Origin of the sequence: Thalassolituus hydrocarboniclasticus (assembly GCF_025345565.1) — a bacterium.
Lineage (GTDB): Bacteria > Pseudomonadota > Gammaproteobacteria > Pseudomonadales > Oceanobacteraceae > Venatoribacter > Venatoribacter hydrocarboniclasticus.
Genome location: NZ_CP054475.1, coordinates 577,501 through 635,171, shown reverse-complemented (window position 1 = coordinate 635,171; position 57,671 = coordinate 577,501). Strand labels below are relative to the sequence as shown.

Genomic DNA, 57,671 nt, shown 5'->3' with positions numbered 1-57,671 from the left:
TGGCGGCCCTGCTCCTGCAGGCTGGCGCTCCAGCTTTCTATCGCGGCACCAATATCGCCATCACGCTCCTGTACCATCTGCTCAAATTGCTCGGCGAACAGCTTGCCAACATTAATGCCGTTAACAATTACGTTCTGCGCCATCCAGCGCTGGGCATGATGGTGAAAATACATGCTCTGGGTAATAGGAAATACCTGACCTGCGGAAGTCACAACTTCCAGATCGACCAGGGTGTTGCGCAGGGTATTTTCCACGTCCGTTTTTGGCGGCAGCACCCGCACCTGATAATCATCAAATTCAAGCAGCGCCAGCGCGTAGGAGTCCAGCAGGCTGCGTTTAAATACCATGGCAAAGCGTTTGCGCTGCTCCGGTGTAGCGTCACGGTAATGGCTTCCCATAATGCGCCGGGTCAGGCGCTGAAAGTCGACCATCGGGCCAAGCACATCTTCCAGCTCCCAGAAAAAACGCGCTTTATCCGTCTCGTAGATATCGCGGTTTTTGCTGATCGACACGACCACTTTCTCGGTAGCGGCCCGCACCACATCATGAGCCTGCTCTGCCAGCTCTCCGGAGCCGGTGGCATGGCTCACAGCCCACGGCATCAAACACAGCAGCAATACCAACAACAAACTACGCATGGCTAACTCCCTTTAACCACCGGAAATTCAGCCCTCTTCGGCCTTATTAAACAGGAAGCGGCCGATCAGCTCTTCCAATACCAAAGCTGACTGAGTGTCTTCAATCCAGTCACCACTCTGCAGGTATTCCTCTTCAGCACCAACCGTCAGGCCGATGTACTTCTCTCCCAGCAGACCTGCGGTCAAAATAGCCGCCGAAGTATCTTTGGTGAGCGTGCTCATGGTTTTGCTGATTTCCATTTCCACCACGGCAGAGTACCACTCAGGGTCGAGATACACCTTGGTCACCCGGCCAATGGTGACACCGGACATCGACACTTTAGCGCGCTCAGTCAGACCACCCAGATTCTCAAAGCGTGCCTTGATGGTGTAAGTATCACCGGCATCCTGCAGTGACAGGCCACTGACGCGGAACGCCATCAGCACCAGAGCCACAATCCCCATCACCATAAAGGCTCCGACGGTAATTTCGATATAACGCATGCGCATGATTAAACGCCTCCCAGCATGACGGCTGTCAGTACAAAATCCAGTCCCAGCACCGCCAGTGAGGAAATCACCACCGTCTGAGTCGTTGCTTTACCGATACCTTCCGAAGTCGGCACCGAATCATAACCCTGATACACCGCGATCCAGGTCACCACCACACCAAATGCCACCGACTTGATGATGCCCTTTACCACGTCTTCATAAAACTCGACCGACGCCTGCATGTTGCCCCAGTAGGCGCCATCGTCGATGCCCAGCATATCCACCGCCACAAAGGCGCCGCCCCAGATACCAACCGTAGAAAACAACAGCGCCAGTATCGGCATGGAAATAATGCCGGCCCACAGACGCGGTGTTATTACCCGCTTGAACGGATCGACACCCATCATTTCCATGGAGGATAACTGCTCGGTGGCTTTCATCAGACCGATTTCGGCGGTTAATGCCGAACCGGCGCGACCGGCAAATAACAAGGCGGTTACCACCGGCCCCAGTTCACGCAGCAGCGTCAGCGACACCATGGTGCCGAGCGCCGCTTCCGAGCCGAAGTCGATCAGAATGTTGTAGCCCTGCAGGCCCAGCACCATGCCGACGAAAAAACCGGCGACGACAATAATAATGAGGGAGCGCACGCCAACCGAATAAATCTGCTTCAGCAGATCATAAAATCCGGCACTGCCCGGCCCGCCCCAAAACAGCGAATTTTTCAGCAATAAGGTGCCACGGCCAATGGCTTCGATGGCGGCGGTACCACTGCGGCCAACGGCCTGTAGTTGCTCCAGTAATTTGCCCAGCATTAATTCACTCCCGCCAGAATATCGCTGCGGTAATCATCCGCCGGATAATGGAAAGGCACAGGACCATCCGGTTCGCCACGCAGAAACTGGCGTACCTCATCGTTACCTTCATTGATTAATTCTTCCGGAGTGCCGAAGCCAATCACGCGGCCATCGGACAGCAGGCACAGGTAGTCCGCGATAGCACAGGACTCTTCGACATCGTGGGACACCAGCAGGCTGGTCAGTCCCAGCGCTTCATTAAGACCACGGATCAGCTTAACGATCATGCCCATAGAAATAGGATCGAGGCCGGTAAAAGGCTCGTCGTACATAATGATTTCCGGGTCCATGGCAATGGAACGCGCCAGCGCGACCCGACGCGCCATGCCGCCGGATAACTCGGCCGGAGAAAGATGTCGCGCACCGCGCAGACCAACCGCCTCGAGTTTCATCAACACCAGATCACGGATCATGGATTCCGGTAAGTCGGTGTGAACACGCAGCGGAAAAGCGACGTTATCGAAAACATTAAGGTCGGTGAACAGGGCGCCGGTCTGAAACAGCATGCCCATTTTTTTGCGGCGCAGATCAAACAGTTCTTTGCGTGGCAGCGTCGGCACATTGTGTCCGTCCACCATGATGGTACCGCTGTCCGGTAACAGCTGACCGCCAATCAGACGCAGCAACGTGGTTTTACCCGTGCCACTCGGTCCCATAATGGCCGTCACTTTGCCACGCGGAAAATCCACATCCATATTGTTGTAAATCAGCCGGTCACCACGGCTGAAACTCATTCCACGAACAGAGACGTAGGGCTGACTGACGGACATGAATGTCGTCCTTTTAACTCGGTACGGATAGTCGGGCTAGCATAGCGGAATGTCCTGACGGAACCAACGCCCGTAACGCTGTGTAACAGCATCAACATAAAACGCTGAGTTGCAATTGCGTGCAGAATTACCTTGGGTACAATGTCGCGCTGAATTTTCTGCTGATAATTAACTCTGGTGCCCCATGCTCACAGCCTATGCTGCCGTTATTGCTGGTCTTATTATTCTGGTTTGGAGTGCTGACAAGTTTGTTATTGGCGCTGCAGCTTCCGCCCGCCGCCTGGGCATGTCGCCTCTGTTAGTTGGCCTGACCATCGTTGCCATGGGCACCTCCGCGCCGGAGATGTTCGTTTCCGCGGTGGCTTCCCTCGACGGTGCAGGCAACCTCGCTATTGGTAATGCCCTCGGTTCAAACATCACCAACATCGCTCTGGTGCTGGGCATCACTGCACTGATCAGCCCGATTCCACTGCAGAAAAAACTGCTGAAGAAAGAGCTGCCATTGCTGATTCTGATCAGCATCATCGGTGGTCTGACACTGGCCGACCTCGAACTGAACCTGACCGACGCCATCATTTTATTCAGCGCCATGGCTGTAGCCCTGTACCTGATGTTTCTTGATACCAGCGAATCCGGTGAAGCCATTGTCGATGAAGACGAAGCCGCCGAGATTGAAAATACCCCAATGCGTACCGCCGTGTTCTGGCTGGTAACCGGTCTGATCGCGCTGATGTTAAGTTCCAAGCTGCTGGTCTGGGGCGCCACCGAAATTGCCCGCGCCTATGGTGTCAGTGATCTGGTGATCGGCCTGACCATTGTTGCCATCGGCACCAGCCTGCCGGAACTGGCAGCCTCTGTTGCCAGCGCCCTGAAAGGCCACCACGATATCGCCATCGGTAACGTGATCGGCTCCAACATTTTTAACCTGCTGACCGTCATGCCGATCCCGGGCCTGCTGGCCGTAACCGTGGTTGATCCACTGGCGCTGTACCGCGACTATGCCGTGATGATGGCACTGACTCTTGCTCTGTTGGTTCTGTTTTTAATCAGTTATCGTAAGGGCACTCTCGGACGTTTCGCCGGTCTGTTCCTCACCACCAGCTACGCTGGCTATCTGGCATCCCTGTTTTATATGGCTAACTCATGACCACTGATATGAATTTCGATTTTCTGCAATCTGCCCGCCGCACCATCAAACTGGAACAGGAGGCCATTGCACAGCTGGAAGGTCGCCTGACCGATGATTTTGCCACCGCCTGTCAGCTGATCCTGAACTGTGAAGGCCGCATCGTGGTCACCGGCATGGGTAAGTCCGGCCATATTGGCAACAAGATGGCGGCAACCCTGGCCAGTACCGGCACGCCGGCGTTTTTTGTGCATCCGGGTGAAGCCAGTCATGGCGACATGGGCATGATTCAGCCGTCCGATGTGGTTATCGCTTTATCCAACTCCGGCGAAACCGGCGAAGTCACCAGCCTGCTGCCACTGCTCAAGCGTCTGGGCACCGCTCTGATCAGCATGACCGGCAATCCGCAGTCGACGCTCGGCCGTGCTGCCAACGCTCATTTGAATACCGGCGTGAATCAGGAAGCCTGCCCGCTCAATCTGGCACCAACCTCCTCCACTACCTGCGCTTTAGTCATGGGCGATGCACTGGCGGTTGCCCTGCTGGAAGCCCGCGGTTTCACCGCCGAAGACTTTGCCTTCTCTCATCCGGGTGGCTCCCTTGGCCGCCGCCTGCTGCTGAAAGTGGAAGACATCATGCACGGTGGCGAGCAGATTCCGGTGGTATCCCCTTCTGCCACGCTGTCTGAAGCCCTGCTGGTTGTGACCTCCAAAGGTCTGGGCATGACCACCGTACAGGACAACGGCAAGCTGGCCGGTATTTTCACCGATGGCGACCTGCGCCGCGCAATCGATCACGGCGTTGATATTCACACCGCCACCATGGCCGATGTGATGACTCCGGGTGGCAAAACCACCACACCCGGCACTCTGGCGGCGGAAGCACTGAAGCTGATGGAAGACAACAAGATCAACGCTCTGGTCGTAAAAGACGGTGACGCAACCGTCGGCGTCATCAATATGCACGACATGTTACGCGCGGGCGTGATCTGATGCGCAAGCGCTATCTGCTGCTGCTGCTGACCCTGTTTTTTGGTCTGGCCCTGCTGGCAGTGGATCGCTACACACTGGAGCAGGCTCCGGCCCTGAGTGAACTGCAGAATCACGAGCCGGATTACTACGGAGAAGGGCTGCATAACCGCCAGTACAACAGTGACGGTGAGTTGCAGCAAACCTTTGTCGCCGCCCGCTCCACCCATTATCCGCAAACCGGCAGCACACTGCTCAGCGAGCCGCTGCTGATGTCAGAAGACGACGATGGCCAGACCTGGCAGGTCAACGCCAACGAAGGTACGCTGCTCGATAACGAACATTCGCTGCGCCTGATTGGCGATGTAAAAATCCGGCCGCTCAATCCTGCTGATGCTGCTGACGACCTGCTGATCGAAACCAGCACGCTCACCTATCACAGCCGCCAGCAACTGGCCGAAACCGATCAGCCGGTAACCATTACCAGCGCACAGGCACGCATCAATGCAACCGGTATGACACTGGATATCGCGCGCCAGCGCATGGAATTCAAATCACAGGTGGATACCCGCTATGTTCCGCAATAATTACCACTTTCTGGCCGGCCTGCTGTTACTGTGCTGCACGTCGGTTACGAGCGCGTTACCCGATGACTGGCAGCAGGAAATGACCATTCTTTCTGACCACGCCGAGCTGGACCGTAAAGCCGGAGTGGTCATTTATCAGGGCAACGTCGTGCTTACTCAGGGAACGATGCGTATTGAATCGGAGCGCCTGCTGATTATCCGCTCCGGCAATGCGCTGGAAAAAGCCATTGCCGAAGGAACAGCGAAGCAACCCGCACGCTATCAGCAACAGATCAATCCCGGTAAACCACTGACCAAAGCCCACGGTCAGCGCATTGATTACTTTGCCCAGCTGCGGGAAATCACCATTCAGGGCAATGCCCGGCTGGAACAGGACGGCAACCTGTTCAGTGGTGAGCGCATTCTCTATGACATGACCAAAGAAACCGTCAGCGCCAGTGGCGGCACCAGCACCTCTGCCCAGGGCGGCAACGAAAACGACAAACAACGGATTAAAGTTGTGATTCAGCCACAGGCTCCGGCCGAACCGGCAACCGGCACTGACAGCAAGCCAGCACAGGAATAACCATGAAAACCCTGAAAGCCGAAAATCTGGCCAAAAGTTATAACGGCCGGGAGGTGGTGAAAGACGTATCCATGTCAGTGCAAAGCGGGCAAATCGTCGGCCTGCTGGGGCCCAACGGCGCCGGCAAAACCACCTGTTTCTACATGATTGTGAACCTGGTACAGGCCGACAAGGGCCGCATCAGAATTGACGACGAAGACATCAGCCATCTGCCGATGCACGGCCGGGCGCAGAAAGGCATCGGCTATCTGCCACAGGAAGCCTCCATTTTCCGCAAGCTGAGCGTAGCCGATAACATCCTCGCCATTCTCGAAACCCGCAAAGACCTCAACCGCGCACAGCGCCTGGAAAAGCTGGAAGAGCTGCTGAATGAGTTCCATATTCAGCATATCCGCAACAGCCTTGGCATGGCGCTGTCCGGTGGTGAAAGACGCCGGGTCGAGATTGCCCGCGCGCTGGCGGCTGAACCGTCCTTTATTCTGCTCGATGAACCCTTCGCCGGGGTTGACCCGATTTCTGTAGCTGACATCATGGACATCATCCGACAACTCAAGGCGCGTGGCATCGGCGTACTGATTACCGACCACAACGTACGGGAAACTCTGGCTATCTGTGAGAAAGCCTATATTGTCGGAGGGGGCCACATCATCGCCGAAGGCACCGCTGAACAGGTATTGGCCAGCGAGCAGGTGCGCAAGGTATATCTGGGCGAGGACTTCCGCCTGTGATGGCCTCTCAGGCAGCAGAGAAGCGCCTGATGATTCAGCGCAAAGGAAGATGCACAAAAGATTCCAAGGTTTACCGCTTGGCGTATAATGCACAGACTATGCCGATACTGAGTGATTACTGAACTTTTATGAAAGCGTCTCTTCAGTTAAAGATGGGTCAGCACCTGACCATGACCCCTCAGTTGCAACAAGCCATCCGCCTGCTTCAGCTGTCTACCCTCGACCTGCAGCAGGAGATTCAGGAAGCCCTCGATTCCAATCCGATGCTCGAAGTCGAAGAACACGAGCACGATGACCTGCCCGACCTGTCCCGCAACAGCGATCACGACACCAGCACCAGCCACGAAGTCAGCAGTCAGGACGACAGCCATAACGACACCCCAGAGCTGGACGAACAGTGGTCACAGGAACAGCTACCCGACGACCTGCCGGTCGACAGTCAGTGGGAAGACACCTACCAGACCACCGCCAGCGTTGCCTCCGGCAGCAGCAGTAATGCCATCGACGACGATTTCGACTACGACTCACGTCATGCCAGCACCGAAGATCTGCAGGACCATCTGCTGTGGCAGCTTAACCTGACTCCGATGTCGGACACCGACCGCGAAATTGCCCTGATGCTGATTGATGGCGTGGATGACGACGGCTACCTGCATACCACCGTTGAAGATATTCTGGAAAGCATGGACCCCGCACTGGACGTCGAAGAAGACGAAGTGATGGCCGTGCTGCACCGCCTGCAACAGTTTGATCCCGCAGGCGCGTTCGCCCGCGACCTACGTGAATGCCTGCTGCTGCAACTGCAGCAACTGCCGGCAGAGACCCCATGGCTGAACGAAGCCAAAATGGTTATCCGCGACTATATCGAGTTGCTGGGCAGCAAAGATTACCCAACGCTGATGCGCAAAACCAAGCTGCGCGAAGATGACCTCAAAGCAGTACTGCGCCTGATCAAAGAACTCAATCCCAAGCCGGGTGCCGGTATCAGTGCCGAGCAGGCCGAGTACGTAGTGCCCGACGTACTGGTACGCAACATCCGTGACGAATGGCGGGTTGAACTGAATCCGGAAATCGCCCCCAAGCTGCGAGTGAATGCTGACTACGCCTCACTGGTCCGCCGCTCCGATAACAGCACCGATAACGCTTTCCTGCGCGATCACCTGCAGGAAGCGCGCTGGTTTATCAAAAGCCTGCAAAGCCGCAATGAAACCCTGCTGAAAGTGGCCACCAAAATCGTCGAATATCAGATCGAATTCTTCGAACAGGGCGAGGAAGCGATGAAGCCGCTGGTTCTGCACGATATCGCCGAAGCCGTTGGTATGCATGAATCCACCATTTCCCGGGTAACCACCCAGAAATACATGCACACCCCGCGCGGTATCTTCGAGCTGAAGTACTTTTTCTCCAGCCATGTCAGCACCGATGGCGGTGGCGAATGTTCCTCTACCGCAATCCGTGCCATGATTAAAAAACTGATTGCCGAAGAAAATGCGCGCAAGCCGCTGAGCGACAACAAAATCGCCGCAGTGCTGGGCGAAAAAGGCATTCAGGTCGCACGGCGCACGGTGGCCAAATACCGTGAAGCCATGATGATTCCGCCTTCAAATGAACGTAAACAATTGATTTAAAAACAACAGCCAGCAACAAGGAGTCTGGACATGAAGATCAATATCAGCGGTCACCACGTTGACGTTACCGAATCTCTGCAAGTGTACGTAGACGAAAAAATGTCCAAGCTGGGACGCCACTTTGACAACATCACCAACGGCCAGGTAACCCTGACCGTTATTAAAGAGCGCATGATTGCTGAAGCCACCATTCACGTCAGTGGTGCTGACTTGCACGCCAGCGCCGAGCACGATGATATGTATGCGGCCATCGACCAGATGACAGACAAGCTCGACCGTCAGGTTCTGAAGCACAAAGAAAAACTGGTGGCGCGGCAACACGGACAAGGCTGATTAATGGACATTCGCATCGAGGATATCCTCACACCGGAACGCACCCTGATTGACGCACCGGTGTCCAGTAAGAAGAAATTACTGGAGTACCTGGCAGGTTTTATCGCTGAGCAACTCAGCGACAGCTCCGCCGACGATATTTACGAGCGATTACTCGGCCGGGAACGCCTTGGCAGCACCGGGATTGGCGAGGGTATCGCCATTCCCCACTGCCGCCTGAAGCAGTGCGACCAGGCCATGGGCGTACTGCTGCGTCTGGTGGAACCGGTGGATTACGACGCCATTGACCGTAAGCCGGTCGATCTGGTGTTTGCTCTGCTGGTTCCCGAAGAAGCCACTGAACAGCACCTGCAGGTGCTGGCCATGCTGGCACGCAACTTCAGCGAGCCGGCCTACCGCGAGGCACTGCGCAAAGCGCCGGATGCGCAACGGTTTTATCAGCGGGCACTGAGCGGACAACCGGGCTGACATCAGCCCAACGGCCAATGGAGGAGCACAGCAATGCGTTTAGTAGTGATCAGTGGCCGGTCCGGCTCGGGCAAGTCCAGTGCTCTCCACGTTCTGGAAGACCTTGGTTTCTACTGCATCGACAATCTGCCGGTCGCCCTGTTACCGGCTCTGGCCAGACAGACTGAAATTGAAGAAAAGCTGGCCAAAGTCGCGGTCAGCGTCGATGCCCGCAATCTGCCCCATGCCTTCGATAATATTCACGAAGTTCTGCATCAGTTACCCAGTGCAGAATACCAATTGGATGTGGTCTATCTCGACGCCAGCGAAGAAGTGCTGTTGCAGCGCTTCAGCTCTACCCGGCGTAAGCACCCACTGACCAGCAAAAGCACATCTCTGGCCGAAGCCATCGATAAAGAGCGCCTGCTGCTGGAACCCATCGCCAACCTTGCCGATCTGACACTGGATACCACCAACATGTCCGTGCATGAGCTGCGCAGCCTGATCAAACTGCGGGTGGCGGATAAAACCAGCAACGACATAGCCATCCTGTTCGAGTCATTCGGCTTCAAGCACGGCATCCCGATTGATGCCGATTATGTATTCGACGTGCGCAACCTGCCGAATCCATACTGGGACCCGGCACTGCGCGCTTTTACCGGACGCGACCCGGAAATCAGGAATTTCCTCGCTCAGGAACCGCAGGTCAGCCAGATGCAACAGGACATCAGTGGCTTTATTCAGCGCTGGCTGCCGGCCTTTGTCGATGCCAACCGCAGCTATATGACCATTGCCATCGGCTGCACCGGCGGGCAGCATCGCTCCGTTTACCTGGCAGAACAACTTAAGGCAGAATTCTGCCATCATTACAGCAATGTTCAGGTTCGCCACCGCGAGCTGGGCAGCGCCGATATTCATCAGGATCAGAACGGATGACCAGCACCGAAATCACCATCATCAATAAGCTCGGTCTGCATGCGCGAGCGGCTGCCAAGCTGGTTTCCACAGCCGCTGCTTATTCCTGCCAGATCAAAGTCGGTTACCCCGACCGCATGGTCGACGGCAAAAGCATTATGGCGGTGATGATGCTGGCCGCCAGCAAAGGCACCAATATTCATATTCATGCCGAAGGCCAGGATGCCGAACACGCACTGGCAGCTCTGGTGGATCTGATCAACCGCCGTTTTGACGAAGAAGAATAGCCCGGTAAAACAATCTTCTAGACGGAATTCTGCGAGTAGTTTCGTGGTATCAGAGGCCTAATCAGGCTAGAATCTGAGCATTCAACCATCCCCCGAACCGAGCTTGACTCATGGCACAGCAAACCGAAAAGGCTAAAGCCAAGTTACACAGCCTGACCGCCGCGCTGGAAAGTGGTGCGCTGGCGCAGGTCAAGCGCATCCTGAATTCGGGTCTGGCTCCGGTTGATATCGCCCACCTGATCGAATCCTCTCCGCCTAAAGCCCGTAAACTGCTGTGGGAACTGGTCGATAAGGAACTCGAAGGCGAGGTCATGCAGAACCTCAGCGAAGAGCTGCAAAGCCACTTCCTGAGCGACATGAGTGCGGAAGAAGTTGTCGATCTGACCGCCGACCTCGACACCGATGACGTGGCCGACATGCTGCAGCAGCTGCCTGAGCGTGTGACTCAGGAAGTTCTGGAGTCGATGGACCATCAGGACCGCGCCCGTCTCGAAGCCGTACTGGGCTATCCGGAAGACAGTGCCGGTGGTCTGATGAACACCGATACCGTGACCATCCGTCCGGATATCACCCTTGAGGTTGTCCTGCGCTACCTGCGCCGCCACAAATCCCTGCCCGCCATGACCGATAACCTGTTGGTGGTTAACCGCCAGAACGAATTTATCGGTACGCTGGCGATCAGCAAACTGCTGGTCAGCGACCCGCAACAGACTGTGCGTGAAGTGATGAGCACCGACGCGCGGGTTATTCAGGCAACCCAGCACGAAAGTGAAGTTGCCAAACTGTTCGAACGCCACGATCTGGTATCGGCGCCGGTGGTTGATGCCGCCGGTATGCTGCTCGGCCGTATCACCATCGATGACGTGGTTGACGTTATCCGCGAAACCGCGGACCACTCGCTGATGAGTATGGCCGGTCTGGATGACGAGGAAGATACCTTCGCCCCGACGCTGAAAACCAGCCGTCGCCGCGCCGTCTGGCTGGGTATTAATCTGCTCACCGCGCTGGCCGCCTCTGCCGTTATCGGCCTGTTTGATAAAACCATCGAGCAGGTTGTGGCCCTTGCGGTTTTAATGCCGATTGTCGCTAGCATGGGCGGCATTGCCGGCAGTCAGGTGCTGACTCTGGTTATCCGCGGTCAGGCGCTTGGCCATCTCAGCGGCAGTAACTTCCGCTGGCTGTTTAACCGCGAAATTATGGTTGCCGCCATTAACGGCGTACTCTGGGCTGTGGTTATCGCCTTAATTACATACGCCTGGTTCCGTGACCCGGCTATCGCCCTGATTATCGGCGCGGCCATTATCATCAATCTGATGGTGGCGGCGATGGCCGGCGCCAGTCTGCCACTGCTGCTCAAAGCCCGTGGCATCGATCCCGCCCTGGCTGGCAGCGTGGTGCTGACCACCGTCACCGACGTGATCGGCTTTCTATCTTTCCTGGGGTTAGCTACCCTGTTCTATCTGTAACCTGCATTTAAAGTACCCCTGATGAACGAATCTGATTACCCGGACGACGAGATCGAATACGTCAGTAAGTCCGAAATGAAGCGCGAAGCAGAGCGCTGGCAAGAACTGGGCAAACGTCTGACCGAGCTGAGCACTGCCAAGCTGAAAGAATTACCGATCAGCGAAACCCTGTATAACGCTCTGGTGGAAAACGCCAGGCTGAAGCAGCACGAAGCCAAGCGCCGTCATATGCAGTACATTGGCCGTCTGGTTGGTGATGAAGACCGGGATGCGATTCAGGCCAAGCTCGACCTGTTTGATCCATCCAGCGAAGCCTATGGCCGCCGCATCCGTCAGCAGGAATTGTGGCGTACCCGTCTGGTCAGCGACAGTAACGGACTGAATGCTTTTATCGAAGAGTTTCCGGCGGTGGACCGCCAGCAGCTGCGTAATCTGGTGCGTAACGCCCAGAAAGAAATGAGCAGCGAACCACCGAAGCCCGGCACTTCATATAAAAAGCTGTTTCAGTTTATCAAGGAGCAGATGGCCGACTAACGGCCATCCGTTCAGAAACGCCGGTGCTGAGTCACCGGCATTTTTTTGCGTACCTCCGCCAGCTGCGGCAGATCAATCTCCGCCAGCGCCACACCGGCCTCTTCTTCCAGCTCGGTCATTACCGTTCCCCAGGCATCAATAATCTGCGAATGACCATAGGTACGGCGTTTATCGTCATGCCAGCCACACTGGTTCGCGGCCAGCACATAGCACTGGGTTTCAATCGCGCGGGCACGCAGCAGTGTTTGCCAGTGCGCGGTACCGGTGGTGTAGGTAAAGGCCGCGGGCACAGAAATCAGCTCCGCGCCCTGCTCGCGCAGACGCTGAAACAACCCCGGAAAGCGCAGGTCGTAACAGATCACCAGCCCCAGTCGGCCGGCCGGTGTATCCACCAGCACCACCTCATCCCCGGGTGCAAAGCGTTCTGATTCACGGTAACTGCCGTGGGCATCGCCAACATCGACATCAAACAGATGAATCTTGTCGTAGCGGGCAACCTGTTCGCCTTCGCTGTTAAACACCAGACAGGCCGAACGCACCCGCGGATCGCCGTCCGGACATGGCATCGGCACCGCACCGGCCACCAGCCAGAGTTTCAGCTCCTGCGCCCAGCCGGCCAGACGCTGTACATACTGCGGATCTGCAGCAATGGCGTTGTACTGCTTACCATCCAGCGTGAGGAACATTTCCGGTAGCAGCGCCAGCACCGCCCCCTGTGCCGCTGCCTGCTGCAGCAGGTCATAGGCCTGTGCCAGATTGTGCTCAATCTGTGTCTGGCTGCTGAACTGAATCACCGCGACGCTAGCCATCAGTCGTCGTCGCCTCCGCCGAAGATATAGAAAATACTCTTGAAGCGTTCCAGCAGGCTGCGGCTTTTCTTACCGTCGACTTTATCGTCAAAGGCCTGATTGATCTTAAGATCCGGTTTTTCCCAGGTGCCTTTCAGGTCGTAACTGGCACTGGTGAAGCGCGCCAGCTCATCGCCGATCAGTTTCTCGGTAACGTAGATCGAGGCCGCAACCGGTGGCGCCAGACCGGCCAGCAGTGCCACCATCGGCAGCGTACTGGATACCGGGAAGGTCACCGCCAGCTTCATATCCAGCGTCTGGGTATTCAGATCGGTGCTGCCTGAGGTCAGGAATTTCCCCCCCGGACCATCCATGCTCAGCGGCTCGGTCAGGGTCAGCAGGCCATTCTCAATCCGCGCCTTGCCTTTCAGTGTGTCGAAGGCCACCCCGGACTGATACAGATCGGAGAAGTCGAGCTTCAGGCGGCGGGCGACCGAATTAAAGTTCAGCGCACCAAAGGCTTTTAACGCTCCGGCACCTTCGGCAGCCATATTGCCGTCTTTCACACGGAAGCTGGCCAGACCATTGAGGGTTTTGTTGTTGTAGGCCAGTGGCGAGCCCTGCCAGCTCAGCTGCAGGGTCGAGCGCATATCCTTACCTTCAATCGCGGCTTCCTGACGGAAGGCGCGCTGCACCCGGCCAAGGTCATTGCTGCTGATCTGCAATGTATCGAGGCGGGTCTGATGCTGGCCGTTCTGTTTCAGCCAGTAGACATCCCCGCTAAAGGTCATGCCTTTCATATCGCTGTCGTGCAGGATGATCTGCATACCATCAGCCTGTGGCCGGCTGCTGACCTTCCAGCGGCCAAAGTTGCGGCTGCCGACATACAGCTCCGCCAACTCCATATCCATTGGCGGAAAAACCGCCGGATCGAGTTCGGCCAGCGGATCTGGTTTATCAGCAACCACGGTCACCTCATCCTGACTGCCATCCAGCGTCGCCAGATTGCCCGGTTCCTCTTCGTCCGCCGGCAGGTGAATATAATCGAGCGTCATCTGAATCGGCTCATTGCCCGGCAACATACGGATCTTGCCTTTGACCAGCGTGCTGTCGACATCAAAGTCCCATTCGTCCCACTGCTGGGCAGCAATAATATGGGTTGGCCCCATCGCCGTTCCCCAGGCATCCACGCCGCCCAGCGTCAGATTAATGCTGCGCAGTGGGTTGTTACTGTGCGCACTCACCTCATCTTTGGCCGCCGCAGCGCTTTTCTGCGCCTTGCTTTCTGCCGCCAGCAGGCCTGACAGATGCTGCCAGCTGTCCCACCAGTCAGCGGCAACAATGGATTCACTCAGATGGCCACGCACCACCACACCTTTGTCACTCGGCAGGAAAGGCTCCGAGCCACCGAGATATACCTGACCCCGGTTCAGGCCATCGGCATCCAGTGCCAGTGCAGCACGCAGCAGGTTGTCGTAGTTCAGGTTAATCCGCGTTTCTGTACCCGGCTCGACCCGCATCTGCACCGGCCGTGCCGCCTCATCGGCGCTTTTGCCGAGCGGATAAGGCAGATCAATGGCCGTGCCCTGCAGGTTAGAATCCAGATTGAATACCACCCCCTGAGCGCCAACGGTCAGACGGGCGTTGTAGTCGAGGGCACCACTGACCGGGTCCAGCAAAAACAGTGGCATCCACTGCTTAAAACGATCCCAGTGGGCATCACCATTGGCACTCAGCACCATATCGAAGCCGCCGGGGCGGCCGACCGATTCGATGCCGGCATTAAAGTGACCGCCGAAGACATCGCCTTCGAGCCAGTCGGACAGCAGACCAACCTGACTGTTATAGCGCAGCCGGCCTTTAAGGTTAGCCAGATCGATATTGAGGTCGTCCAGACGCAGCTGGTTGTCGCTCAGTTCCACTTCCAGTTTGATTTCAGGTTCGGTGTGCTCAGCGCCCAGCGGCATTTCCAGCAGCATATTGGCCGTCATCGGACCACTGGCCTGCCAGTGGTCAAAGGCATTGTTCACCACGCCCTGTAATGGCGTTTCGGTGAAGTAACGCAGTGCTTCACTGCTGTCCCCGCGCAGACGACCGGCCACCGACAATCCGGTGTGGCCATCACGTCCCGGACGCAGGCGTATACGACCGGAATGCGGTACCAGCTCGCCCCCCAGTGTCTTGCCCTGCTCCAGCCAGACATCCAGCGCCGGGGCATCCATCATCAGTCGCCCTTTCATGGCCGTCATCGCCGGCCAGTCCGGCATGTATTTCAGTTCGGCATCTTCCACTTCCAGATACAGCTGAGTGGTCAGGCTGTTGTGCGGATGTTCGTGCTCAGGGTTACCGTGCAGCAGGAAAGCGGCATCGCGGAAATCTCCGGCCACAATCGACTGATCGAGCCAGTCGCGGACGGCTTCATCAAGAACGTCAGGCACCAGTTGCGCGCGCAGACTGGCCGGCGCCTGCGGCAAACCAAACAGCAGGCTCAGGGTAGATTCGGTGGCGCTGTGACTGCGCGGCAGATTCACCGCCAGTTCTCCACTGACAGGCCATGCCGCCGCCGAGTCATTGTCCTGCAGAGCGGCTTTCAGACCACGCAGCTGCAGCTGATAAAAATCGGGTTTGATCGCCCAGTAGAAGCGCGCTGACAGGTGCTGCAGCGTCCAGGGCTGGCTGTAAATATCGGCAAGGTGGACACTAAGGTCATCACCGTCCACCTGCACCAGACCGCCCTGCGGCTGCAGATGCAGCTTGCCGCTGACATCACTGAACGCCGGAATCCCCTGATAGGCATTGCTGCTGGCATTCACGATGTCGCTGCGTACATCAACCTGCCAGTGCTCGCCGGGCAACAGCGATATACGCAGATTGTGCGCTTCACCACGACCACCGGTGGCATCGACATAGCGGTCAAAGGGTTCAGGCAGCAGCTGGTGATCAAGGATAAAACGCCGTGCGGCAGCGATATCCAGCAACGGCACACCAATCTGCCAGCCTTTCTGCTGCGGCAATGTGATGGCACTGAGACTCAGACTGTCGAGGGGCAGTTGCTGATCAAACTGCGGTAATACACGCAGGTGCCAGTCATCGCCATTGTGCTCGCCACCAATTTTCAGGCTGCCGCCGGTCAGCGCCAGCGTCTGGCCACTGGTATTGAGGGTAAAGGCCGGAATATCGGCATCGACATAGACAGCGTTCAGATCGCCATCGCGGATACTGAGCCAGGCTTCTGCTCCGGCGGTAAACTGCTCTATGCCCAGCCCGCCGGGCAGCTGATCGGGAATCCAGCGCGTCCACTCCTGATTGTCGATACGCAGAAAAACTTCGCCATTCTGCCGGTACCAGGGCCAGAGATCGCCATCGAGGGACGCCATCAGTTTGATATTGGCCAGCTGTTCGCGGCCCCAGGCCAGGTTGCCGTCCAGCTCGTGACTGTCGCCGCGGTTACGCAACACCAGACGGTCGATCTCCACGTCTTCGCGGGTCATTTGCGGGTCGAAGCTGGTTATTTTCCAGTCGGTCAGAACAATGGCCTGCTGCAGTTCCAGCCAGTTCAGCCACAAAGGGTTGGAAGAGGCCGCGACTTTCACCTGATCGGCAGCGGCAGGTTTACGTTCAATACCACTCAGATCCAGCGGCCAGGAGCGGCCTATCGACCAGCGCTGCTTACCCAGCTGATACAGGTCGGCGCGTACGCCCTGAATTTCGATACGTTTGAATACCGGCAGACGATAAAAAGCACTGGCACTGACATCCAGCTCGGCTTCCATACGCGCCACATGGATACCGTCGGCCAGCAGCCCGACCTGTACGTCGCGCATACGCACCACGGGCGACAGCATATTCCAGTCGCCCTGCAGCTGACCGATGGATACCGGCTGGCCCAGTTGCAGGGTCAGTTCATGTTCGAGATCGGCACGGTAGGTTTCCACCAGCGGAATCAGCTGGCGACCCAGGCTGGTATACAGCGCCAGGGTCACCGCGGCGACCACCAGGGTAATCCAGATTTGTGTCCAGAACTCGCGCAACCAAATCATAACAATGCCTATTGCAGGACGATGTCGTAATGATCCTGGGTGTATAACGGCTCAACCTGTAACTTAATGGCCTTGCCGATAAAGGCTTCCAGATCCGCCAGACCGTTGCTGTCTTCGTCCAGCAGCCGGTCAACTACCTGCTGACTGGCGAGTACGGAATAGGTTCCGGCACCGTAAGCCCGTTCTTCGCGCAGAATTTCACGGAAGATTTCATAGCAGATGGTTTCTGCGGTTTTTACCGAACCGCGTCCGCCACAGCAGCGGCAGGGCTCCATCAGCATCTGTTCCAGACTCTCACGCGTACGCTTGCGTGTCATCTCCACCAGTCCCAGTTCGGATACACCACTGATCTTGGTTTTAGCGTGATCCTTTTCCAGCACCTTTTCCAGCATGCGCAGAACCTGACGCTGATGCTCGGCTTCAGCCATATCGATAAAATCGAGGATGATAATACCGCCGAGATTACGCAGGCGCAGTTGCCGGCCAATGGCGGTTGCCGCTTCGAGGTTGGTTTTAAAAATGGTTTCTTCGAGGTTGCGGCGCCCAACAAAGCCACCGGTATTGACGTCGATGGTGGTCATGGCTTCGGTCTGATCGATCACCAGATAGCCGCCGGACTTCAGCGGCACCTTGCGCTCCAGCGCACGCTGGATTTCATCTTCAACGCTGTACAGTTCAAACAGCGGGCGCGGGCCCGGATAATACTCAATACGGTCGGCAACTTCCGGCACATACTGCTGCACAAACTGCTCGATTTTCTGGAAGGTTTCGCGCGAGTCGATCAGAATTTTGGTAACTTCCGGCCGCGAATAATCACGCAGGGTACGCAGCGACAGCGGCAGCTCGTCATACACCAGACTCGGCGGTTTATTGTCTTTAATGCGCTCTTCCAGCTTGCGCCATAAGCGGCGCAGGTAGCGGGTATCGGACAGAATTTCATCATCGCCCACGCCTTCGGCCGCGGTACGCAGGATAAAACCCGCTTCGCCGGTCAGACCTTCCGCTTCCATGCAGTTGTTTACCAGCTGCTTCAGACGCTCGCGTTCGCCATCATCATCAATGCGCTGTGAAATGCCGACATGATCCGCTCCCGGCATGTACACCAGATAGCGTGACGGAATGGCAAGCTGGGTGGTCAGACGGGCACCTTTGGTGCCGATAGGGTCTTTGGTGACCTGCACAACCAGCGCCTGACCTTCGTGTACCAGCTGGCTGATCGGTGCATTGCCATCACCATTGCCGATTTCGGCGGCATGGATAAAAGCCGCACGCTCCAGACCGATATCAACAAAGGCCGCCTGCATACCGGGCAGCACGCGCACCACTTTGCCTTTATAAATGTTGCCGACCAGTCCACGGTGATTGGTGCGTTCGAGGAAAATTTCCTGCACCACGCCGTTCTCGACCACCGCTACCCGCGTTTCCGTCGGGGTAACGTTCATCAGAATTTCTGCATTCACAGGCTTAATCCTTGTCCCAGATGGGAATATCAAATTGTTGCAGCATGGCCGCTGTTTCCGTCAGCGGCAGACCAACCACATTGCTGTAACTGCCTTCGATGGCGTCCACCAGCACTGCACCCAGTCCCTGTATTCCATAAGCTCCGGCTTTATCGGCCGGCTCGCCGGTCGCCACATAGGCGCTGATCTGCGCGGCACTTAACGGCGCAAAGTGAACATTGGTGATAACCGTCTGTACCCGCTGCTGATCATCCTTTACCAAAGCAACGGCGGTCATAACCTGATGGCGGCGACCAGCCAGTGCCGCCAGCATACGCGCTGCATCATCAGCGTTTTCCGGTTTACCGAGAATCTCATCGTCCAGCACGACTGTGGTGTCTGAACCCAGCACCACGCAACCGGGATTCTCAGCTGCAATCTTCTGCGCCTTGCCCAGCGCCAACCGGGCCACATAGGCCGCCGGGTGTTCTGCTGACAGCGGAGTCTCGTCAATATCAGCAACCTCGATACGGAATTTAACCCCAATCTGCTGCAGTAATTCCCGTCGCCGGGGCGAAGCGGACGCCAGAATCAGGCCTGTTGTATCCGTCATGACAGATGCAGGCGCGCCAGCGCCATATGGGTTAAGGCGTACACCCAGGGCCAGACCAGCGCCGAAGTCAGGGCCGGAGTCCAGAGCGATACCGGCACCATATTTTCACTCACCAGTGCCACCGCCCAGTAGCTCAGTAACTGCTGCAGCACCACCAGCAAAAACACCACGGCGGTCTGCTGCAGAAAATTAAACATCGCCATACGCCGGTACAGCAGCTGCAATACAAAAATATGCACCGCCAGCGTGAGCACGTGCATACCAAGCAGCGAATTGTGCTCCACGTCCAGCATCAGCCCCAGTGGCAAAGCCAGCCACAGACCAAAAATATGCGGCGCATGCAGTACCAGTAAAGTCACCAGCAGCAGCACCCAGGCTGGCTGCAACCACAGCAGAATGTCGGGCATCGGCAGATGCTCAAGCACAAAGGCCAGAAACATACCGGTTGCCACTAAAATCAGTGCACGGATATTCATTCTTTACCCTGCCATAAATCGCCCGGTGGCACCTGACCAGAGCCATGACTGAATACCAGCAATAAATGCCGGCTGCGATCTAAGTGAGCGCTGGGTTCTGCCGTAACAGCGGCAAAGGATTTTCCGGGAATATTTTCAACTTTGGTCACGGTTGCGACCGGATAACCGCGCGGATAACGCCCGCCCAGACCGGAGCTGACCAGCAGGTCGCCTTTGATAATGTCGGCGGTATTGGGCACATAAATCAGTTCGAGTTCATCCAGCGCGCCGGTACCAACGGCAATTGCGCGCACGCCGTTACGGTTTACCTGCACCGGAATCGCATGGTTGGAGTCGGCAATCATCAGCACCCGGGCACTGTAGGGCATAACATCGATCACCTGACCAAGCAGGCCATAGGCATCCAGCACCGGCTGGCCGATAAATACGCCGTCTTCGCCGCCTTTATTGATCAGAATCTGCTGACTGAACGGATCCGGATCAACGGCCACCACGGCGGTGACCAGTACGCGGTCGTCAACCTGCTCTGAAGCACTGAGCAATTCACGCAGCTCGATATTTTCTGCTTCCAGCGCGGCCAGACGCTGGGCACGCAGCTCCAGCACCAGATTGCGCGCTGTCAGCTGTTTATTTTCGTTGGTTAATTCCTGGCGGCTGGCGGCGGATTCGCCAAACCAGTTACCAATAGCGGAGGGAACCAGCGCCACCTGCTGCGCAGGCGCCAGCAGATAACCGGTGATATAACGCACGGATTGTAACCATGGGGCGTGACTGTCCAGCCACATCAGCGTCAGTGCCAGAACAACAATCCCCAAGACCCGCTGCCGCTGAAACGTCGGCACCTGAAACTGCGACTTAATAACGCTCTACCCGAATAAAAATGGAAGTGGCTAACTATACCGCCAAGCACAAACAGGAACCAGCACCGGCAGGCCGGAGTCGGCAGCTTCCACTGCATAACTGAATGCTTTAAACATAAAAAAAGCGGGGCAAGAGCCCCGCTTTTTCAGCGTTCTTTTTCCGGCAATTAATCCAGCACCAGCATTTCCAGCTGTTGCTCGGTTGCCGTTTCCAGAAACTTACCACCGCCACGGGCGACACAGGTCAGCGGATCGTCAGCAACGATCACCGGCAGGCCGGTTTCTTCACTCAGCAGCTTATCGAGGTCTCGCAATAACGCGCCACCACCGGTCAGTACCATACCGCGTTCGGCAACGTCAGACGCCAGCTCCGGTGGAGACTGCTCCAACGCACCCTTAACCGCCTGCACGATAGCCGCCAGAGATTCCTGCAGCGCTTCGAGAATTTCATTGGAGTTCAGGGTAAAGCTGCGCGGAATACCTTCCGCCAGATTACGGCCACGGACGTCGATTTCACGTACTTCGCCACCCGGATAGGCAGTGCCAATTTCCTGCTTGATACGCTCAGCGGTCGCCTCACCGATCAGACTGCCGTAGTTACGACGAATATAAGCGACGATGGCCTCATCAAAACGGTCACCACCGACTTTTACCGATTCCGCATAAACTACGCCACTCAGGGAGATGATGGCGATTTCGGTGGTACCACCACCGATATCCACAACCATCGAACCACGCGCTTCATCAACCGGCAGGCCGGCACCAATCGCTGCTGCCATTGGTTCGTGAATCAGATAAGCACGACGTGCACCGGCACCCAGTACCGAATCACGGATCGCTTTGCGCTCTACCTTGGTTGCCTGATACGGCACACAGACCACAACCCGTGGGCTTGGTGTCATAAAGCTGCTTTCGTGCACTTTTTTAATAAAGTACTGCAGCATTTTTTCAGTCACTTCAAAGTCGGCAATTACACCGTCTTTCATTGGCCGGATGGCCTGAATATTTCCCGGAGTACGACCCAGCATACGCTTTGCTTCGGTACCTACCGCTGCCACGCTTTTCTGATGACCCTGCAGACGGATGGCTACAACTGATGGCTCATTGAGGACGATGCCTTGATCACGCATATAAATCAGAGTGTTTGCAGTTCCCAGATCGATCGACAGATCGCTGGAAAACAGGCCTCTTAACTTCTTAAACATCCAATCGATTCCTGTTCACAGGTGGCAAAATTGTGGGTAACTCTAGCAATGGTGGGGATTTAGGGCAAGGCGCATTTATGCTACGCTCGGCACCTTTCCAACAGGCATCAACACTGGAGTAAGCACATGGCTCTGGACCAGCAACAGGTTCGTGACATTGCCGATCTGTCCCGTCTGCAAATCGACGAGGCACAAATCGCGGAATACCAGAAAAATCTGAGCAACATTCTCGACCTGGTCGATCAGTTATCCGCCGTCGACACCTCATCTGTCGAACCAATGGCCCACCCGCTGGATGCAGTTCAGCGTCTGCGGGCTGACGTCGTGACCGAAGAGAATAACCGCGATCATTTCCAGCAGATCGCTCCTCAGACCGAGAATGGCTACTACCTCGTTCCACGCGTCGTCGAGTAACAGCAAAACCTGAGGCTCAGCCCCGGGTACAAGGATTCCTTATGCACAACAAAACCATCGCAGAAATTTCCCGCGATCTGGCGGCCGGTGAATACAGCAGTGTCGAAATTACTGAGAACCTGCTTTCCCGCATCAAACAGACCGATAATCGCTACAACAGTTTCATTACCGTGAGCGAAGAACAGGCGCTGGCTCAGGCCAAAGCCGCCGATGCCCGTCGCGCAGCCGGCAATGCCGATGCCTGGACCGGTGTGCCGATGGCACATAAAGATATTTTCTGTACCAACGGTGTTCTGACCACCTGCGGCTCAAAAATGCTGAGCAATTTCGTTGCGCCTTACGACGCCACCATTGTTGAAAACTTCAACAACGCCGGTGCTGTGTCTCTGGGTAAGCTGAACATGGATGAATTTGCCATGGGCTCATCCAACGAAAGCTCCTTTTTCGGCGCCGTTAAAAACCCATGGGATACCGACCGTGTTCCCGGTGGTTCTTCCGGTGGTTCAGCCGCTGCGGTTGCCGCGCAGCTGGTACCGGGTGCTACAGCATCCGATACCGGTGGTTCGATCCGCCAGCCGGCCGCCTTCTGTGGCCTGACCGGCCTGAAGCCAACCTATGGCCGCGTATCACGCTGGGGCATGATTGCTTACGCCTCCAGTCTCGATCAGGCCGGTACCATTACCCGTACCGCCGAAGACTCCGCCATGATGCTCAATGTTATGGCCGGCTTTGATGCCAAAGACTCCACCTGCGTTGACCGTGAAGTACCGGATTACACCGCCACGCTGAATAACAGCATCGAAGGTTTGACCATCGGCCTGCCAAAAGAATATTTCCGCAGCGATTTAAGTGCCGAAATGCAGCAGCAGGTACGCAACGCCATCGCCGAATACGAAAAAATGGGCGCCAGGGTGAAAGAAGTTTCACTGCCGAATACCCATCTGGCCATTCCTACGTATTACATCATTGCGCCGGCCGAGTGCTCCGCCAACCTGTCACGCATGGACGGTGTACGTTTTGGTTACCGTTGCGAAAATCCGCAGGATATTAACGACCTGTACAAACGCTCGCGTGGTGAAGGTTTCGGTATCGAAGTTAAACGCCGCATTATGGTCGGTGCCTATGCCCTGTCTGCCGGTTTCTACGATGCTTACTACAAAAAAGCGCAGCAGGTACGCCGTCTGATTAAAAATGACTTTGTGAATGCCTTTAACGAAGTCGATATCATCATGGGCCCAACCACGCCGACGCCGGCATTTAAATGCGGCGAAAAAACCGCCGATCCGGTCGACATGTACCTTGAAGATATTTTCACCATCGCCCTGAATCTGGCAGGCCTGCCCGGCATGTCGATTTCCTGTGGTCAGGTAAACAACTTACCGGTCGGCTTACAGCTGATCGGTAATTATTTTGACGAAGGCCGTCTGCTGAATGCTGCGCATAAATTCCAGCAAAGCACCGACTGGCATCTGAAAACACCTGCGGGCATTTGAGGAGCGAATCATGGAATGGGAAGTTGTAATCGGCCTTGAGATTCACGCTCAGCTGGCCACCAAATCGAAAATTTTCTCCGGCTCGTCGACCGCTTACGGTGCCGACGCCAACACCCAGGCCTGTGCCATCGATCTGGGTCTGCCTGGTGTACTGCCGGCGTTTAACGAAGAAGCGTTACGCATGGCGGTAAAGTTCGGCCTCGCCATTGACGCAGAAATCGGCCTGAAATCGGTTTTTGACCGTAAAAACTATTTCTACCCGGATTCTCCCAAAGGCTACCAGACCACCCAGCTGCACCATCCGATTGTTGGCATCGGCCATATCGATATCGAACTGGAAGACGGCAGCAGCAAGCGTATTAACGTTACCCGTGCGCACCTGGAAGAAGACGCCGGTAAATCGGTACACGAAGGCTTTAACGGTATGTCCGGTATCGACCTGAACCGTGCCGGCACGCCGCTGATTGAAATCGTATCCGAGCCGGAAATGCGCAACGCCAAAGAAGCCGCGGCCTATTTCCGTAAAATGCACAGCATTGTGACTTACCTGGGTATTTGCGACGGCGATTTATCTCAGGGTTCAATGCGTTGTGACTGTAACGTTTCCCTGCGCCCGAAAGGTCAGGAAGAATTCGGCACCCGCACCGAAATTAAAAACGTAAACTCTTTCCGCAACGTGGAACGTGCCATCGATGCTGAAATTGCACGGCAGATGGATATTCTCGAAGATGGCGGCAAAATCATTCAGGAAACCCGCCTGTACGATGCCGACAAAAACGAAACCCGCGCCATGCGCTCCAAAGAAGTTGCCAACGATTACCGCTACTTCCCTTGCCCGGATTTATTACCAGTAATCATCGACGACAACTATGTTGAAGCCGTACGTGCCACCCTGCCGGAACTGCCGGATGCCAAACGTGCCCGCTTTGCCCACGCACACGGCCTGAGCGCCATCGATGCGGCGGTACTGGCAGCCAACCGTGAGCTGGCACACTATTTCGAAACCGCGGCCAAAATCGCCAACGACTATAAGCTGGCGGCCAACTGGGTGCAGGGCGACGTATCTGCCACACTGAACCGTCTGGAAATCAGCATCGGCGAAATGGCCGTCAGCGCCGAGCAGCTGGGCCGCATTCTGCAGCTGATTAAAGACAACACCCTGAACAACGGTGGTGCAAAAGAAGTCTTTAATGCACTGGTCGAAGGTAAAGGTGACGGCAGCGCAGAAAGCGTCGACAAGCTGGTCGATTCCCTGGGCCTGAAACAGGTATCTGACAGCGGCGCAATCGAAGCCATTGTTGCCGAGGTTCTGGCGGCCAACCCGAAACTGGTGGAAGGTTATCTGGCAACACCGGAAGATAAACGCGCGAAAGCCATCGGGCCTTTTATTGGTCTGGTGCGTAAAGCCGCTAAAGGGGTTAACCCGCAGGTGGTTATGGACGTACTGCAGAAAAAACTGTCAGAGTTGTAAGACCCTCAGCGCCCGCCGCCAATAACCGCGGCGGGCGTTTTATAACACCATAATAAAAGCACCACGGACGGAATTATTTTCCGGCACTCTTTCTGCCGGACATCTCACGACTCACCCTCCTTATTTATCCGGAAACGCTTATGAAAAAACTATTAGCCGGACTGGTGGCCGTTGTCACTTTGTCTGTTGTTATCCTTATTGCTCAGGCCCAGCGCCACGTCGTTACTTCACACAGTGTTGTTATTAATGCGCCCGTCAAAGAAGTCTGGGATTTTCTTTCTGATAACCGCCACGCGAAAGGCTGGTCGGTAATCTTTGATCATATCCGCCCACTGGAAAGTTCACCGGTTGCCGAAGGCCAGATCGGTGCTCTGCGCCGCTGCTTCCGCAACGACAATGAAGAAGGATTTTTCTGGGATGAACGCACCCTGACCGCTGAACCATACAAACGCCGTACCCTGCGTACCTATAATGTCTCCAACACCAGCTGGGAATTATTCGAGCGTTTTCAGTTTACCGCCTATCAGCTGTATGAAGATCTGGGCAATGGCACCACCCGCCTGACCTTTGAAGGTGATCTCGACGACCATACAAAATATTCCGTTTTTGAACATTTCGTATTCTGGGTCAGCCAGTTCGAAGGAGAGCGGGTATTCCGCCTGAACCTGGAAAATATTAAGGCTATGATCGAGCAGAAAGATGCGTTCGAGCGTCCGCATCCGTGGGAGCCGCACAGCCCGTTTGATGCCTGAGTTGGCTGCTTACATTCCCTGATGCTGAAAAGCATCAGGGAAATCGCTTTAGTAATACACCGCCCATCAGAACGACGGCATCTCGCCAACCACTCCTTCCACATACCAGTTCATACGCAGCAGCTCATCATCGGTGAGAGATTCGCCGGCGCGAACCAGTGGACGACCGCGACTGTTAAGAACAGGGCCGGAGAAAACGCTGAAGGTTTTATTCTTTATTTCCTTTTCAACCTGCGACACCTGATCGCGCACCGCTGCCGGAATCTGATCGCTGAGATTATTCAGCTGGGCAATATCCTCACTCATACCCAGCCACAATCGCTTGCTGCTCCAGTTGCCTTCTTTTAACGCCTGAATCTGTGTGGCGTAGTATTTTCCCCAGTCGTAACCAACCGAGGCAATTTGTTTGGTCGGGGCAAATTCCGACATATTGGAGTGGAAGCTGATGGCAAATACGCCAGCGGCTTCTGCTTCTTTAACAACCGCTGGCGAGTCGGTGTGATGGGTCAGCACATCAGCACCGCTTTTCAGCAGCTCACGGGCCAGCTCAGAGGCTTTGTCCGGCGCGTACCACTGACGGGTCCACTTTACTTCAACAACGGCCTGAGGGTTTACCCGGCGTACGCCAAGGGTAAATGCATTAATACCACGGATAACTTCCGGAATCGCATGAGCGGCAACAAAACCAATGCGGTTACTGCGGGTCATGGCACCGGCAATCATGCCGGATAAATAACGTGGTTCATAAGCACGCGCGGCATAGCTGCCAAGGTTTTCGCTCAGACGCAGACCGGTGGCGTTATCAAACTTAACCGCCGGAAATTCACGGGCAACACGCGCCGTGGTAACCATATACCCCTGCGAGGTAGTAAAAATAATATCGTTTTCTGCTGCCAGCTTACGGATAATTTCAGCAGAGGCGCGTCCTTCCTGCACAAACTCCACATATTGCGTTTTGACATCCGCACCGAAGACTTTTTCCAGATGCTGACGCCCTTCATCATGCGAGTGTGACCAGCCGACTTCTTTGGCTGGTCCAACATAAATAAAAGCCGCTTTAATTTGCGCCTGAGCAGCCGTCGTCAGTGAGCACAGTAATACCAATAAAAAATTCATCGCACAGGGGCGCATAACATTCCAACCATTAATACTTGACCATTCGGTCAGGCATTATGCTCAGCCAGCTTCTGCCCACAAGCGCAGAATTTCCATTTATCGAGAGTGTTCACAATAAATGTTCAAAAGTGGCCAAAGACGCGCCATTTATTGAATAACAGCCCGGGAGGAGCAGTGCAGGGTAACAGTCAGACATAAAAAAACCGCCTTGCGGCGGTTTCTTATATTCCTGCTTCTTAAGCGTCCGACGTCAATCTGCCGACGTCCGGCTCAGGCATCACTTCACCACTTTCAGCGAAGGTCTTGCGCCAGCTGGCGGATTTTCCGCTACAGGCTTTTTCTTCGGCGGTTGCGGGTCATCCGGATTCGGTGCTCCGGCTTCAGAGCCAAACACCATTCCCTGACCATTCTCGCGCGCATAAATTGCCAATATGGCAATAACAGGCACAAAGACCGCCATTGGCACACCACCAAAGCGGGCATTAAACGACAGACCACTTTCATCAATCAGCAGGTTCTGCACAGCTCCGGGACTGATATTCAGCACAATCTGCCCGTTATTCACATATTCCTGCGGAACCTGAACATCGGGCAGTAAAGCATCAACCAGAACGTAAGGCGTGCACTGATTATCGAGAATCCACTCATTCAGCGCCCGCATTAAGTACGGACGACTGGGTGTCATGGTATTACTCATCAGTCGCGCATTTCCCGCTCAGCTTCAGAGAGGCTGGCGATAAAGGATTCACGCTCAAACAAACGCTCCATATATTGCAGCATCGGCTTGCAGGATTTTTCCGGCAATTCGATACCCAGTACCGGCAAGCGCCACAGGATCGGGCCAACGCAGCAATCAACAATGGAGAACTCTTCGCTCATAAAATATGGCAATTCTGCAAAGATCGGGCTGGTTGCAATCAGACTGTCAGTCAGCTGTTTACGGGCTGCTTCAACATCCTTGCCTTTTCCGTTGAGGATGGTGTCGATCAGGCCACCCCAGTCTTTTTCGATGCGGTTAATCCACAGACGGCTTTGCGCACGGGCAACCGGGTAAACCGGCAACAGCGGCGGGTGCGGGAAGCGCTCGTCGAGGTATTCCATCATCACGTTTGGTTCGTACAGAACCAGATCGCGATCCACCAGTGTTGGCAGCGAGTTGTATGGGTTCAGTGATGCCAGATCTTCTGGCTTGTTGTCAGGATCGACGTCATGAATTTCTACCGCCACCCCTTTTTCAGCCAGTACGATACGTACACGGTGACTGTAATGATCTGACGCATCCGAATAGAACGTCATGGAAGAGCGTTTAGCCACAACCCCCATAATTTCCTTACCTCTTAGCAAACCCAAAAACAAAGATAGCCCGGCCGCAAAAGCGGACGGGCTGTGCAGGCAATCAGCTGCCGGACGTCTTACTTAACGTCGCGCCAGTATTCTTTGTTCAGCATATATACAGGAACAAAGAAGATTGCCAGGAATAACAGTACCCACCAGCCGATGCGCTCACGCTCAACAGCAATAGGTTCAGCCATGTAAACCAGGAAGTTAACCAGGTCGAACACAACTTTGTCGTACTCTTCTGCAGACAGGGTACCCTCTTCTGCCAGATAAAGAACGCCTTCGTGCTCTTCGGTGATTTCCTGACCAGTCAGGGTATCAAAGCCCACAGCAACCTGTGCGGTGCCTTTTACCTGACGACCCTGAAGATCAGCCAGAACATGCGGCATACCAACGTCTTTAAATACAGCGTTGTTTACGCCCCACGGACGGCTTGGGTCTTCATAAAAGCTGCGCATGTAGGTGTATACCCAATCAGGGCGGCGAACACGGGCAACCAGAGTCAGATCCGGAGGAGTAGCACCAAACCAACGCTTGGAGTCTTCTTTCTGCATGGCAATGGTCATCAGCTCACCGAACTGCTTGCCGGCAAAGTTCAGATTTTCCTGCATCAGTTCTTCCGGGATGCCCAGGTCGCGGGCAACACGGTTAAAACGGGCATGCTCCAGTGAGTGACAGCCCATGCAGTAGTTAGCAAAGGTCTGTGCACCACGCTGCAGGGATGCAGTGTCGGTCAGATCGGTCAGGTGCTTGTCCAGATGAACTCCGGCCCCTGCAGCCATCGCAACGGCTGGAATAAATGCTGCAATTAACGCGAATACTTTTTTCATTATCAGTGGCCCCCGGTTACGCGCTCTGGTACTGGTTTGGTTTTTTCCATGCGGGTGTAGAACGGCATCAGCAGGAAGAAGCCAAAGTAAATAACTGAGCAGAAACGAGCCAGGAAAGTATTCAGGTCGTTCGCTGGCTGAGTACCAAGCCAGGTCAGTTCAACGAAGGCAGCAGCAAAGACAACGATAAACACTTTGCTGATCCAGCCTTTGTAGCGCCAGCTCTTAACCGGGCTGCGATCCAGCCATGGCAGAACAAACAGAACGGCAATAGCAGCGGCCATGGCAACAACACCCAGCAGCTTATCCGGTACCGCACGCAGAATCGCGTAGAACGCACCGAAATACCATACAGGAGCAATATGCTCTGGGGTTTTCAGGCCGTTAGCCGGCTCAAAGTTAGCGTACTCCAGCATGAAACCGTTACCTTCAGGGAAGAAGAACAGCACGGTGCAGAAGATCATCAGGAAGACAACAATACCCACCATGTCATGTACGGTGTAGTAAGGGTGGAACGGGATACCATCCAGCGGCTTACCGTTTTCGTCTTTCAGTTTTTTGATATCAACGCCATCCGGGTTGTTAGAACCCACTTCGTGCAGCGCCAGCAGGTGCAGAACCACCAGCATCACGATCACCAGAGGCAGAGCAATAACGTGCAGAGCGAAGAAGCGGTTCAGGGTGGCACCGGAAATCAGGAAGTCACCACGGATCCACTCAGTCAGAGCATCACCAATACCGAAAGGAATAACTGAGAACAGAGAGATAATTACCTGCGCACCCCAGTAAGACATCTGTCCCCATGGCAGTACGTAACCCATGAAAGCTTCCGCCATCAGAGCCAGATAAATCAGCATACCAAAGATCCAGATCAGCTCGCGTGGCTTCTGGTATGAACCGTACAGAATCGCACGCATCATGTGCAGATAAACGGCAATAAAGAAGAAGGTAGCACCGGTGGAGTGCAGGTAACGGATCAGCCAGCCCCACTCAACATCACGCATGATGTATTCAACAGAAGCAAAGGCGCCTTCGGCACTTGGCACGAAGTTCATGGTCAGCCAGATACCGGTCAGGATCTGGTTAGCCAGCATCAGCATGGACAGTACGCCGAAGAAGTACCAGAAGTTAAAGTTCTTCGGTGCATAGTACTTGGACATATGCTTTTCATAGGTCTGGGTAACCGGCAGACGGTCATCAATCCAGCCCATCAGGGTGTTTTGCTGCTTACTCATTAAGCGTTCTCCTCATCAACACCGATTACCAGAACATTGTCGTCCTCGAAAGAGTAAGGAGGAACAATCAGGTTGGTAGCAGCTGGTGAGCCGTTAAATACGCGGCCAGACAAATCAAAACGGGAGCCGTGACACGGACAGAACCAACCGCCCTGCCAGTTTGCGTCGAATGTTTCCGGCTTAACTTCAGCGAAGTATTTCGGCGCACAACCCAGGTGAGTACACACACCCAGCAGGACAATAAACTCCGGTTTGCGCGAGCGATAAATATTATCGGCGTAAGCAGGCTGCTGCTCTTTAACGCTGTTTTCCGGGTCTTTCAGGTTGTCATTCAGGTTTGGCAGATTGTCCAGCTGTTCCTGGGTGCGGCGTGCAATATACACCGGCTTACCACGCCATTCGGCGGTCAGCATTGCACCTGGCTCAATTTTGCTGATATCGACTTTTGCCGGAGCACCTGCTGCTTTCGCCTTCTCACTTGGCAACCAAGATTTCACGAAGGGTACTGCGAGAAAGCCAGCGCCGACAGCACCGACGCCGGCTGTAGCGCCTACGAGCAGAGTACGCCGACCCTTATTCACGCCGTCTTGACTCATTACCATCTTCTCCCATCAAAAAAATTCTTTTGTGCTACAAGGTCAGGAGCCTGTTGTATATTTTTTGCACAGACCCAGCGTAGCATACAGAGCGGCGCACATAGTAAAGAAATTGGGGAGGGGAAACAACCTGAAAAACCCACAGAACATGGGGTTTTGGGCATAAAAAAAGCGTCCATTGACATAAGCCAATGAACGCTTCTTTTTGTATTCTGCGAGCGAATTAACGCTTGGAGAATTGTGGCTTCTTACGTGCTTTACGCAGACCCACTTTCTTACGCTCAACTTCACGGGCGTCACGGGTAACATAACCCGCTGCACGCAGAGAAGGACGCAGAGTTTCGTCGTATTGCATCAGGGCACGGGTAATACCGTGACGGATTGCACCGGCCTGACCGTTACCACCACCACCGTTAACGTTAATGATAACGTCAAACTTGGTCAGGTTTTCAGTCAGTTCGAGTGGTTGACGAACAACCATACGAGCGGTTTCACGACCAAAGTAAACATCCAGAGGACGCTTATTAACTACGATGCTGCCAGTACCAGGACGCAGGAACACACGAGCTGTGGAGGTCTTACGACGACCGGTACCATAGTATTGAGAGACTGCCATCATATTATCCCAGTTTCAGTTCTTGCGGCTGCTGAGCGGTATGCGGATGCTCGCTACCAGCATAAACTTTCATTTTTTTGTACATGGCACGACCTAAAGGATTCTTTGGAAGCATACCTTTAACGGCCAGTTCGATTACCATTTCAGGCTTATGGTCAATCAGTTTCTCGAAAGAAATAGACTTCAGACCACCTGGGTAACCAGTGTGATGATGGTACATCTTGTCACTGGTTTTATTACCGGTAACTTTAACTTTGTCTGCATTGATAACAACGATGTAATCGCCGGTATCAACGTGTGGAGTGTATTCTGGCTTGTGCTTGCCTCTCAGACGGCGAGCAACCTCAGTGGCCAGGCGACCCAGCGTCTGTTCAGCTGCATCAACTACAAACCACTCACGTTTTACGGTTTCGGGTTTCGCGCTGTATGTTTTCATCAATTTCTCGCCTTTAAGGGCATGTTGATTCGAAAAGAGGGCGGCATTCTATAGGAAGGAAGATCCTTCCGCAAGTCATAATCCTGTATGAATTATGATCCGACCGGACACGAAGGCTAAGCCCGCACCGGCACTGGGATGGCGCCCGCCATCACAGTAAAAGAAACCGCCGTTTGCGGTCAGCAAACGGCGGTTCAGATATCTGTAACGACTGTACTTTGGTCAGTAATGCTCCGGCTCGCGGAACTTCACCAGACCGTAAATCAGGGTCAGCATGGTAACCATGATATCGAGCAGAATGGACAGTGCCATCATGGTCGATGTGTCTTCCTGCTGGTCGTAGCCCAGCGTCTGGCCAACATAGAAGCAGGCAACGCTGACGACAAACCCAATCAGGATGCAGGCTACCAGAAAATAGCCCTTGCCGTCATCCATCGTAAGCGTTTCATCCAGAACCTTTGCCTGCAACAGGAAGTAAGCGCCATAACAGAGCGCGCATGCCAGCACCATGCCGGCCAGAAAGTAAGCAACCATAAGAGTCAGTCCGCAGAATAATAACTGCTCTAAGACTAGCCCAGACAGACTGACCTGCAAGCACGGGCTGACAATACTGTCAGCATTCATCCGCCTCATGCTCAGCCCTATTCGGCTGCCTATCCCGCTTCAGTGCGCGCGACACAAGCATTCTCAGCTGCGCAGGCTTAATGGGCTTATGCAGATAATCAAGGCGCTCGCGGCGAAATTCCTCCACCACTTCGTCACTGGTATCACCGGTTACAATAAGAGCCGGTACGTCTGCCAACACTGAGCGGATTTCAGCCACCAGCTGACAACCATTGTATTTTCCGGGCATACGGTAATCGGCAATCAGCATTTGTGGAATATATCCATCCCTGACAGCCTGCAGGGCGGCTTCCGTTGTCAGGAAGCCCGTACATTCGGCACCCCAGGATGCGATCAGCGAATCCATGGCTTCAAGAATCAGCGCTTCGTTATCAACGATCATGACCCTCAAACCATTGAGACTGCCCTCCTTAGCGCTTCCTTCCACGCGACTTAACTCAGGCAAGGGACAATCTTCTTCCCGGCCGCGCGGCAGAGTCACAATAAATTCAGTCCCCCTGCCAAGCTCGGAACGCACTTCAATATCATGCCCCAATAAACTGATAATGCGCCGGACAATTGCCAGCCCGAGCCCCAACCCCTGACGCCGGTCACGCTCCTGATTCTGTACCTGAAAGAACTCCTGAAAAATGGCTTCCAGATTTTCAGCCGAGATGCCGATACCGGTATCCCGTATATGCACCTGCAGGGCGTTACCCTTGCCACTTTCAAAAAAGACATCAATCCGCCCCTGCTCTGTATAGCGGAATGCATTAACCAGCAAATTCGTGATAACCCTTTCCAGCAAAATCGGATCTGAATTAACGACATGCCGGCCATAGTTAACATTAAACTCCAGCCCCTGCAGCCTTGCCTTCAGCTGAAACTGACGCTCAAGCTTACGCAGGATGTCTTCAACAACAAAACTGGCACGCCTGACCTGCACGTTGCCTGAGTCCAGATGCGAGACATCAAACAGCGCATCCAGAAGCTCGTTAAGTGCCCCCACGCCCTGGCGGATGTTACGCAAATCCGCCTGCTGCTCGGGATCTTTCACTTTTGCAGCAAGAATCTCGGTATACAGATTGACCGCCTGCAACGGCTGACGCAGGTCGTGACTGGCGGATGCAAGAAAGCGCGACTTTTCCTCACTGGCCCGGTTCGCCCGGTCAGTCTGCTGCTGCAAATCGGCAATCAGATCAAGGTTGGCGTATTTAAGACGAATAGAGTTGTCGATAACCCTGTGCACCGTCCGGCTGAAACCAAAAGTGGCAAACAGGTACACCACGGCACCGAAGCCCATCCAGCGATACATAACCTGATCCTGGGTAACCATACTCAGAATCATAGGTAACATCAGCGGAGCGGAAAATAATATGTAGGATAACGGCCGGGAAGACAGTGACACCATGCTGCCGGCGATCATGCTGATAAAAGTCAGTATCAGATAGGCAAGGTTATTAATATTCTCTGCATCAAACAGTACTGCACCACCAGCTCCCCATACGCAGCCGGTAAGAAAAATAAGAAAGGTCTGATTTCTGCCGTAGCGGAATATTTCTTTATGCGTACTGATCGTATTGCCCGGATAATGATAATGCACCATCCGGATCGCAAGCATAATATAAAGAGCAATGCTCCAACAAATTACCCGCGTTGCATAATCACCTCCCCAGAAGACAATTAATAAAGGCACACTGCCCAACAAATTGCCCAGAAGGATCATTGGTGTATTGCGGCGAACTACCCTGATTTTTTCAGCAAGGATCTCATTTTCATATTCAGATGACGTGGCAGTATTTTGGTTAAACCATAATCGCTGCATAGATACTTGCCTAATCGAGGCCCAGTTGATGTGCTTTTTTACTGGACTCAGAACGGCTCTGAGCCCCCAGTGCATGGAAGATAGCGCTGAGATGAGACTTTACCGTAGCCACACTCAGGCACAACTGCTCGGCAATCGCCTGGTTGGACAGTCCTTTTTTCACCAGCCGCAGAACTTCCAGCTGACGCGGCGTCATATTGTGCTGGGCAGCCCAAAGAGCACCGTCAGACAAAAAGTCTTCTTCATTAACATCGGTTTTATTGGAGTAGACCACTTTGCCATTCATCACATCGGCAATGGTCTGAACAATGCGGTCGCCCGACGATGACTTCGGGATAAAACTCATCGCACCCAGTTCAATAGCCTTGCGCATATCTTCCGGGTCGCGGGATGCAGAAACAATAATAACCGGAGTGAGGTTGCCACACTTGCTCATCTCAGACAGCAACATAAAGCCGTCCATGATAGGCAGGCGCAAATCCACCAGGGCGATATCAAACTTTACCGATTTCAGACGCTCCAGAGCAGCCTTGCCATTATTAACCGTTTCGATTTCAGCATTCAGATCGGAGGCAGACAATATCCCCCTTAATCCATCCACAAACATCTGATGATCATCAACCAGAAGTATTTTCATATCAGCCCTCCATGCCTCACCCTACAGGCTGCACATAAGCCTATTAAGATAATTCATATTAAATCATCTGTAACCAGCCAAAAGGATGGTCTGAAATAAACGATCAGCATATCAGATATTCCGCAGATCACTATAAATCATTTTATTATCAATATTGGTCGCACAATAACGCATTCCAACCTTACGGACGATAATAAAGCCTTCTCGCGGGGCATATCATTTCTCCCGGCATATCCGATCGATAAGCATTGCAGCATTTGGCATATCGTACGGGCAACGACAAACCACGAAAATGGATGACTCGACTATTATGAAACTGACAACCACCCTCCTGACAGCCGCCATCGCTGGCGCCAGCAGCCTGCTGCATGCTGCTGACGTACGCGAAGACTACGACCTCAACGATAACGGACTGATCGAAATCAACAGCCTGCAGGATCTGGACGCGATGCGTAATTATCGTGACGCAGAATATGAATTTAACTTAAGCACTGCAGCAGGCTGCCCGGAAGGCGGCTGTACCGGTTTTGAGCTGACCACCGATCTGAATTTCGATACCAATAGCGATGGCGTTATCAACGCCAGTGATGAATTCTGGAACGAAGGCGCTGGCTGGGAACCGGTTGGAGGCACCCCAACCTTCGGCGCCATCTTTGACGGTAACAATCATGTTATCCGCAACCTGTATATCAACCGTCCGGAAAGCGATAACGTCGGTTTGTTCGGCGTGGTATATAGCGGGACCAGTCATATTCGTAACCTAGCCATCGCCGGGCCGCTAACCTCTGTCACTGGCAAGAATGATGTCGGTATTTTGATTGGACGAATCACAAGAGGTGACGTAACCAATGTCAGCACCAGCGGCATCGTTCAAGGTGCGATCAATGTCGGCGGATTAATTGGCGGAGCTTATTACGAAGGTAGCAGACGTAAAGTCACTTTATGCTATTCCACAGCCGACGTAAGTGCCAGCGAAAGCCCGGCCGGTGGGTTAATCGGTTTTAGCAATCGAACTGATGTATACCAGTGTTTTGCCAAGGGCGATGTGACCGCCAATGCCAAAGCCGGTGGTTTTATCGGTGTAACCCAGAACATTAGCATCGGAGACAGCTATGCCACTGGTGATGTCAGTGCAAACGATATAGCTGGTGGCCTGATCGGGGCTAACGACTTTGGCGTTCTCAATGTTTATTTCACTTATGCCACAGGTAAGGTCAGCATCTCCAACAGTACAGGTATTGCAGGCGGGCTGATTGGCCAGGCCAATAACAGCTCGATCAACAGCAGCCATTGGGCCACAGAAACGGGCCAGCAGTACCTCAATGGTAGCGGTACAATAAGTGGTGATGACAAGAACAGCAGCCATACTCAGGCCGTCCTCAGCTGCCCGGTTGCTGCCGATGATACCGACTGCACTACTGATACAACGCTCTACCCAGGCTGGACAAACAGCTACACAATGGCCGACGACACTGAAGTCGGTTACTGGGATTTCGGTACAGACGGCCAAATGCCCGTTTTAACCGCACAGGGCTATGTATTACGTGACCGCGATGGCGATGGCATCTGGGATTTTAATGATACCTACCCGGATGATCCGTCCAATACAGCGCCAAAATCCTCATCTGGCAGCTCTGGCGGCGGTTCACTGATCTGGCTGCTGTGCTTGTTACCATTTACGCTACGTCTGAATAAAGTAATCCGGCACTAAGCCTCAAAACTCCGCTCCGGCGGAGTTTTTTCACCCTGCCAACAATACTTAACGCAGAATTTAAATACTCCGGAGTTTACCCGGCGATTAAACACTGAATATAAAAATAATTTCCTGAAAAAATATTTTTACCGGAAAAACACTAATCTTCTCTCCGGCCCTTTATTGGCTATTTAATTAAAAAATAAAAAACATGCACACTACTCACCCCAAAGCCAACCATCCAAAAGAATGAACATAGATAATTATTGCCATACGTCATAATTTCATCCTTCCCCTCAGATCATTAACATATTTCATTCTTATGGAGGATAAAATCCCGTAACAACCGGTAATAAGATCCCGCTCACCATACATGCCTGCCTGGACTTCAGAATAGTCAGGCAGCTGATCAAAATCACATAACGACGATGATGGATAATCGGGTGACACTATGAACCTTAAAAAAACTCTTCTGGCGACCGCCATTATTGGCCTTAGCGCTCAGGTATTAGCTGCGGAACCACGCGACGATTACGATCTGGATGATAACGGGCTGATTGAAATCAACAGCCTGCAGGATCTGGACGCGATGCGTAATTATCGCGATGCAGAATCTGAATTTAACTTAAGCACTGCAGCAGGCTGCCCGGAAGGCGGCTGTACCGGTTTTGAGCTGACCACCGACCTGAATTTCGATACCAATGGTGATGGCGTGATTGACGCCAGTGATGAATTCTGGAATGACGGCTTGGGCTGGGATCCTGTTGGCAGCAGCCCGAACCCGACCTTCGGTGTCGTATTCGACGGTAACAATCATGTTATCCGTAACCTCTATATCAACCGTCCTGAAACCGATAACGTCGGTTTATTCGGCCATGTGTACTGGGGTAAGGTTTATAATCTGGCTGTTGCAGGACCACAGACCTCAGTCACCGGCAAGAACAATGTCGGCATTCTGATTGGCCTGATCACCAAGGGTGAAGTAACCCATGTCAGCACCGCCGGTCAGGTTCAGGGAGGTGTCAATGTCGGTGGTTTAATCGGAAGATTTGCCCCGGAAAGCGGCGTGAGAAATACCGCCTCTTTCTGCTACTCCGGCGCCAGCGTGACGGGCAATACATATAGCGGCGGACTGATCGGCAGTATTGTTGACAACAATATTACTGAATGTTTTGCCACCGGCGGTGTATCCGGCGCAGAGGTTGCCGGAGGCCTGATTGGCATTGCGCAGAATGTCAGTATCCGCAATACCTACGCCAGCGGTGATGTCAGTGCCACCACCGGCTTTGCTGCCGGGCTGGTTGGTGCTTCCCGCACCACGATGAATATTTACAGTTCTTATGCCATGGGTAAAGTAACCGCCCCGGAAGGCGCGGTTACTGGCGGTCTGGTTGCGTCATCCAACGGTACTTCAGCCTATAACAGCTACTGGACCGAAGAAACCGGTCAGGAATCCGCTTATGGTGATGGCTCTTTTACCCTGGATTCCAATAGCGGAACTTACTCTCAGGCCATTCTCAGCTGCCCGACTGCGGCCGATGATACCGACTGCACGCCGGAAGCTACACTTTACTCTGGGTGGACAGGCAGCTACACACTGGCCGATGAAACGGTGGTGAATTACTGGGATTTCGGTACCGCGAATCAAATGCCGGTGTTAACCGCACAGGGCTATGTATTACGTGACCGTGATGGCGATGGCATCTGGGATTTTAATGATACCTACCCGGATGATCCGTCCAATACAGCGCCAAAATCCTCATCTGGCAGCTCTGGCGGCGGTTCGCTGATCTGGTTGCTGGGACTTGCTCCTCTGGTATTACGCCGTAAGTCAAAAGCCTGACAAACAGCAGCTGATATACAGCAGCTGATATAAAGAACCCCGCATCGCGGGGTTTTTTATTTTTGATTATGAAAAATAAAAAACAACGTCATCAGCAAGAAATCCCTTCGCGTCACCATGCCTGAAAAATAATAAGCACATGGAATTTAATCAGCATTTATTTTCAGAATTTTAACAACGACATAAAACCTTATTTTAAAAATGGATTTCCATCCTTTTGCAGGATTAAGTACCGGAAGTTTATCGATAAAATCCTCAACGGATATAAAACCTCTGATTTTTCCCCAACCGGTATTCACTACCACCAGGAGAAACAATGAAATCCCTTAAATATTTCCTGCCTGCCCTGCTCTTTACCAGCAGTACGCAGGTCTTTGCCGAAAATAATCGTGCTGACTACGATATTGACGATAACGGCCTTATCGAAATCAATGATCTGGCCGACCTGAATGAAATCCGCAACGCTCTGGATGGCCGTTCATTATACGGTTCCAGCGCCGGCTGTCCGTCAAGTGGCTGCGTTGGCTTCGAGCTGACCTCCGACCTGAATTTTGACCAGAACGGCGATGGTGTTCTGAATGAATACGACCCTTATTGGAATAACGGCACTGGCTGGCAGCATATCGGAAACCCCTCAACTCCCTTCACCGCGGTATTTAACGGTAATAATCATAGCATCCATAATTTATTGATTAATCGCCCCGGTGAAAGCTATGCATCGTTGTTTGGTCGCGTCGAAAACACAACCATCAGCAATATTCATTTGCGCGGTCCGCTGAGTTTTATTACCGGTTATAAGTCTGTCGGACCACTGGCAGGACACATCGTGAATACTCAGGTGATTAATGCCAGTGCCGATGTGGAAGTTTTCGCTTACGGAACCACCAGTGGCGGATTGATAGGCTGGGCGCAGAATAACGCCGTTATCCGCCATAGTTACGCCACCGGCAATGTAACGACCAATTCCTGGCGTGCCGGAGGACTGGTGGGGATGTCATCCACCAATTCCGTCATTGAGGGCTGTTTCGCCACCGGTAATATCATGGGCACCAGTCAGGAGGCGTCCGGCGTCATGTCTGGCGGTCTGGCCGGCACCCTGCGGGAAGGCTCACTCATCAGCAACAGTTTTGCCACAGGCAGTGTCAGCGGCAATTCATCCGCCAGCAGCCTGGTCGGTTCAATGGTTCACAGTGAAGTTAAAAACGCCTTTGCCATCGGACATGTCACTTACACCTCCACACAAACACCCGCAGGTCTGGTGGGCACGGTTTACCGCGATGGTAATGAGTTTATCAGTTACAGCCACTGGGCAACCGATACCACCGGCCGGACACACATGGTCAATGGCAGTACGGTTACCTCTGTCGGCAATGCCGGTGTCACCCTGGCCGAACTGCAATGTCCGGTTGCAGGCACCGACAGCAGCTGCAGCAGCGCCGTACTCTATTCCGGCTGGGAAACTGAAACCTACGATGCCGGCACCTCAGCGCCAGTACCTTACTGGGACTTCGGTGACAGCAATCAACTGCCGGGCCTGCTGATTAATGGCGTTGTCCACCGTGACAGCGATGGCGACGGCGTGCTCGATGCAGATGACAAGTACCCTTTTGATGCCAGTGAAAGCACGGATACCGATGGCGATGGTATTGCCGATAACACCGATCCGGATATTGATAATGACGGTGTCGCCAATAATGAAGATGCCTTCCCTTACGACGATACAGAATCAAGCGACCGTGACGGTGACGGTGTTGGTGACAACCGCGATGCGTTCCCGGATGACAGCAACGAATGGCTGGATAACGATAACGATGGGGCCGGAAACAACAGCGACACAGATGACGACAACGACGGCGTAGCCGATGAAAACGATGCCTTCCCTTACGATGCGGCGGAATGGGCCGACACAGACAAAGACGGCATCGGCAACAACGCCGATCCGGACGATGACAACGATGGTGTTGCCGACAGCGAAGATGCCTTCCCTCTGGACCCGAGTGCATCACGGGCAGATCAGGTGGTCGATGCCGATGGCAATGGCCTGATTGAAATTAAGACGCTGGCTGACCTGAACAATATCCGCAACAATCTGGACGGCACCAGCATGGATGGTATCACCGCCGGCTGTCCCAACACCCTATGTCATGGTTTTGAATTAACCGCTGACCTCGACTTTGACACCAATGGCGACGGCCAGATGGATGCCAATGATGAATACTGGAATGACGGCGAAGGCTGGATCTCGATCGGGTCCAGAAAATATCCGTTTGAAGCACAGTTTAATGGCAATGGCCACCGTATCAGTAACCTCTATATTAACCGCCCATCAGGTATTTGGGAGGGGCTGTTTGCCACTATTAACAATGCCGATATACGCTTACTCAGTCTCGACGGTCCGTTAATGTCGGTCACTGCCAACACCTATGTGGGCGCCATTGCCGGCGGTGTCTGGGACAGTAATATCAGCGGTGTCTGGATCAGAGGGGATGTTGCCGGAGAGGCTTATGTCGGTGGCCTGGCAGGAGTAATGATCAACAATAGCGGTACGCCACGCCAGATTTTATTCAGCTATAACATGGGCAATGTTACCGCTACTAATAATGATTACTTTGCACAGGCTGGCGGACTGGTAGGCAGCGCTGACGGAATCGATATCAGTAACAGCGCTTTTTACGGTGATGTTGACGGCTATGAAACGGGTGGCCTGATTGGCCGGGTCAGAAACAATGGCACGTTGATAAACACCTATGTACGCGGCAATGTGAATTCGAAAAACAGCGCCGGTGGACTGGTTGGCCGAGGCTTAAACAGTACAATCATTATTCAGAATGCGTATGTATCTGGTGTGATCAGCAGCGCAACCGATATTGCCGGTGCCATGGTTGGGGAATCAGACGTGATGCGCATCAACAACAGTTACTGGGCAACAGAAAGCGGGCCGCAACAGCCATGGGGCAGCAGTAACCTGCTCGATGACAACAGCGCTGAATACGGTGCGGTAAGCGATGCCGCTCTGCGTTGCGCGGTGAGTGCTGATAATACCAGCTGTGCCTCCATCACATTGTTTAATGGCTGGTCTGACAGCACCTATACCGCGCCTGACGGACAGCCGGTCAGCTTCTGGGACTTCGGCACCTCAGAGCAGTTGCCTGTACTGACCGCACTGGGCCGGGTACTGCGTGACACGGATGCTGATGGCTACATCGACGATGAAGATGCTTTCCCGGAGGATCCGGCCGAGTGGTCTGATGTTGATGGTGACGGTATCGGTGATAACAGCGACCCTGTCGACAACCGTGATGATCCGGACGGCGGCGATGGATCTGACGGTGGCGACGGTACAGATGGCACAGACAGTGGTGGTTCATCTTCCGGTCGCTCATCCTCCGGCGGTGGTTCACTGCTGTGGCTGCTGGGTATGACCCCATTGCTGTTGCGCCGGAAAATGAACCGTACTTCAGGTAATCCCCGCATCTTATAAAATGCGGAGATAGCGCCAGAGACCTGAATACTGGCCCGCCAATATTCAGGTCGCATTCTGATTGAGTAAAACTCAAAAAATAAACCCCGGATATCCGGGGTTTATTTTGTTACTGCATCAGTTTTACTGTTTCAGCCTTTCTGCATTAATGCTCGCGTGTAGCACTGAACTGAATATCCGGCCAGCGCTCCTGAGTCAGACTCAGATTCACCCGGGTAGGGGCAATATAAGTGAGGTAACCACCGCCATCGATGGCCAGGTTTTCAGCAGCCTTACGTTTGAAGTCTTCCAGCATTTTGCTGTCGTTGCAGTATACCCAGCGTGCAGTGCTGACACTGATCGGCTCATAAATACACTCAACTTTGTATTCATCACGCAGACGCTGCTGTACCACATCAAACTGCAGCACACCCACCGCACCCAGAATCAGGTCGTTATTATTCAGCGGCATAAACAGCTGGGTCGCACCTTCTTCAGACAGCTGCTGCAGGCCTTTCTGCAGCTGTTTCATTTTCAGCGGGTCTTTCAGGCGCACACGCTTAAACAGTTCCGGAGCAAAATGCGGAATACCGGTGAACTGCATATCGTCACCAAAGGTGAAGGTATCACCGATCTGGATGGTGCCATGGTTATGCAAACCGATAATATCGCCGGAAATAGCCTCTTCCACCGCCGAACGGTCACCGGCAAGGAAGGTTACGGCATCGGCGATTTTTACATCTTTGCCGATGCGTACGTGCTTCATCTTCATGCCCTTGCTGTAGGTGCCGGAACAGATGCGCATAAAGGCAATACGGTCACGGTGCTTCGGATCCATATTGGCCTGAATTTTAAAGATAAAGCCGGTGAACTTATCATCGGCCGGAGCAACCGCGCCCTTATCGGTTTCACGCGCCAGTGGCGCCGGTGCCCACTCAACGAAGTAGTTAAGCAGCTCACGTACACCAAAGTTGGCCAGGGCCGTACCGAAGAATACCGGCGTCATTTCACCGCGCAGATATTCATCCAGATCAAACTCGTAACTGGCGCCACGCACCAGTTCAATTTCGTCCACCAGCTCGGCAACCAACTCTGCACCCAGTAAAGCTTCTGCTTCAGCGGACTCCAGCCCCTGAATCTGAATATCATCCGGCACCACACTGCCCTGACCCGGAGTGAACACATGGATGGTGTCGGTAATCAGGTTGTACACCCCTTTAAATGCCTTACCCATGCCGATTGGCCAGGTCACCGGGGCGCATTTGATTTTCAGGATGGTTTCAATTTCGTCCAGAACTTCAATATGGTCGCGGACTTCACGGTCCATTTTGTTGATAAAGGTGAAGATCGGCGTGTCACGCAGGCGACAGACTTCCATCAGCTTGATGGTCCGGTCTTCTACACCTTTGGCGCCATCAATAACCATCAGTACGGAGTCGACCGCGGTCAGGGTGCGGTAGGTATCTTCCGAGAAGTCTTCGTGACCCGGAGTATCCAGCAGGTTAACCATGCGACCGTTGTACGGAAACTGCATTACCGAGGTGGTGATGGAAATACCACGGTCCTGCTCCATCTGCATCCAGTCAGAGGTCGCCATACGGCCGGTTTTCTTGCCTTTCACCGTACCGGCCAACTGAATGGCATTACCGAACAGCAACAGCTTTTCGGTGATGGTGGTCTTACCCGCATCGGGGTGCGAAATAATACCGAAAGTACGGCGCTTACCGACTTCCAGTTCAAATGGGGATTTCGACATCGCTTGCGATCTTCTTCTGAGCCTGGCCTGCCAGCATCGTGCTGGATTCAGGAGATATCCGGACGCTTGCCGCAACCCGGTCTGAGGGGCGCAATGATATGCAAAGCCTCGCCTCTTGACCAGACGATTCCTGTATCCGGGCAGTGTGGGGGCTGATTCCTGAGCTGTATCAATAACCCTGCTACAGCAATGCACGCGAATACCGCTTTGTTGCTGCTGCACTGCTGCGCCAACGCTATAATGCAGCCATGACTCATAAACTGAACCTGTTATTGCAACGCCTCGCCCTGCTGCGCCTGTCCATCGCCAGTATCTGGCTGATGTTTCTGCTTTATCTGCAATGGCAGGGCTTTGCCGGTCTGGATATCGCCTGGGCGTTGCTCGCCCTTTATCTGCCGCTGTTAGCAATCAGTGGCTGGCAGGGCTACCGCCGTAATATTCAGGACTGGCATCTGCTTTTACATCTGGCCTTTGAATGCCAGCTGCTGGCCGGTCTGCTGTTCTTTACCGGCGGCGCCACCAACCCTTTTATTTCCTACTTTCTGGTTCTGCTGGTCGTCAGTGCCTACAGCCTGCCCATCAGCTATTCGCTGCTGATCACTGTGCTCTGCATTGCCGATTACAGCCTGCTGACTCAGTGGTATCAGCCGCTGCTCAGCAATCATGTACATGGCCTGCCGGGTCACAGCTTATTTGATCTGCATCTGGCCGGCATGTGGCTGACCTTTGTTATCAGTGCCCTGATCGTGGTGACTTTTATCCCGCTGCTGCTCAAATCTTCCCAGCAGCAACAGCAGGAAATTCAGCAACTGCGCGAACAACAGCTGAAAAATGAACAGCTGATCGGCATCGCCACTCTGGCCGCCGGTACCGCCCACGAAATGGGCACACCGCTGATGACCATGCATATGATTCTCGACGACATCGCCCAGCAACCCGACCACCCGCTGAGCAAACACGATCTGCATATCCTGCGTGAGCAGGTTGGCATTTGCCGCCAGTCTCTGCAGCAGCTGGCCAATGCCGGGCGCACCGCTCATCAGGTTGGTCATCATCAGGCTCATACCTGGCTGAGCAGCCTGCTGCACCGCTGGCGGCTGAGCCATCCGAATGCACTGTGGGTGGATAATGGCATTGCCTGTGAAGCCGAGATTCCGTCCTCCCCTCTGCTCGATCAGGCACTGCTGAATCTGCTGGATAACGCCGCCGAAGCGGGACAGCAACCAGTACATCTGCACAGTGTGGTGCAAAACGGTCAGTGGCATCTGAACATTCTGCAGCCTGACCCCAAAGCCGCTGAGCATATCCAGCAGCAGAATCTTTTTCACAGTCAGAAAGAGCACGGCATGGGCATCGGCCTTTACCTGAGCAATGCCAGTGTGGAACAGTTCGGCGGTTCGGTTCACCTGCTCGCACAAAGCAACGGCGCCAGCCTGTGCCGCATCACCCTGCCCCTGAGCCACCAGCATGGATAACCCCGTGAATAAACGTATTCTGATTATTGATGATGACCTGCATTTCAGTCAGGTACTGGCACGCAGCCTTGAGCGCCAGGGCCATCAGACCGCCGTTGCTGCCAGTGGCGATGAAGCTCTGCAGGCAGCGCAGGATCTCCAGCCACAGTGGGTAACCCTCGACCTGCGGCTGGAACAGGAATCCGGCCTGGGACTGATCGGCCGTCTGAAGCAACAACACCCCGACTGCCGCATCGTGATGCTGACCGGCTACGCCAGCATTCCGACGGCGGTCGAAGCGGTAAAACTGGGTGCACATAATTACCTGCATAAACCCGCCACTCTGCAGGAGTTAATTGCCGCATTTGCCGACTCCGGGGAAGTGCAGGAACCGCTGCCGGACGACAGCAATATAATGTCGGTAGAACGGCTGGAGTGGGAACACATCCAGCGCGTGTTAAACGAACAGCAGGGGAATATTTCGGCGACGGCGCGGGTATTGAATATGCACCGCCGTACCCTGCAGCGGAAGCTGCAGAAATACGCGCCGCGCTGAACAGCACAGTCCTGTCAGTGGCCGGTGTTTTCAGTGGTTAAAGTACGAATCTTCGTCAAAGGTGCTGAGCCAGCGACTGTGGTAAACCACCATACCGGTGATAAACATGCCGTTTACCACACCTTCGGGGAACATCATCATCGGCAGGTAGCGTAAATAATCACGCCAGATTAATTCCGCCGGATGGACATCCAGCAGCCACAAACCGAAACCCTGCAATAAATCAGAAAAACCATGGGTTAAACCGGCATTTAAAAATCCGGCAACCAGAATATAAACAAAAGGGTTATGCGCCATGCGGCGGTAAACCAGCAGATAAAAACCGTAGCTGAATAATACCGGTAACGCACCGGCCAATAAGAACTGATATGGCAAAGCCGCCCACCAGAGCTTCCCTACCAGCACCAGCATAACCTGCACCAACAGTACGGATAACAGAGCCAGCCGCCAGCCCATCATCAGCGTAATCGCAGTAACCCCCATTAAATGAAAGCTCAGCCCTGGCAATATTCCGGCCTGCATATTCCACAACAAAGCCAACACGACCACACTGCCGAAAAAGAAATGCTGCGCACCGCGCAGGTTAAGTAACGCCTGCCAGTTATAACTGAGCAGAGCAGGAATTAGTAAAAGAACAGAAATAATGGCCGACCACCAGAGCGCCATTTCAGGCAGGAGGCCGGAGTCAATCATGCCTGCAGCTCCAGACAATAAAGCAGGGCATCCTCATGACCAGAGGCTGTCGGATAATAATTACGCCGGCAGCCGGCCTGACAAAATCCCATCGATTCATACAGCGCAATCGCTTTGTGATTACTTTCACGCACTTCCAGAAACCACTGTTCTGCCTGCTGTTCCAGCAGAAAATCATGCAATGCATTCATCAGCACACGCCCGGCGCCCTGACCCTGCTGCTTCGGGTCTACGGCGATCATCAGCAATTCCGATTCACCAGCCACCAGCGTAATCACCGCATAGGCAATAATCCGGTCGTTGTTTTCCAACACCCAGACGCAATGTTCACGGGAAAAATAACGGCGCAAAACACTTTCCGGCCAGGCATGAAAATGAGCCTGTTGTTCGATCTGATAAACCGCAGAAAAATCGGCTTCAACCGCAGGACGGACATGCATGATGTTATAACTCGGCCTGAGTCAGCAGGGCCTGCCAGAGCTGACGCTTGTGTTGAGCGTTTTGCATCACATCAGAAAGGGAGGCCGCGCGGAATAACAGCGGCGCCTGCACCTGCTGCAACCAATGGTCACTGTCCTGACCAAAAGCCACGGCATAGCGCACACCCTGATCGCGCAGGAATTGCCATTGCGCAGACAACGCCTGTAACGCAACCGGCCGGCTCTGATCATCATGGGCAGATTCAATAAATGGCCAGCGGAAGCATAAGGGGGCCTGTAATAAACCGGCCGGAGACTGCAGGGCGGACATCACCCGATAAGCAAAAGCCGCCAGACGCTCGGCCTGAGCAGCATCGTCACAGACCCAGACTCCCGCGGCCGATACCCGCAGAAAGTGCAGCTCAAAACGCGGAGGAGTCAGATCCGAAGTTGTTGTAGCGGCAACGTCGGCAACAACTTCAGAAGCAACGTCAGAAATAGCCACAGCCGGAGTGCCGGCAGGTTTACTTTGTTCCGCAACAGGCTCTTTGGCAGAGGGCTGAGCGGCGGCCTCATGCAGCAGCTGAGCTGCCATCGGGTGAGCAATATGGCCACCCCCCTCAGATGTCAGTGCAGGGCGGGTTGCCGCAGCATACGCATCTTCCGGCAACCAGCGCGGGGCCGGTACGCCAGGCAGCGGCTGGCGTGGCATCCACTGTGTGATGCCCATCGCCTGCAGATAATCGAGCCGCTGCTGCTCACGCATCCGTTATACGCCGTCGGCCTGCGGATGCTGACGATCACTACCGGTCAGCAACAGATTCAGCGCGTGGATATAAGCCTTGGCCGATGCCACAACGATATCGGTATCTGCACCACTGCCATTCACGATACGACCGCCCTTCTCCAGACGCACGGTCACCTCACCCTGAGAGTCAGTTCCCTGAGTAATTGCGTTAACCGAATACAACAGCAGATTGGCACCAGAATTAGCAACGCCTTCAATCGCTTTCAGTGCTGCATCAACCGGGCCACTGCCGTTGGCTTTAGAGCGTTGCTCTGTACCGTTGTGGCTGACCACCACTTCCGCGACCGGAGTCTCACCAATAGCAGAATGGCATTCCAGCGCTACCAGCTTATAAGCCTCTGGAGCAGAAGCGCTGATGGTTTCAGTTACCAGCGCCTGCAGGTCTTCATCGAAGATTTCGTGCTTTTTATCAGCCAGATCTTTGAAACGGGCAAAGGCTTCGTTCAGTGCGGCGTCGGTATCAAAGGTCACACCCAGCTCTTCCAGACGGCTGCGGAACGCCGCACGGCCTGAGTGTTTGCCCATCACCATTTTGTTGGCGCCCCAACCCACATCTTCGGCCTTCATGATTTCGTAGGTTTCACGGTGCTTGAGCACGCCATCCTGGTGAATACCGGACTCATGCGCAAAGGCGTTGGCACCAACGATGGCTTTGTTCGGCTGTACCGGGAAACCGGTGATGGAAGACACCAGACGAGAGGTCGGCACGATGTGCGTGGTATCGATATTGGTGCTGATATTGAACAGATCCTGACGGGTACGGGTCGCCATCACAATCTCTTCCAGCGCAGCATTACCCGCACGCTCACCCAGACCGTTGATGGTACATTCCACCTGACGCGCACCATTAGCCACAGCGGCCAGCGAGTTCGCCACAGCCAGGCCAAGGTCATTATGGCAATGCACCGAGAAAATGGCTTTGTCGGAATTCGGGATGCGGGTCAGCAGGGTTTTGATCTTGTGCCCAAACTCTTCCGGAATGGCATAGCCAACAGTATCCGGGATGTTGATAGTGCGCGCACCAGCGTTAATGGCAGCTTCAATAATACGGCACAGGAAATCATTCTCAGAACGGCCGGCGTCTTCGCAGGAGAACTCAACATCTTCAACAAAGCTGCGGGCCTTCTTCACCGCATAAATCGCCTGCTCGACCACCTGATCCGGCTGCATACGCAGTTTGTACTGCATGTGAATTGGCGAGGTAGCAATAAAGGTGTGAATACGCGCACGCTCGGCTTTTTTCAGCGCTTCGGCGGCGTGTTCCAGATCGCGGTCAACCGCACGGGCCAGACTGCAGATAGTGCTCTCACGTACCGCTTCAGCAACCGCCTGAATCGCAGCAAAGTCGCCCGGAGATGCGGCGGCAAAACCAGCTTCAATCACATCGACGCGCATTTTCTCCAGCGCCTTACCGATGCGGACCTTTTCTTCCTTGGTCATGGACGCGCCCGGGCTTTGCTCGCCGTCGCGCATTGTGGTGTCAAAAATGACCAAACGGTCTTGCTGGCTCATGTGCTACTCCGCTGCCAATGAATCGAGCGCATAGTATACGCCCGAACAGCCTCATTGGCAGCAGCGACATGAAAGAGGACTAACGGATAGGCGTCGCCGTGAGGTTAGTGGTCATGTTCAGGTTCTGCATCACGATACCGGAGAATACGGTTTGTGGCAGAGCGACGTCCGGATGCTTCAGCTGCACCTGATCAATCTGCAGATCCTTGAAGGAAACATTACCCTGTACCGCAAAGCCCTGTGGACGCAAGGCCAGCTGAGCTGCGGTTGGATTGGCGACGTAGGTATATGTAGTACGACTGGTATCATCGTAAATCAATTCGTCGCCCTGATTACCAATGATGCCGTTATCATCAGCACCCGTAAATTTTTTGGCAACTTTAGTTTCATAGACATCGATCTTCAGATTCGCCTGGAAGCCATAATCGTTGGTATCAGTTACGCCCAGACCATCACTGGTGCTGTAAGAATCAAAAATAATCTGCGTTCCAGTGCCATTAATCGGATTACCACTGCCATCCAGATCACGGTTGTTTTCCCAGGTCAGACGGTTGCGGGCTATCGAACCATCACTGGTCGGACCTTCTGGTGCAAAAGCTGCTTTTAATGCAACCGTCATCCCTTCATTTCCACGGTCTTCCCAGCGACCACCATTACTAGCACAGCTCGCCGCATCACCACTGGCACCAACGCACACAGCACCAGAACCGCCTGGATTAATGGTGAGAGACGATCCTTTTTCAAAACGTTCCAGCTGAATGCGTCCAAGGCTGCGACCGGTAATTTTATCGCCCCAGCGCATGTTATCCACATTCATAGTGCTCCATTGTTCAGTGCGGTTTACGCTGAGACCGGTATTGCTGACATCCACCTGAATGCCACGCAGATGGATATCGTAATTCACCCCGGTGGCCCAGACGCCATTACCGTTTTCATCAATGGATAAACCGATGTTGGTATCACTGAACAAATAGTCGCCATCAATCTGAATACCACCACCACTGACGCCGCCAGCAGTGATCAGCGTATAGCCATCAAGATTGAAATCCATTGCCTGGAACACTTCCAGCGACAGCAGCAACTCAGCGCCACCCTGAATCGGGGCCGTTTTATTACCGACACGTAAACCATCAATACTGTAACTGCCCTGAACGCGGTTCATACCCATAGCAATCGCGGTTTTGTCTGCGGTGCCGGCATTGTTATCGTGATCGAATGAACGCACATCCAGCGTCAGATCACCACGCCCATAGCTTTCAATTCCACTGACAACAACCATACGACCATTATCAATATAGGCCGCTTCCGCATTCGCCAGATTCCATTCAACCGCAGCTGACATACCGTCGCTGGAACCATTCAGCCCGGAATAAAAACCCGTTGCATAAGGCCGGATTGCCGCAGGTAAATCAGTAAATACTGGCTGACGGATCCCCGGATAAAAAGCCATACGGTTGCTATAGCCATTGCCATCTTTAAACAGAAAATCCAGCTGAATTGCACCAACGGGATTGGTACTGTCGCCGATCAGAATTTGATTCGCATTAAATGAGCCATCCAACTGGTCATAGCCCAGCAGCAGGTGATCGGACATGACGTCAAAAGTAAGATTACTGACGTTCAGTGCACCGCTGAAATTACCCATAAAGAGTGAATTACCATCATCGGTAAAGCGCACATAGTTGGTTGGGTCATCCAGGATGCTTAACGAGGCATTAAGGCTGATACCTTCCGAGCCCTGTCGGCCTCCGGCAAAAATCTGCGCATCACCAGACAAGGCTAATTGTCCTGCCAGAGTTCCCAGCGACACGCCACCTAACTTCACGCCACCAGTAGAGAAGGAGTAACTGAATTCATCCAGATCAAAATTCAGTCCTGTCCGGGAGCCATCAACAGCTTCACCAATGGCCAGACGGGTAATATTGGCGTTGTAGCCGATATCATCAAAACTCACCGAACTGCCATTGGTTGTCCAGATCAGCTCTGCATCACTGATCGATGTCTGGAAGCTCCCCTCAAGAAAGTTATCAGGCGAGCTGCTTGCACCAACCTTGATAATATTCGTACCGCTGTAATTCAGACGAAACTGACCAAAACTCGCTGCCGAGTCATTGATACGGATCGCACCGATGGCCAACGAGGTTGGATAGACTTCACTGCTAATCTGCAGTGATCCATCTGCCAGAACATCAACAACCTGCTTACTTGAAGACGGCAGAGAAATATCAGCCTGACTGCCCCGCTCAATATTCTGTAACTGCAGCCTGTTGGAATCCTCTGTATAGGTAATGTCGCCGACCGTCAGATGGCTGGATGTTTCCAGCGTGATACCTGCTTGTGCATTAACCGTCTGTAGTTCCTGATCTGCCATCGGAACCAGACCAGCATTCAGCAATGAAGGCACAGCGGCCAAACTGCTTATTATTATTTTTTTCATCAGGGCGCCCCGGTTGGGAAAATCAGCAGGTTCCCCTGCAAATTGGCTGTGCCGTTGATATTAACTGTCATGATATCGGTTTGCATAAAACCAGGGTCCGTCGGCCGGGCACTGTTACTGTTAGCAATGGTGAACGACGCATCCTCATAATTCAGGTTATTGGGCAAACCGATTTCAAAAACATCACTATTAAAGGCTGCACCATCGCCGTTAAAGTCGGAATCAATTTTCCGGGTTCTCAGGGTCAACCCTTCGAAAGAAAACCGACCACGGATATTATCCAGAACCAACCAGCCGCCAGCTGTTCCGGAGTTCACAGCAATCCGTCCACCACAACGCTTATCGTCAGATGAACCTGAACAATCCGCCTGCCAGTTGTAGCCATTAGCTGTCGGACCATCAATATTTAACGGACCACCATTGTCATTGATCGTAATATCACCCGACAGATAAACACCGCCCTGACCGGAGACGGCACTTAAATCTTCGGAGCTTAAAGGCTCCAGCGCAAAACTGTACCCTGGAATTAAGGCAGCTATGACGAGTAAGAGTTTTTTCATCAAAGATCCCTGCTCGTTGCTCGCAGATACTGAATCTGCATATTGGAAATAGTGGCGCTACCAAAATCTGAGCCACCCACAGATACATTGCCAATATGAATATCAGCACGTGGGCCGTTATTATAAAAATCAGAGTAACCTGCACTACCCAGAGAACATCCGCCAGATGAATTAAGGTCTGCACAGGCGCTGCTCAGGCGGCCAACTTCAATGGTGAAATTGCCACTCGAATCTACCTCGAAAGTCACCGGCTGCTTCTCCCCCCAGCCCAGTTCATTCTCAAGAACAAAGTTCTGAAAACGAACATCCTGCCCGCAATTATTACCTGCGGAGTCACATGCATAAAAGGTCAGTTCACTAGCAAAAGCTTTTAGAGCCAGATTACCAACCATTTCATTGTTTTCTCCCCACAACCGAACATAGCTGCCATCAATGGCAAAACCTTCAGCATGCCCTTCAAGAGATTGGGCTCGCGCACCAGCAACTTCCAGGTCATACCGAATGCCGAAATCCGCACGTTCAGAGGCCCTGCTATTCAGCACCGAGGTATCAATACCCGTAACCCGATCAACACGCTGGCCCGTTGATTGCGGCTGATTAGGGAAGCGTCTTTCTGTCCTGTTCTCTGTCGCCAAAACAAGCATGCTATCCGTGCCTGACAACAGACCTGTATTCCGTTGCGGTGCGCTGTATTCAAATACCGCTTTGTCAGCAATGCCTATCGTATCTCCATCCACCAGTTCCAGGTTGTAGGGATAGAGCAGACGACCAAGATTAACCGGATTGCCAATAACGTTGGCGCCGCGATTGCTTCCGGCGCCTGCAACGTAAAACTGAGACACACTCAGAACCACATCCTGGCCATTTTTATTTTTAATACCGCTGATATCCAGCCGGTTACCATTAGCAACATCAGCCCCAGCCTCAAAAGCGAAATCCTCAAGAATAAAACCGATACCTTCACCATCGACATTGCCCAATTCCTGATCATCCAAGCCAATAAGTTCTGCATTGACCTGACTGACCACAGATAAAAGAACCGTACTTAATATTGCATAGCGAAAATTCTTAGTCATAGTAAGGGTCCAGGAACTTGGTACGGATACGTTCGATACCATTAAAAGACTGCTCGAAGTCAACCGTAATACCGCCATTTGGGATATTCATAAAAGCGCCTGACACTGTAGGGGTGCCAACACCGTTATCAATCCAGCTGATTGATTTGGTCTGAAATGAAATAAACATACCTGAAGCAGGATTGCTGCCGGAGCCAATATCCAGTGTTCGGAAGTTGCCAAGGGGGAAACAAGTTGCAATCCCCAGTACCGCACAATTATCGGAAGAAAATAAGCTCAATAAACCGCCTGTCCAGCCGCTACAGTTACCTCCTCCTGACGGACATCCAAGGGTGTCATCATTCTTCACACCAATCCACTGAGCGCGAACAGCATCAGGATCACCCGAAGCGGTAACAAGCTCAGCTCCGGCTTCTAATTCGGTACTATCATTAACACCTGCAACCCATAAAAGAAATCGCTGACCAGCGTCCGCCTGATCGATAATCGGAGCAGCTGTACCGGCAACTTTTACCTCAATATTCCCAGTAAGCGACTCAATATTACCGCTGAGTTTCCCCAGAGCAGACCCGAATCCCAGGCGAATGCCTACTAACTCTTCCTTTCCATTTACATCCTCAAACGCCAACTCAAAGAAAGGATCTGTAATACGGAATGGATTGAGAGTGCCGTCGTTATTAACACTGCCAAGTGCAAAATCATTAATGCGTATATCACTGCTTCCTGCAGCCTCACCCGCACGGTCATATCGGCCCAGCTCAACAAGATCGGAGTTCATGGATATGTCAATGTCCATACCAAAGGTGAACTTTGTAAAGTCGACGGAGCCAGAAGTATCGCGGTCTATCTGAAAGAAAGCCTGCCCAGTCTGAATTCCCAACTCCTCGTCTGTCATAGGCTGCATTGCAGCAGCGACGATGGGAGAAAGTACAACCGTAAGGACAAGCGTGAAGATTATTTTTATCACTTGGCACCTTAGTACAATAAAGCGAGCACAGGGAAGATTACTATTAATGACTGTAATACAGGTGGAGAGTAACCGCGGTGATCGCTTGTTTATGTTTTTTATAATTTGTTAACTTAGGTTACAGGCTGCCAGAAAAGCATCAATCAATATTAGAAGTACGTTCGTACCCTTTACATAAAAAAATAAGACTTCTGTTTTGTTTTACCCTGAATACAAAAGTGATAAATCAATTAATATCATCCTTTAACCAGCAGGGATGAGGCCCACCGGTGGTTATGAATAGGTGGTTATGAATATCTGAAAAATACTGAACTGAAACGTTTCTAACCTGTGGATTTATTCCCCCGAAACTACCTGAACGACGATCACACCTGAAATCAGCTCATTCAGATGACCCTAAATCTCCAAATTTCAAAAACTGAGAAATACTGGAGTATGAGTAACCGACAAATCTACCGAAAGTTTAAGCCGGGCAGACGCTCTCTCGTCGCAACACCTTCTTTCACCCTAATCGGGGAGGGAAGCAACACTTAATGCCTGATAGCTGCCAACCGGTGAAAGTTCAGCCTGAGCGTTGCCAGAGCGGGTCTGTGAGTTGTTCCAGTTATCCTGCCGATATCGGCCCTCGAACTGCGTTCAGGACGCTTACAGGCGCCTGGCGGTGAGCCGGCTGGGCGCAGTGCAGGATTCTATTTCGTCAGTAACCCGAACGAGTATAAACAGAAGGACCATAAGGTCGTGGGGAAGTGGCTGAGCCTGATATTGGCGGAGCTGCAGATGGGCTGCGTAGAGTTTTATTTTTCTTAGCAGCAAAGAAAAAGCCCCAGCAGCTTTCGCTACTGGGGCTTTGAATAAGAGCTTGACGATGACCTACTCTCACATGGGGAAGCCCCACACTACCATCGGCGATGCTGCGTTTCACTTCTGAGTTCGGAATGGATTCAGGTGGTTCCACAGCTCTATTTTCGTCAAGCAAACCTTTATGAAGCTGGTCGTCTTACGCGTTCTGCGACATGACTTCAAATTAGGGCGGATACATGAGTCACTGTTAAGTGAAGAGATTCTCAAGCGAACAAGCAGTTGCTTGTCGTATTCAATCAACCCTTCCGGGTTTGGGTGTTATATGGTCAAGCCTCACGGGCAATTAGTATCAGTTAGCTCAATGCCTCACAGCACTTACACACCTGACCTATCAACCTGGTAGTCTTCCAGGGCCCTACAGGGAACTCGAAGTTCCAGTGAGATCTCATCTTGAAGGAGGTTTCCCGCTTAGATGCTTTCAGCGGTTATCCTGTCCGAACGTAGCTACCCGGCAATGCCACGGGCGTGACAACCGGAACACCAGAGGTTCGTCCACTCCGGTCCTCTCGTACTAGGAGCAGCTCTTCTCAAATCTCAAACGCCCACGGCAGATAGGGACCGAACTGTCTCACGACGTTCTAAACCCAGCTCGCGTACCACTTTAAATGGCGAACAGCCATACCCTTGGGACCGGCTTCAGCCCCAGGATGTGATGAGCCGACATCGAGGTGCCAAACACCGCCGTCGATGTGAACTCTTGGGCGGTATCAGCCTGTTATCCCCGGAGTACCTTTTATCCGTTGAGCGATGGCCCTTCCATACAGAACCACCGGATCACTATGACCTACTTTCGTACCTGCTCGACGTGTCTGTCTCGCAGTTAAGCCGGCTTGTGCCATTACACTAACCTCCTGATGTCCGACCAGGATTAGCCGACCTTCGTGCTCCTCCGTTACTCTTTGGGAGGAGACCGCCCCAGTCAAACTACCCACCACACAGTGTCCTCGATCCGGATAACGGACCAGAGTTAGAACCCCAAATTGACCAGGCTGGTATTTCAAGATTGGCTCCACAAAGACTGGCGTCTCTGCTTCAAAGCCTCCCAGCTATCCTACACAAGCCAATTCAAAGTTCACTGTGAAGCTATAGTAAAGGTTCACGGGGTCTTTCCGTCTAGCCGCGGGAACGCAGCATCTTAACTGCGAATTCAATTTCACTGAGTCTCGGGTGGAGACAGTGTCGCCATCATTACGCCATTCGTGCAGGTCGGAACTTACCCGACAAGGAATTTCGCTACCTTAGGACCGTTATAGTTACGGCCGCCGTTTACCGGGGCTTCGATCAAGAGCTTCTCCGAAGATAACCCCATCAATTAACCTTCCGGCACCGGGCAGGCGTCACACCCTATACGTCCACTTTCGTGTTTGCAGAGTGCTGTGTTTTTAATAAACAGTTGCAGCGACCTGGTATCTTCGACCGGTCTCAGCTTACGGAGCAAGTCCTTCACCAAAACCGGCGCACCTTCTCCCGAAGTTACGGTGCCATTTTGCCTAGTTCCTTCACCCGAGTTCTCTCAAGCGCCTTGGTATTCTCTACCTACCCACCTGTGTCGGTTTGGGGTACGGTCTCTTTATAGCTGAAGCTTAGAGGCTTTTCCTGGAAGCATGGCATCGACCACTTCGGACTCCGTAGAGTCACCGTCATCAGTTCTCGGCATTAAGGACCCGGATTTGCCTAAGTCCTCTGCCTACCACCTTAAACACGGACAACCAACGCCGTGCTGGCCTAGCCTTCTCCGTCCCCCCATCGCACTATAAAGAGGTGCGGTAATATTAAACCGCTTCCCATCGACTACGCTTCTCAGCCTCGCCTTAGGGGCCGACTAACCCTGCCCCGATTAACGTTGGACAGGAACCCTTGGGTTTCCGGCGGGGGAGTTTTTCACTCCCCTTGTCGTTACTTATGTCAGCATTCGCACTTCTGATACCTCCAGCCTGGTTCACACCTTGACCTTCAACGGCTTACAGAACGCTCCTCTACCATGCAATAAATTGCATCCGTAGCTTCGGTGTACAGTTTGAGCCCCGTTATATCTTCCGCGCAGGCCGACTCGACTAGTGAGCTATTACGCTTTCTTTAAAGGGTGGCTGCTTCTAAGCCAACCTCCTAGCTGTTTTAGCCTTCCCACATCGTTTCCCACTTAACTGTAACTTTGGGACCTTAGCTGACGGTCTGGGTTGTTTCCCTTTTCACGACGGACGTTAGCACCCGCCGTGTGTCTCCCGTGATTGAACTCATGGGTATTCGGAGTTTGCAAAGGGTTGGTAAGTCGAGATGACCCCCTAGCCTTAACAGTGCTCTACCCCCCATGGTTAGACACGAGGCGCTACCTAAATAGCTTTCGAGGAGAACCAGCTATCTCCGGGCTTGATTAGCCTTTCACTCCTATCCACAAGTCATCCCCTAACTTTTCAACGGTAGTGGGTTCGGTCCTCCAGTTGATGTTACTCAACCTTCAACCTGCTCATGGATA

At 53.4% G+C, this 57,671-nt stretch carries 52 protein-coding genes and 2 rRNA genes (2 of these 54 only partly in view); 21 read left to right on the top strand and 33 right to left on the bottom strand.

What is annotated here, in order from left to right:
* The 4 genes in view from HUF19_RS02690 to HUF19_RS02675 are tightly spaced (at most 27 nt apart) and all read right to left on the bottom strand, a layout consistent with a single transcriptional unit that may run on beyond the window.
* Window positions 1–638, bottom strand: the 5' portion of a protein-coding gene (locus HUF19_RS02690) for an MlaC/ttg2D family ABC transporter substrate-binding protein (protein ID WP_260998377.1). Its footprint begins 61 nt before the window's first position; only the first 638 of its 699 coding nucleotides appear in the window; it begins with the start codon at window positions 636–638; its stop codon lies beyond the left edge, outside the window.
* A 27-nt stretch (window positions 639–665) separates the two neighbouring features.
* Window positions 666–1,127, bottom strand: coding sequence for an outer membrane lipid asymmetry maintenance protein MlaD (mlaD, locus tag HUF19_RS02685; RefSeq protein ID WP_260998376.1), 462 nt, complete (start codon window positions 1,125–1,127; stop codon window positions 666–668).
* 2 nt (window positions 1,128–1,129) lie between these two features.
* A complete protein-coding gene (gene mlaE, locus HUF19_RS02680; RefSeq protein WP_260998375.1) occupies window positions 1,130–1,924 on the bottom strand; it encodes a lipid asymmetry maintenance ABC transporter permease subunit MlaE in 795 nt (264 codons plus the stop codon).
* Window positions 1,924–2,736 carry an ABC transporter ATP-binding protein gene (locus tag HUF19_RS02675; protein WP_260998374.1) on the bottom strand — a complete coding sequence of 271 codons (813 nt, stop codon included), beginning with the start codon at window positions 2,734–2,736 and terminating at the stop codon, window positions 1,924–1,926. The genes mlaE and HUF19_RS02675 overlap by 1 nt, the downstream gene beginning before the upstream one ends.
* A 184-nt stretch (window positions 2,737–2,920) precedes the next feature.
* Between HUF19_RS02675 and HUF19_RS02670 the strand changes: the two genes are divergently transcribed.
* The 12 genes from HUF19_RS02670 to yjgA all read left to right on the top strand — a co-directional run bounded on the left by HUF19_RS02670 (window position 2,921) and on the right by yjgA (window position 12,320).
* Window positions 2,921–3,883: a calcium/sodium antiporter gene (locus HUF19_RS02670; protein WP_260998373.1), complete on the top strand. Its 963-nt coding sequence runs from the start codon at window positions 2,921–2,923 to the stop codon at window positions 3,881–3,883.
* Window positions 3,880–4,854, top strand: a complete 975-nt coding sequence (locus tag HUF19_RS02665; RefSeq protein WP_260998372.1) for a KpsF/GutQ family sugar-phosphate isomerase — start codon at window positions 3,880–3,882, stop codon at window positions 4,852–4,854. Before HUF19_RS02670 ends, HUF19_RS02665 begins: the two co-directional genes overlap by 4 nt.
* On the top strand, window positions 4,854–5,417 hold the full coding sequence (lptC, locus tag HUF19_RS02660) for an LPS export ABC transporter periplasmic protein LptC (protein WP_260998371.1): 564 nt from the start codon (window positions 4,854–4,856) through the stop codon (window positions 5,415–5,417). The genes HUF19_RS02665 and lptC overlap by 1 nt, the downstream gene beginning before the upstream one ends.
* Window positions 5,404–5,982 carry a lipopolysaccharide transport periplasmic protein LptA gene (gene lptA, locus HUF19_RS02655; RefSeq protein ID WP_260998370.1) on the top strand — a complete coding sequence of 193 codons (579 nt, stop codon included), beginning with the start codon at window positions 5,404–5,406 and terminating at the stop codon, window positions 5,980–5,982. The genes lptC and lptA overlap by 14 nt, the downstream gene beginning before the upstream one ends.
* 2 nt (window positions 5,983–5,984) lie before the next feature.
* Window positions 5,985–6,710 (top strand): LPS export ABC transporter ATP-binding protein, encoded by a 726-nt coding sequence (lptB, locus tag HUF19_RS02650; protein ID WP_260998369.1) that lies wholly within the window; start codon window positions 5,985–5,987, stop codon window positions 6,708–6,710.
* A gap of 128 nt (window positions 6,711–6,838) precedes the next feature.
* Window positions 6,839–8,338, top strand: a complete 1,500-nt coding sequence (locus HUF19_RS02645) for an RNA polymerase factor sigma-54 (RefSeq protein WP_260998368.1) — start codon at window positions 6,839–6,841, stop codon at window positions 8,336–8,338.
* A gap of 30 nt (window positions 8,339–8,368) precedes the next feature.
* Window positions 8,369–8,671: a ribosome hibernation-promoting factor, HPF/YfiA family gene (gene hpf, locus HUF19_RS02640; protein WP_260998367.1), complete on the top strand. Its 303-nt coding sequence runs from the start codon at window positions 8,369–8,371 to the stop codon at window positions 8,669–8,671.
* 3 nt (window positions 8,672–8,674) lie between these two features.
* Entirely contained in the window at window positions 8,675–9,139 is a 465-nt protein-coding gene (ptsN, locus tag HUF19_RS02635; protein ID WP_260998366.1) for a PTS IIA-like nitrogen regulatory protein PtsN, read from the top strand.
* 33 nt (window positions 9,140–9,172) lie between these two features.
* A complete protein-coding gene (gene rapZ / locus HUF19_RS02630) occupies window positions 9,173–10,054 on the top strand; it encodes an RNase adapter RapZ (RefSeq protein ID WP_260998365.1) in 882 nt (293 codons plus the stop codon).
* On the top strand, window positions 10,051–10,320 hold the full coding sequence (locus HUF19_RS02625; protein WP_260998364.1) for an HPr family phosphocarrier protein: 270 nt from the start codon (window positions 10,051–10,053) through the stop codon (window positions 10,318–10,320). The genes rapZ and HUF19_RS02625 overlap by 4 nt, the downstream gene beginning before the upstream one ends.
* Window positions 10,321–10,430: 110 nt before the next feature.
* Complete coding sequence (gene mgtE / locus HUF19_RS02620) at window positions 10,431–11,786, top strand: magnesium transporter (RefSeq protein WP_260998363.1); 1,356 nt, start codon at window positions 10,431–10,433, stop codon at window positions 11,784–11,786.
* A gap of 21 nt (window positions 11,787–11,807) precedes the next feature.
* Entirely contained in the window at window positions 11,808–12,320 is a 513-nt protein-coding gene (gene yjgA, locus HUF19_RS02615) for a ribosome biogenesis factor YjgA (RefSeq protein ID WP_260998362.1), read from the top strand.
* 11 nt (window positions 12,321–12,331) lie between these two features.
* Here yjgA and HUF19_RS02610 read toward each other — a convergent pair whose 3' ends face one another.
* The 7 genes from HUF19_RS02610 to HUF19_RS02580 form a co-directional block, all read right to left on the bottom strand.
* Window positions 12,332–13,129 (bottom strand): carbon-nitrogen hydrolase family protein, encoded by a 798-nt coding sequence (locus tag HUF19_RS02610; RefSeq protein ID WP_260998361.1) that lies wholly within the window; start codon window positions 13,127–13,129, stop codon window positions 12,332–12,334.
* Complete coding sequence (locus tag HUF19_RS02605) at window positions 13,129–17,148, bottom strand: YhdP family protein (RefSeq protein WP_260998360.1); 4,020 nt, start codon at window positions 17,146–17,148, stop codon at window positions 13,129–13,131. Before HUF19_RS02605 ends, HUF19_RS02610 begins: the two co-directional genes overlap by 1 nt.
* An 8-nt stretch (window positions 17,149–17,156) precedes the next feature.
* Complete coding sequence (rng, locus tag HUF19_RS02600) at window positions 17,157–18,608, bottom strand: ribonuclease G (protein ID WP_260998359.1); 1,452 nt, start codon at window positions 18,606–18,608, stop codon at window positions 17,157–17,159.
* 4 nt (window positions 18,609–18,612) lie between these two features.
* Window positions 18,613–19,200 carry a Maf family protein gene (locus tag HUF19_RS02595; protein WP_260998358.1) on the bottom strand — a complete coding sequence of 196 codons (588 nt, stop codon included), beginning with the start codon at window positions 19,198–19,200 and terminating at the stop codon, window positions 18,613–18,615.
* Window positions 19,197–19,676 carry a rod shape-determining protein MreD gene (gene mreD / locus HUF19_RS02590; protein WP_260998357.1) on the bottom strand — a complete coding sequence of 160 codons (480 nt, stop codon included), beginning with the start codon at window positions 19,674–19,676 and terminating at the stop codon, window positions 19,197–19,199. Before mreD ends, HUF19_RS02595 begins: the two co-directional genes overlap by 4 nt.
* Complete coding sequence (gene mreC, locus HUF19_RS02585) at window positions 19,673–20,491, bottom strand: rod shape-determining protein MreC (RefSeq protein ID WP_260998356.1); 819 nt, start codon at window positions 20,489–20,491, stop codon at window positions 19,673–19,675. The genes mreD and mreC overlap by 4 nt, the downstream gene beginning before the upstream one ends.
* A gap of 212 nt (window positions 20,492–20,703) precedes the next feature.
* The gene (locus HUF19_RS02580) at window positions 20,704–21,741 is read right to left on the bottom strand and encodes a rod shape-determining protein (RefSeq protein WP_145471049.1); all 1,038 of its coding nucleotides are present in this window, start codon (window positions 21,739–21,741) and stop codon (window positions 20,704–20,706) included.
* A 126-nt stretch (window positions 21,742–21,867) separates the two neighbouring features.
* On the opposite strand from HUF19_RS02580, the gene gatC reads away from it, so the two are divergent.
* The 4 genes from gatC to HUF19_RS02560 all read left to right on the top strand — a co-directional run bounded on the left by gatC (window position 21,868) and on the right by HUF19_RS02560 (window position 25,871).
* The gene (gatC, locus tag HUF19_RS02575; RefSeq protein ID WP_145471050.1) at window positions 21,868–22,155 is read left to right on the top strand and encodes an Asp-tRNA(Asn)/Glu-tRNA(Gln) amidotransferase subunit GatC; all 288 of its coding nucleotides are present in this window, start codon (window positions 21,868–21,870) and stop codon (window positions 22,153–22,155) included.
* 41 nt (window positions 22,156–22,196) lie between these two features.
* A complete protein-coding gene (gene gatA / locus HUF19_RS02570; protein WP_260998355.1) occupies window positions 22,197–23,648 on the top strand; it encodes an Asp-tRNA(Asn)/Glu-tRNA(Gln) amidotransferase subunit GatA in 1,452 nt (483 codons plus the stop codon).
* A gap of 10 nt (window positions 23,649–23,658) precedes the next feature.
* Window positions 23,659–25,119, top strand: coding sequence for an Asp-tRNA(Asn)/Glu-tRNA(Gln) amidotransferase subunit GatB (gene gatB, locus HUF19_RS02565; RefSeq protein WP_260998354.1), 1,461 nt, complete (start codon window positions 23,659–23,661; stop codon window positions 25,117–25,119).
* A gap of 140 nt (window positions 25,120–25,259) precedes the next feature.
* On the top strand, window positions 25,260–25,871 hold the full coding sequence (locus tag HUF19_RS02560; RefSeq protein ID WP_145471053.1) for an SRPBCC family protein: 612 nt from the start codon (window positions 25,260–25,262) through the stop codon (window positions 25,869–25,871).
* A 66-nt stretch (window positions 25,872–25,937) separates the two neighbouring features.
* Here HUF19_RS02560 and HUF19_RS02555 read toward each other — a convergent pair whose 3' ends face one another.
* The 11 genes from HUF19_RS02555 to HUF19_RS02505 form a co-directional block, all read right to left on the bottom strand.
* Window positions 25,938–27,002: a BMP family ABC transporter substrate-binding protein gene (locus HUF19_RS02555; RefSeq protein WP_260998353.1), complete on the bottom strand. Its 1,065-nt coding sequence runs from the start codon at window positions 27,000–27,002 to the stop codon at window positions 25,938–25,940.
* 262 nt (window positions 27,003–27,264) lie between these two features.
* Window positions 27,265–27,684, bottom strand: a complete 420-nt coding sequence (locus HUF19_RS02550; protein ID WP_436317737.1) for a ClpXP protease specificity-enhancing factor — start codon at window positions 27,682–27,684, stop codon at window positions 27,265–27,267.
* A complete protein-coding gene (gene sspA / locus HUF19_RS02545; RefSeq protein WP_145471056.1) occupies window positions 27,684–28,310 on the bottom strand; it encodes a stringent starvation protein SspA in 627 nt (208 codons plus the stop codon). The genes HUF19_RS02550 and sspA overlap by 1 nt, the downstream gene beginning before the upstream one ends.
* Window positions 28,311–28,399: 89 nt before the next feature.
* Complete coding sequence (locus HUF19_RS02540; protein ID WP_260998352.1) at window positions 28,400–29,155, bottom strand: cytochrome c1; 756 nt, start codon at window positions 29,153–29,155, stop codon at window positions 28,400–28,402.
* Window positions 29,156–29,157: 2 nt separating this feature from the next.
* Window positions 29,158–30,390 carry a cytochrome b gene (locus tag HUF19_RS02535; protein WP_260998351.1) on the bottom strand — a complete coding sequence of 411 codons (1,233 nt, stop codon included), beginning with the start codon at window positions 30,388–30,390 and terminating at the stop codon, window positions 29,158–29,160.
* On the bottom strand, window positions 30,390–30,986 hold the full coding sequence (gene petA, locus HUF19_RS02530) for a ubiquinol-cytochrome c reductase iron-sulfur subunit (protein WP_260998350.1): 597 nt from the start codon (window positions 30,984–30,986) through the stop codon (window positions 30,390–30,392). Before petA ends, HUF19_RS02535 begins: the two co-directional genes overlap by 1 nt.
* 223 nt (window positions 30,987–31,209) lie before the next feature.
* Window positions 31,210–31,602, bottom strand: a complete 393-nt coding sequence (rpsI, locus tag HUF19_RS02525) for a 30S ribosomal protein S9 (protein ID WP_260999457.1) — start codon at window positions 31,600–31,602, stop codon at window positions 31,210–31,212.
* 4 nt (window positions 31,603–31,606) lie between these two features.
* Window positions 31,607–32,038: a 50S ribosomal protein L13 gene (gene rplM / locus HUF19_RS02520; protein WP_145471059.1), complete on the bottom strand. Its 432-nt coding sequence runs from the start codon at window positions 32,036–32,038 to the stop codon at window positions 31,607–31,609.
* 222 nt (window positions 32,039–32,260) lie between these two features.
* Window positions 32,261–32,572 carry a hypothetical protein gene (locus tag HUF19_RS02515; RefSeq protein ID WP_260998349.1) on the bottom strand — a complete coding sequence of 104 codons (312 nt, stop codon included), beginning with the start codon at window positions 32,570–32,572 and terminating at the stop codon, window positions 32,261–32,263.
* A gap of 79 nt (window positions 32,573–32,651) precedes the next feature.
* Window positions 32,652–34,262 (bottom strand): hybrid sensor histidine kinase/response regulator, encoded by a 1,611-nt coding sequence (locus HUF19_RS02510; RefSeq protein ID WP_260998348.1) that lies wholly within the window; start codon window positions 34,260–34,262, stop codon window positions 32,652–32,654.
* A gap of 214 nt (window positions 34,263–34,476) precedes the next feature.
* A complete protein-coding gene (locus HUF19_RS02505) occupies window positions 34,477–35,103 on the bottom strand; it encodes a response regulator transcription factor (RefSeq protein ID WP_260998347.1) in 627 nt (208 codons plus the stop codon).
* Between the two features lie 310 nt (window positions 35,104–35,413).
* On the opposite strand from HUF19_RS02505, the gene HUF19_RS02500 reads away from it, so the two are divergent.
* From HUF19_RS02500 to HUF19_RS02490, 3 genes are all read left to right on the top strand, one after another.
* Window positions 35,414–36,814, top strand: coding sequence for a hypothetical protein (locus HUF19_RS02500; RefSeq protein ID WP_260998346.1), 1,401 nt, complete (start codon window positions 35,414–35,416; stop codon window positions 36,812–36,814).
* Window positions 36,815–37,247: 433 nt separating this feature from the next.
* Window positions 37,248–38,639, top strand: a complete 1,392-nt coding sequence (locus HUF19_RS02495; RefSeq protein ID WP_260998345.1) for a hypothetical protein — start codon at window positions 37,248–37,250, stop codon at window positions 38,637–38,639.
* Between the two features lie 316 nt (window positions 38,640–38,955).
* The gene (locus tag HUF19_RS02490; protein ID WP_260998344.1) at window positions 38,956–42,120 is read left to right on the top strand and encodes a GLUG motif-containing protein; all 3,165 of its coding nucleotides are present in this window, start codon (window positions 38,956–38,958) and stop codon (window positions 42,118–42,120) included.
* A 145-nt stretch (window positions 42,121–42,265) separates the two neighbouring features.
* On the opposite strand, the gene HUF19_RS02485 is transcribed toward HUF19_RS02490, so the two are convergent.
* Window positions 42,266–43,855: a peptide chain release factor 3 gene (locus tag HUF19_RS02485; RefSeq protein WP_260998343.1), complete on the bottom strand. Its 1,590-nt coding sequence runs from the start codon at window positions 43,853–43,855 to the stop codon at window positions 42,266–42,268.
* Window positions 43,856–44,103: 248 nt separating this feature from the next.
* On the opposite strand from HUF19_RS02485, the gene HUF19_RS02480 reads away from it, so the two are divergent.
* Both HUF19_RS02480 and HUF19_RS02475 read left to right on the top strand, forming a co-directional pair.
* Window positions 44,104–45,330 carry an ATP-binding protein gene (locus HUF19_RS02480; RefSeq protein ID WP_260998342.1) on the top strand — a complete coding sequence of 409 codons (1,227 nt, stop codon included), beginning with the start codon at window positions 44,104–44,106 and terminating at the stop codon, window positions 45,328–45,330.
* A 4-nt stretch (window positions 45,331–45,334) separates the two neighbouring features.
* On the top strand, window positions 45,335–45,865 hold the full coding sequence (locus HUF19_RS02475) for a response regulator transcription factor (RefSeq protein WP_436317736.1): 531 nt from the start codon (window positions 45,335–45,337) through the stop codon (window positions 45,863–45,865).
* Between the two features lie 30 nt (window positions 45,866–45,895).
* Here the strand turns inward: HUF19_RS02475 and HUF19_RS02470 are convergent, their stop codons facing one another.
* The 10 genes from HUF19_RS02470 to HUF19_RS02425 form a co-directional block, all read right to left on the bottom strand.
* Window positions 45,896–46,558: an energy-coupling factor ABC transporter permease gene (locus HUF19_RS02470; protein WP_260998340.1), complete on the bottom strand. Its 663-nt coding sequence runs from the start codon at window positions 46,556–46,558 to the stop codon at window positions 45,896–45,898.
* On the bottom strand, window positions 46,555–46,998 hold the full coding sequence (gene rimI / locus HUF19_RS02465; protein ID WP_260998339.1) for a ribosomal protein S18-alanine N-acetyltransferase: 444 nt from the start codon (window positions 46,996–46,998) through the stop codon (window positions 46,555–46,557). Before rimI ends, HUF19_RS02470 begins: the two co-directional genes overlap by 4 nt.
* A gap of 4 nt (window positions 46,999–47,002) precedes the next feature.
* Window positions 47,003–47,743: a hypothetical protein gene (locus tag HUF19_RS02460; protein WP_260998338.1), complete on the bottom strand. Its 741-nt coding sequence runs from the start codon at window positions 47,741–47,743 to the stop codon at window positions 47,003–47,005.
* Window positions 47,744–47,746: 3 nt separating this feature from the next.
* Window positions 47,747–49,297 carry a 2-isopropylmalate synthase gene (locus HUF19_RS02455; protein ID WP_260998337.1) on the bottom strand — a complete coding sequence of 517 codons (1,551 nt, stop codon included), beginning with the start codon at window positions 49,295–49,297 and terminating at the stop codon, window positions 47,747–47,749.
* A 79-nt stretch (window positions 49,298–49,376) separates the two neighbouring features.
* A complete protein-coding gene (locus HUF19_RS02450) occupies window positions 49,377–51,734 on the bottom strand; it encodes a DUF6160 family protein (RefSeq protein WP_260998336.1) in 2,358 nt (785 codons plus the stop codon).
* Entirely contained in the window at window positions 51,734–52,294 is a 561-nt protein-coding gene (locus tag HUF19_RS02445; RefSeq protein ID WP_260998335.1) for a hypothetical protein, read from the bottom strand. The genes HUF19_RS02450 and HUF19_RS02445 overlap by 1 nt, the downstream gene beginning before the upstream one ends.
* Window positions 52,294–53,370 (bottom strand): hypothetical protein, encoded by a 1,077-nt coding sequence (locus HUF19_RS02440; RefSeq protein WP_260998334.1) that lies wholly within the window; start codon window positions 53,368–53,370, stop codon window positions 52,294–52,296. The genes HUF19_RS02445 and HUF19_RS02440 overlap by 1 nt, the downstream gene beginning before the upstream one ends.
* A complete protein-coding gene (locus tag HUF19_RS02435; protein ID WP_260998333.1) occupies window positions 53,363–54,337 on the bottom strand; it encodes a hypothetical protein in 975 nt (324 codons plus the stop codon). The genes HUF19_RS02440 and HUF19_RS02435 overlap by 8 nt, the downstream gene beginning before the upstream one ends.
* Window positions 54,338–55,194: 857 nt before the next feature.
* Window positions 55,195–55,310 (bottom strand): 5S ribosomal RNA (gene rrf / locus HUF19_RS02430).
* A 150-nt stretch (window positions 55,311–55,460) separates the two neighbouring features.
* Window positions 55,461–57,671: ribosomal RNA gene (locus HUF19_RS02425) — 23S ribosomal RNA — on the bottom strand (it continues 678 nt past the right edge of the window).

Bases quoted from the DNA above. Each gene is read 5' to 3' on its own strand.
- mlaD (WP_260998376.1), bottom strand. From the start codon at position 1,127: ATGCGCATGCGTTATATCGAAATTACCGTCGGAGCCTTTATGGTGATG.
- mlaE (WP_260998375.1), bottom strand. From the start codon at position 1,924: ATGCTGGGCAAATTACTGGAGCAACTACAGGCCGTTGGCCGCAGTGGT.
- HUF19_RS02675 (WP_260998374.1), bottom strand. From the start codon at position 2,736: ATGTCCGTCAGTCAGCCCTACGTCTCTGTTCGTGGAATGAGTTTCAGC.
- HUF19_RS02670 (WP_260998373.1), top strand. From the start codon at position 2,921: ATGCTCACAGCCTATGCTGCCGTTATTGCTGGTCTTATTATTCTGGTT.
- HUF19_RS02665 (WP_260998372.1), top strand. From the start codon at position 3,880: ATGACCACTGATATGAATTTCGATTTTCTGCAATCTGCCCGCCGCACC.
- lptC (WP_260998371.1), top strand. From the start codon at position 4,854: ATGCGCAAGCGCTATCTGCTGCTGCTGCTGACCCTGTTTTTTGGTCTG.
- lptA (WP_260998370.1), top strand. From the start codon at position 5,404: ATGTTCCGCAATAATTACCACTTTCTGGCCGGCCTGCTGTTACTGTGC.
- lptB (WP_260998369.1), top strand. From the start codon at position 5,985: ATGAAAACCCTGAAAGCCGAAAATCTGGCCAAAAGTTATAACGGCCGG.
- HUF19_RS02645 (WP_260998368.1), top strand. From the start codon at position 6,839: ATGAAAGCGTCTCTTCAGTTAAAGATGGGTCAGCACCTGACCATGACC.
- hpf (WP_260998367.1), top strand. From the start codon at position 8,369: ATGAAGATCAATATCAGCGGTCACCACGTTGACGTTACCGAATCTCTG.
- ptsN (WP_260998366.1), top strand. From the start codon at position 8,675: ATGGACATTCGCATCGAGGATATCCTCACACCGGAACGCACCCTGATT.
- rapZ (WP_260998365.1), top strand. From the start codon at position 9,173: ATGCGTTTAGTAGTGATCAGTGGCCGGTCCGGCTCGGGCAAGTCCAGT.
- HUF19_RS02625 (WP_260998364.1), top strand. From the start codon at position 10,051: ATGACCAGCACCGAAATCACCATCATCAATAAGCTCGGTCTGCATGCG.
- mgtE (WP_260998363.1), top strand. From the start codon at position 10,431: ATGGCACAGCAAACCGAAAAGGCTAAAGCCAAGTTACACAGCCTGACC.
- yjgA (WP_260998362.1), top strand. From the start codon at position 11,808: ATGAACGAATCTGATTACCCGGACGACGAGATCGAATACGTCAGTAAG.
- HUF19_RS02610 (WP_260998361.1), bottom strand. From the start codon at position 13,129: ATGGCTAGCGTCGCGGTGATTCAGTTCAGCAGCCAGACACAGATTGAG.
- HUF19_RS02605 (WP_260998360.1), bottom strand. From the start codon at position 17,148: ATGATTTGGTTGCGCGAGTTCTGGACACAAATCTGGATTACCCTGGTG.
- HUF19_RS02595 (WP_260998358.1), bottom strand. From the start codon at position 19,200: ATGACGGATACAACAGGCCTGATTCTGGCGTCCGCTTCGCCCCGGCGA.
- mreD (WP_260998357.1), bottom strand. From the start codon at position 19,676: ATGAATATCCGTGCACTGATTTTAGTGGCAACCGGTATGTTTCTGGCC.
- HUF19_RS02580 (WP_145471049.1), bottom strand. From the start codon at position 21,741: ATGTTTAAGAAGTTAAGAGGCCTGTTTTCCAGCGATCTGTCGATCGAT.
- gatC (WP_145471050.1), top strand. From the start codon at position 21,868: ATGGCTCTGGACCAGCAACAGGTTCGTGACATTGCCGATCTGTCCCGT.
- gatA (WP_260998355.1), top strand. From the start codon at position 22,197: ATGCACAACAAAACCATCGCAGAAATTTCCCGCGATCTGGCGGCCGGT.
- gatB (WP_260998354.1), top strand. From the start codon at position 23,659: ATGGAATGGGAAGTTGTAATCGGCCTTGAGATTCACGCTCAGCTGGCC.
- HUF19_RS02560 (WP_145471053.1), top strand. From the start codon at position 25,260: ATGAAAAAACTATTAGCCGGACTGGTGGCCGTTGTCACTTTGTCTGTT.
- HUF19_RS02555 (WP_260998353.1), bottom strand. From the start codon at position 27,002: ATGCGCCCCTGTGCGATGAATTTTTTATTGGTATTACTGTGCTCACTG.
- HUF19_RS02550 (WP_436317737.1), bottom strand. From the start codon at position 27,684: ATGAGTAATACCATGACACCCAGTCGTCCGTACTTAATGCGGGCGCTG.
- sspA (WP_145471056.1), bottom strand. From the start codon at position 28,310: ATGGGGGTTGTGGCTAAACGCTCTTCCATGACGTTCTATTCGGATGCG.
- HUF19_RS02540 (WP_260998352.1), bottom strand. From the start codon at position 29,155: ATGAAAAAAGTATTCGCGTTAATTGCAGCATTTATTCCAGCCGTTGCG.
- HUF19_RS02535 (WP_260998351.1), bottom strand. From the start codon at position 30,390: ATGAGTAAGCAGCAAAACACCCTGATGGGCTGGATTGATGACCGTCTG.
- petA (WP_260998350.1), bottom strand. From the start codon at position 30,986: ATGAGTCAAGACGGCGTGAATAAGGGTCGGCGTACTCTGCTCGTAGGC.
- rpsI (WP_260999457.1), bottom strand. From the start codon at position 31,602: ATGGCAGTCTCTCAATACTATGGTACCGGTCGTCGTAAGACCTCCACA.
- rplM (WP_145471059.1), bottom strand. From the start codon at position 32,038: ATGAAAACATACAGCGCGAAACCCGAAACCGTAAAACGTGAGTGGTTT.
- HUF19_RS02515 (WP_260998349.1), bottom strand. From the start codon at position 32,572: ATGGTTGCTTACTTTCTGGCCGGCATGGTGCTGGCATGCGCGCTCTGT.
- HUF19_RS02510 (WP_260998348.1), bottom strand. From the start codon at position 34,262: ATGCTTGCGATCCGGATGGTGCATTATCATTATCCGGGCAATACGATC.
- HUF19_RS02505 (WP_260998347.1), bottom strand. From the start codon at position 35,103: ATGAAAATACTTCTGGTTGATGATCATCAGATGTTTGTGGATGGATTA.
- HUF19_RS02500 (WP_260998346.1), top strand. From the start codon at position 35,414: ATGAAACTGACAACCACCCTCCTGACAGCCGCCATCGCTGGCGCCAGC.
- HUF19_RS02495 (WP_260998345.1), top strand. From the start codon at position 37,248: ATGAACCTTAAAAAAACTCTTCTGGCGACCGCCATTATTGGCCTTAGC.
- HUF19_RS02490 (WP_260998344.1), top strand. From the start codon at position 38,956: ATGAAATCCCTTAAATATTTCCTGCCTGCCCTGCTCTTTACCAGCAGT.
- HUF19_RS02485 (WP_260998343.1), bottom strand. From the start codon at position 43,855: ATGTCGAAATCCCCATTTGAACTGGAAGTCGGTAAGCGCCGTACTTTC.
- HUF19_RS02480 (WP_260998342.1), top strand. From the start codon at position 44,104: ATGACTCATAAACTGAACCTGTTATTGCAACGCCTCGCCCTGCTGCGC.
- HUF19_RS02470 (WP_260998340.1), bottom strand. From the start codon at position 46,558: ATGATTGACTCCGGCCTCCTGCCTGAAATGGCGCTCTGGTGGTCGGCC.
- rimI (WP_260998339.1), bottom strand. From the start codon at position 46,998: ATGCATGTCCGTCCTGCGGTTGAAGCCGATTTTTCTGCGGTTTATCAG.
- HUF19_RS02460 (WP_260998338.1), bottom strand. From the start codon at position 47,743: ATGCGTGAGCAGCAGCGGCTCGATTATCTGCAGGCGATGGGCATCACA.
- HUF19_RS02455 (WP_260998337.1), bottom strand. From the start codon at position 49,297: ATGAGCCAGCAAGACCGTTTGGTCATTTTTGACACCACAATGCGCGAC.
- HUF19_RS02450 (WP_260998336.1), bottom strand. From the start codon at position 51,734: ATGAAAAAAATAATAATAAGCAGTTTGGCCGCTGTGCCTTCATTGCTG.
- HUF19_RS02445 (WP_260998335.1), bottom strand. From the start codon at position 52,294: ATGAAAAAACTCTTACTCGTCATAGCTGCCTTAATTCCAGGGTACAGT.
- HUF19_RS02440 (WP_260998334.1), bottom strand. From the start codon at position 53,370: ATGACTAAGAATTTTCGCTATGCAATATTAAGTACGGTTCTTTTATCT.